39 protein-coding genes, 8 pseudogenes and 1 other annotated feature are annotated in these 47052 nt (G+C 41.8%); of the genes and pseudogenes, 22 read left to right on the top strand and 25 right to left on the bottom strand.

Features of this window, described 5'->3' with window-relative positions; all coding sequences use genetic code 11:
• Positions 1 to 189: 189 nt before the first annotated feature.
• Complete coding sequence (locus tag HWX34_RS12905; RefSeq protein WP_178972624.1) at positions 190 to 498, bottom strand: H-NS family nucleoid-associated regulatory protein; 309 nt, start codon at positions 496 to 498, stop codon at positions 190 to 192.
• Between the two features lie 458 nt (positions 499 to 956).
• Here HWX34_RS12905 and HWX34_RS12900 point away from each other — a divergent pair.
• Positions 957 to 1894: pseudogene (locus HWX34_RS12900) on the top strand (IS5 family transposase).
• 305 nt (positions 1895 to 2199) lie between these two features.
• Here the strand turns inward: HWX34_RS12900 and HWX34_RS12895 are convergent.
• Positions 2200 to 3237, bottom strand: coding sequence for an IS110 family transposase (locus tag HWX34_RS12895; protein WP_178972623.1), 1038 nt, complete (start codon positions 3235 to 3237; stop codon positions 2200 to 2202).
• A 368-nt stretch (positions 3238 to 3605) separates the two neighbouring features.
• Here HWX34_RS12895 and HWX34_RS12890 point away from each other — a divergent pair, with 368 nt between their 5' ends.
• The 4 genes and pseudogenes from HWX34_RS12890 to HWX34_RS12875 all read left to right on the top strand — a co-directional run bounded on the left by HWX34_RS12890 (position 3606) and on the right by HWX34_RS12875 (position 8465).
• On the top strand, positions 3606 to 5063 hold the full coding sequence (locus HWX34_RS12890) for a PLP-dependent aminotransferase family protein (protein WP_178972622.1): 1458 nt from the start codon (positions 3606 to 3608) through the stop codon (positions 5061 to 5063).
• A gap of 157 nt (positions 5064 to 5220) precedes the next feature.
• Positions 5221 to 6798: a nitrite reductase gene (locus HWX34_RS12885; RefSeq protein WP_178972621.1), complete on the top strand. Its 1578-nt coding sequence runs from the start codon at positions 5221 to 5223 to the stop codon at positions 6796 to 6798.
• A gap of 12 nt (positions 6799 to 6810) precedes the next feature.
• Entirely contained in the window at positions 6811 to 7116 is a 306-nt protein-coding gene (locus HWX34_RS12880; RefSeq protein ID WP_178972620.1) for a cytochrome c, read from the top strand.
• Positions 7117 to 7180: 64 nt separating this feature from the next.
• Positions 7181 to 8465: pseudogene (locus HWX34_RS12875) on the top strand (IS3 family transposase).
• Positions 7459 to 7575 (top strand) — a sequence feature (AL1L pseudoknot). (Overlaps the previous pseudogene by 117 nt.)
• Positions 8466 to 8897: 432 nt before the next feature.
• Here the strand turns inward: HWX34_RS12875 and HWX34_RS12870 are convergent.
• A complete protein-coding gene (locus HWX34_RS12870; protein WP_178972619.1) occupies positions 8898 to 9512 on the bottom strand; it encodes a LysE family translocator in 615 nt (204 codons plus the stop codon).
• 62 nt (positions 9513 to 9574) lie between these two features.
• Positions 9575 to 10471, bottom strand: a complete 897-nt coding sequence (locus HWX34_RS12865) for a dihydrodipicolinate synthase family protein (protein ID WP_178972618.1) — start codon at positions 10469 to 10471, stop codon at positions 9575 to 9577.
• 168 nt (positions 10472 to 10639) lie between these two features.
• Between HWX34_RS12865 and HWX34_RS12860 the strand changes: the two genes are divergently transcribed.
• The 3 genes and pseudogenes from HWX34_RS12860 to HWX34_RS21340 form a co-directional block, all read left to right on the top strand.
• A complete protein-coding gene (locus tag HWX34_RS12860) occupies positions 10640 to 12106 on the top strand; it encodes a PLP-dependent aminotransferase family protein (RefSeq protein ID WP_178972617.1) in 1467 nt (488 codons plus the stop codon).
• A gap of 178 nt (positions 12107 to 12284) precedes the next feature.
• A pseudogene (locus tag HWX34_RS12855) lies at positions 12285 to 13210 on the top strand (IS5 family transposase); the annotation flags it as partial.
• Between the two features lie 67 nt (positions 13211 to 13277).
• Positions 13278 to 13862 (top strand): annotated as a pseudogene (locus HWX34_RS21340) (transposase); the annotation flags it as partial.
• A gap of 77 nt (positions 13863 to 13939) precedes the next feature.
• On the opposite strand, the gene HWX34_RS12845 reads toward HWX34_RS21340, so the two are convergent.
• Positions 13940 to 14539: a helix-turn-helix transcriptional regulator gene (locus HWX34_RS12845; RefSeq protein ID WP_178972615.1), complete on the bottom strand. Its 600-nt coding sequence runs from the start codon at positions 14537 to 14539 to the stop codon at positions 13940 to 13942.
• A gap of 43 nt (positions 14540 to 14582) precedes the next feature.
• Here HWX34_RS12845 and HWX34_RS12840 point away from each other — a divergent pair, with 43 nt between their 5' ends.
• The 4 genes from HWX34_RS12840 (at position 14583) to cysG (ending at position 18111) form a co-directional block, all read left to right on the top strand.
• Complete coding sequence (locus tag HWX34_RS12840) at positions 14583 to 15275, top strand: B3/4 domain-containing protein (protein ID WP_178972614.1); 693 nt, start codon at positions 14583 to 14585, stop codon at positions 15273 to 15275.
• Positions 15276 to 15333: 58 nt separating this feature from the next.
• Positions 15334 to 15981: an FMN-binding negative transcriptional regulator gene (locus HWX34_RS12835; protein ID WP_178972613.1), complete on the top strand. Its 648-nt coding sequence runs from the start codon at positions 15334 to 15336 to the stop codon at positions 15979 to 15981.
• Positions 15982 to 16129: 148 nt separating this feature from the next.
• Positions 16130 to 16717, top strand: a complete 588-nt coding sequence (locus tag HWX34_RS12830; RefSeq protein WP_178972612.1) for a DUF4202 domain-containing protein — start codon at positions 16130 to 16132, stop codon at positions 16715 to 16717.
• Positions 16718 to 16728: 11 nt separating this feature from the next.
• On the top strand, positions 16729 to 18111 hold the full coding sequence (gene cysG, locus HWX34_RS12825; protein ID WP_178972611.1) for a siroheme synthase CysG: 1383 nt from the start codon (positions 16729 to 16731) through the stop codon (positions 18109 to 18111).
• A gap of 371 nt (positions 18112 to 18482) precedes the next feature.
• Here cysG and HWX34_RS12820 read toward each other — a convergent pair.
• Positions 18483 to 19525 (bottom strand): annotated as a pseudogene (locus HWX34_RS12820) (IS3 family transposase).
• A gap of 734 nt (positions 19526 to 20259) precedes the next feature.
• Here HWX34_RS12820 and HWX34_RS12815 point away from each other — a divergent pair.
• Positions 20260 to 20856 (top strand): LysE family translocator, encoded by a 597-nt coding sequence (locus HWX34_RS12815; protein ID WP_178972610.1) that lies wholly within the window; start codon positions 20260 to 20262, stop codon positions 20854 to 20856.
• A gap of 38 nt (positions 20857 to 20894) precedes the next feature.
• Here HWX34_RS12815 and HWX34_RS12810 read toward each other — a convergent pair whose 3' ends face one another.
• From HWX34_RS12810 to HWX34_RS12770, 9 genes are all read right to left on the bottom strand, one after another.
• Positions 20895 to 22532: a cytochrome D1 domain-containing protein gene (locus HWX34_RS12810; RefSeq protein ID WP_178972609.1), complete on the bottom strand. Its 1638-nt coding sequence runs from the start codon at positions 22530 to 22532 to the stop codon at positions 20895 to 20897.
• On the bottom strand, positions 22529 to 23725 hold the full coding sequence (gene nirJ, locus HWX34_RS12805) for a heme d1 biosynthesis radical SAM protein NirJ (protein WP_178972608.1): 1197 nt from the start codon (positions 23723 to 23725) through the stop codon (positions 22529 to 22531). The genes HWX34_RS12810 and nirJ overlap by 4 nt, the downstream gene beginning before the upstream one ends.
• 22 nt (positions 23726 to 23747) lie before the next feature.
• A complete protein-coding gene (locus tag HWX34_RS12800; RefSeq protein ID WP_178972607.1) occupies positions 23748 to 24740 on the bottom strand; it encodes an Lrp/AsnC family transcriptional regulator in 993 nt (330 codons plus the stop codon).
• Positions 24727 to 25743 (bottom strand): Lrp/AsnC family transcriptional regulator, encoded by a 1017-nt coding sequence (locus tag HWX34_RS12795; RefSeq protein WP_178972606.1) that lies wholly within the window; start codon positions 25741 to 25743, stop codon positions 24727 to 24729. The genes HWX34_RS12800 and HWX34_RS12795 overlap by 14 nt, the downstream gene beginning before the upstream one ends.
• Positions 25744 to 25757: 14 nt before the next feature.
• Positions 25758 to 26939, bottom strand: a complete 1182-nt coding sequence (locus tag HWX34_RS12790) for a cytochrome D1 domain-containing protein (RefSeq protein WP_178972605.1) — start codon at positions 26937 to 26939, stop codon at positions 25758 to 25760.
• Positions 26921 to 27268 (bottom strand): cytochrome c, encoded by a 348-nt coding sequence (locus HWX34_RS12785; protein ID WP_255496708.1) that lies wholly within the window; start codon positions 27266 to 27268, stop codon positions 26921 to 26923. The genes HWX34_RS12790 and HWX34_RS12785 overlap by 19 nt, the downstream gene beginning before the upstream one ends.
• Positions 27269 to 27693: 425 nt before the next feature.
• Positions 27694 to 28080, bottom strand: coding sequence for a hypothetical protein (locus tag HWX34_RS12780; RefSeq protein ID WP_178972604.1), 387 nt, complete (start codon positions 28078 to 28080; stop codon positions 27694 to 27696).
• A 19-nt stretch (positions 28081 to 28099) separates the two neighbouring features.
• Positions 28100 to 28414, bottom strand: a complete 315-nt coding sequence (locus HWX34_RS12775) for a multidrug efflux SMR transporter (protein ID WP_178972603.1) — start codon at positions 28412 to 28414, stop codon at positions 28100 to 28102.
• Between the two features lie 12 nt (positions 28415 to 28426).
• Entirely contained in the window at positions 28427 to 29065 is a 639-nt protein-coding gene (locus tag HWX34_RS12770; protein WP_178972602.1) for a hypothetical protein, read from the bottom strand.
• A gap of 315 nt (positions 29066 to 29380) precedes the next feature.
• On the opposite strand from HWX34_RS12770, the gene HWX34_RS21605 reads away from it, so the two are divergent.
• From HWX34_RS21605 to HWX34_RS12750, 4 genes and pseudogenes are all read left to right on the top strand, one after another.
• Positions 29381 to 29632 (top strand): transposase, encoded by a 252-nt coding sequence (locus HWX34_RS21605; RefSeq protein ID WP_178972601.1) that lies wholly within the window; start codon positions 29381 to 29383, stop codon positions 29630 to 29632.
• 176 nt (positions 29633 to 29808) lie between these two features.
• Positions 29809 to 30333 carry an IS3 family transposase gene (locus HWX34_RS21600; RefSeq protein ID WP_370459743.1) on the top strand — a complete coding sequence of 175 codons (525 nt, stop codon included), beginning with the start codon at positions 29809 to 29811 and terminating at the stop codon, positions 30331 to 30333.
• A 210-nt stretch (positions 30334 to 30543) separates the two neighbouring features.
• Positions 30544 to 30924: pseudogene (locus HWX34_RS12755) on the top strand (transposase); the annotation flags it as partial.
• 12 nt (positions 30925 to 30936) lie between these two features.
• Positions 30937 to 31116: pseudogene (locus HWX34_RS12750) on the top strand (IS3 family transposase); the annotation flags it as partial.
• Positions 31117 to 31296: 180 nt separating this feature from the next.
• On the opposite strand, the gene HWX34_RS12745 reads toward HWX34_RS12750, so the two are convergent.
• Positions 31297 to 32199, bottom strand: a complete 903-nt coding sequence (locus HWX34_RS12745) for a LysR family transcriptional regulator ArgP (protein WP_178972598.1) — start codon at positions 32197 to 32199, stop codon at positions 31297 to 31299.
• A gap of 480 nt (positions 32200 to 32679) precedes the next feature.
• Here HWX34_RS12745 and cobA point away from each other — a divergent pair, with 480 nt between their 5' ends.
• The 5 genes and pseudogenes from cobA to HWX34_RS12720 all read left to right on the top strand — a co-directional run bounded on the left by cobA (position 32680) and on the right by HWX34_RS12720 (position 37648).
• The gene (gene cobA / locus HWX34_RS12740) at positions 32680 to 33423 is read left to right on the top strand and encodes a uroporphyrinogen-III C-methyltransferase (RefSeq protein WP_178972597.1); all 744 of its coding nucleotides are present in this window, start codon (positions 32680 to 32682) and stop codon (positions 33421 to 33423) included.
• 226 nt (positions 33424 to 33649) lie between these two features.
• Positions 33650 to 35308: a nitrite reductase gene (locus HWX34_RS12735; RefSeq protein WP_178972596.1), complete on the top strand. Its 1659-nt coding sequence runs from the start codon at positions 33650 to 33652 to the stop codon at positions 35306 to 35308.
• 157 nt (positions 35309 to 35465) lie between these two features.
• Complete coding sequence (locus HWX34_RS12730; protein WP_178972595.1) at positions 35466 to 35798, top strand: cytochrome c; 333 nt, start codon at positions 35466 to 35468, stop codon at positions 35796 to 35798.
• Positions 35799 to 35836: 38 nt separating this feature from the next.
• A complete protein-coding gene (locus HWX34_RS12725; protein ID WP_178972594.1) occupies positions 35837 to 36163 on the top strand; it encodes a c-type cytochrome in 327 nt (108 codons plus the stop codon).
• A 335-nt stretch (positions 36164 to 36498) separates the two neighbouring features.
• Positions 36499 to 37648: pseudogene (locus HWX34_RS12720) on the top strand (IS3 family transposase).
• Between the two features lie 19 nt (positions 37649 to 37667).
• Here the strand turns inward: HWX34_RS12720 and HWX34_RS12715 are convergent.
• The 9 genes from HWX34_RS12715 to HWX34_RS12675 form a co-directional block, all read right to left on the bottom strand.
• Entirely contained in the window at positions 37668 to 38108 is a 441-nt protein-coding gene (locus HWX34_RS12715) for an Lrp/AsnC family transcriptional regulator (protein ID WP_218645169.1), read from the bottom strand.
• A 16-nt stretch (positions 38109 to 38124) separates the two neighbouring features.
• On the bottom strand, positions 38125 to 39018 hold the full coding sequence (dapA, locus tag HWX34_RS12710; RefSeq protein ID WP_178972593.1) for a 4-hydroxy-tetrahydrodipicolinate synthase: 894 nt from the start codon (positions 39016 to 39018) through the stop codon (positions 38125 to 38127).
• A 42-nt stretch (positions 39019 to 39060) separates the two neighbouring features.
• Positions 39061 to 40473: an aldehyde dehydrogenase family protein gene (locus tag HWX34_RS12705; RefSeq protein ID WP_178972592.1), complete on the bottom strand. Its 1413-nt coding sequence runs from the start codon at positions 40471 to 40473 to the stop codon at positions 39061 to 39063.
• Entirely contained in the window at positions 40470 to 41570 is a 1101-nt protein-coding gene (locus HWX34_RS12700) for a homoserine dehydrogenase (protein ID WP_178972591.1), read from the bottom strand. Before HWX34_RS12700 ends, HWX34_RS12705 begins: the two co-directional genes overlap by 4 nt.
• Positions 41571 to 41712: 142 nt before the next feature.
• The gene (locus HWX34_RS12695) at positions 41713 to 42186 is read right to left on the bottom strand and encodes a hypothetical protein (RefSeq protein ID WP_178972590.1); all 474 of its coding nucleotides are present in this window, start codon (positions 42184 to 42186) and stop codon (positions 41713 to 41715) included.
• An 11-nt stretch (positions 42187 to 42197) separates the two neighbouring features.
• Positions 42198 to 43166: a GlxA family transcriptional regulator gene (locus HWX34_RS12690; protein WP_178972589.1), complete on the bottom strand. Its 969-nt coding sequence runs from the start codon at positions 43164 to 43166 to the stop codon at positions 42198 to 42200.
• A 103-nt stretch (positions 43167 to 43269) separates the two neighbouring features.
• Positions 43270 to 44502, bottom strand: coding sequence for a PLP-dependent aspartate aminotransferase family protein (locus HWX34_RS12685; protein WP_178972588.1), 1233 nt, complete (start codon positions 44500 to 44502; stop codon positions 43270 to 43272).
• A 629-nt stretch (positions 44503 to 45131) separates the two neighbouring features.
• The gene (locus HWX34_RS12680; RefSeq protein ID WP_178972587.1) at positions 45132 to 45701 is read right to left on the bottom strand and encodes a helix-turn-helix domain-containing protein; all 570 of its coding nucleotides are present in this window, start codon (positions 45699 to 45701) and stop codon (positions 45132 to 45134) included.
• A 154-nt stretch (positions 45702 to 45855) separates the two neighbouring features.
• Positions 45856 to 46587, bottom strand: a complete 732-nt coding sequence (locus HWX34_RS12675) for a Crp/Fnr family transcriptional regulator (RefSeq protein ID WP_178972586.1) — start codon at positions 46585 to 46587, stop codon at positions 45856 to 45858.
• Between the last annotated feature and the right edge of the window lie 465 nt (positions 46588 to 47052).

The following is a 47052-nucleotide window of genomic DNA, read 5'->3' as shown; positions in this document are numbered from 1 at the left end:
ACCGTCCGCTCCACGCATCTTGCATCCTTACGGCTTGAGTATTTGTCAGTATCGTCGCTGATCGGTGCTCGAGGTGCCAATATTTCAACAGCCTGTTAACAGTCTATAAGTACTCAGACGAAGTATTTCTTTGGCTGAATGCAAAAAGAGCGCTTACGTAGAAGCGCTCTTTTTTAATGTAGCCAAAAATCAGATTGCCAGATCTTCCAGGCTAAATCCTTCATCCAGCTGTGCTTGAACCCATGCCGGCTTACGACCACGGCCGGTCCAGGTTTGCGAAGCATCGTTCGGATTACGATACTTGGCTTCAACGGTTTTACGAGCCGCCGGAGCAGATTTGATCAAGACTTCATCCAGGCTCAGGCCATATGCCTTAGCGAGCTCAAGGATCTGTTTCTTTGCATCTGCCTTAACGGCAGCCTGTTGCCGTTCGATGGCCTCAGTAACTTTTACGTGCAGTTCTTGCAGTTGGGTAAAGCTCAGTTCAGACAAATTCATCTTATTCTCCGTAGCGAGGGATCTTATGCATTTCAGTCTACTGGAAAATAATTACTTTAACAAAAAAATTTAGATGATCGAATTTACATCTGGACGCATTGACCTGAAAACAACCTCATTCACCAACACATCAAGCATGACAGCACCAAGGCTACTGTACCCCATTAAACCATACGCATAGAAGATCATCGCAATGAAAGGTTGCTACGCAAGACATATTGAAGTGGCCAATATTTTGTAAAATTTTGTCACACTCTCGACTGTAAGGCTGGATTATATCGAATAACTATCGCTAAATGTCACAGATTGGTCGGAAAATTAATGCAAATTTTATAGAGGCATGAACCATAATTGGCTGTATGAAATATTACAGATGTAAGGCCCGCATTTTAAATTGGCATATCCGAAGAGCTGTGTTACACAAATCAGGGCTTACGCCCGTCCAGTAGAATGACCGCATGAGCAAGCCCCTCCCCCCCAAGTACCAAACTATCAACTCGCAGTCCTACAACCAGTCCCTCAAACACACGGGCAACTCCTTCTCTGGCTCGACAAAGGCATGAACTGGTTGGCTCCGGCTACCGGCTACCAGCAAACGGGGACGGCAGCCCACTTTCTCCGATGCTGCCATCCAGTTCTGTCTCACCATCAAATGCCTGTTTGGCCTGGCGCTACGGCAAGCCACCGGTATCGTCGAAAGCATGCTGCGCCTGGCTGGGCTTGACTGGGCCGTCCCCGACTTCAGTACACTTTCCCACCGCCAGAAGGACCTGCAAGTGTGCATTCCGGTGCAGAAAAAACAAGGTTGCTTGCATCTGCTAATGGATAGCACCGGCATCAAGATGATGGGTGAAAGCGAATGGAAGGTGAAAAAGCATGGCACTGACTACCGCCGCCAATGGCGCAAGCTGCATCTGGGAATTGATGCGCAAACGCTGGAAATCCGAGTAATGGAAGTGACCGACAATCGCACCGGCGATGCCACGATGCTGCCAGAGCTGCTATCGCAAATTCCGGCGGCAGAGGGACTGGTGACGATGACCACGGATGGAGCGTACGACACACACCTATGTCACGCAACGATTGCAGAGCACGGGGCGGCAGCCATCATTCCCCCAGGTCGAAATGGCCAATTCTGGAAAGGGAATTCACAGGGCAATCAGGCTCGTAATGAATCGCTACGCTCGGTGAAGTATCTGGGGCGCACACTCTGGAAAAGTGGAGTGGCTACCATCGCCGCAGCTTGGTCGAAACGAAGATACACTATTTCAAATTGCTGCCAGACTGCGTCAAGTCGCGGAACTTTGACCGGCAGGTGGCGGAGCTTAAAATCTGTACAACGATTCTAAATCGCTTTCCAGCCTTGGGCACACCGCAAACGGTCCGCATGGGATAAGTCCGTCTGGAGATGGGGGTAGTTCGAGCTGCTGCTGATTTGTGCATATATGGACGCTCCCATTTTGCCAAGCGCTCATGAGGGGTAATGAGTCAGAGTCGATTGCAGCCATATATCCGGACTTTAATGAGACAACGTATCTCTGTCCCTGATGGAATTCCGCTAGCCAAGACCTGAACAACAAAGTGCACTCGAGGTGCCAAGCACAAGCAGGTTTACTCAGCTACGGTCTGACCTGTCTCGCCATCACTGCATGATCGCTGCGGCAATCGGTGGGTAAATCTTCGTATGTCTATCTGTTCAAATCATGCTACTGCCGGGAATGAAAGATGCCCTGACTCGAAATCGCGGCCACTGGTCAGCAATGTCCATACTATCCGTGCATTCTTGTTGGCCAATGCGACTGTCGCCACATTACGATTACGCCTGCTCAGCAGGCGACTCAGCCAGTTCGTACCATCCTGGATACGATGTTCTGCGTGCGCGATGACCGCTCGCGCACCATGAATTAACAGCGTTCGCAGATACACATCTCCTCGTTTACTAATACCAAGCAGTACGGGCTTACCGCCACTGGAGTGTTGCCTGGGAACCAGTCCAAGCCAGGCAGCAAGTTGACGCCCATTCTCGAATGCATGTGCATTCCCGACGCTAGCAACCAATGCTGTCGCTGTAATCGGTCCTATGCCAGGAATTGCGGCCAACCGGCGTGATGATTCGGATTGGCGATGCCATTGTTCGATACGTTGCTCCAACTCCTTGGCTTGGCTGTCGAGCAAGCGCAAATGCGCTGCCAATCTGCATACCAGCTCACGCATCATGCCTGGCAAACCATGCTCGGCATCCTCCATGAGTATTGGCAACTGCTGGAACAGCTTGGAAATGCCTTGGGGAATGATGATGCCAAACTCAGCCAGCAAGCCACGTAACTGGTTAGCCTGAGCGGTTCTGGCTTTCACGAATCCCTGTCTTGCACGGTGTAGTGCCAAAAGAGCTTGCTGCTCCGGTTGTTTGATAGGGACAAACCGCATGCTTGGCCGCTGTACTGCTTCGCAAATCGCCTCGGCATCCACATGGTCGGTCTTACTACCTTTGACGTAAGGCTTAACGAATTGGGGGGCCATCAGGCGAACATCATGTCCAAACCTGGCCAGCTTGATAGCCCAGAAATGCGCGCTCGAACAAGCCTCCATACCGACCAGGCAAGGTGGGAGGTTGGCAAAGAAAGCAGCCAGTTTTGCACGCGCAAGCTGTTTCTTCATTACAACCTGACCGCGCTCATCGACGGCATGAACCTGGAAGACTTGTTTGGCTAGATCCAGGCCAATGGTCTTGATTGTCATGGTGGGCTCCTTTGTAAGTGACACATCGACTATCTCACCGGGCAAGCCGGTCAGGGGGGAGCGTCCATACCATTAACAAAGCCAAAAATAAGTCATGCAATTGATTTGTATAGCTACCAGCGTGCATAACATCAACGCCGCATAATAAATTATTAATTTTAGAACAAAGAAATGACGATTAATTGATGTAAAAAAAATGCATCGACAACACTTACCCCACGAAAACTGGATCTAACAACAAGGTAAAATTGGCACTACCGTCATATTTTTCTTAGCGGGATAATACTCTTGTTCTCTTATGAACATTTCCTCTGTTTATATGTTAAAGGGTGCCTCGAGCACCCTTTTTTTTAATTGAAAGCTACAATATGAACTTCGAAACATATTTATTGCCAAGTAGAATATTAAGAAATTCAAAACAAAAGCTGCATGACCAATTATTTAAAATAATACAAGAGCTAATCGTAAATAATAAAATTAATCCAGGCGACAAGCTGCCATCGATAAGAAAACTATCCGCCCAATTGGGAATATCGATAAACACAGTAATACATACCTACCAACAACTGATACTAGAAGGCTATATAGAAACCACAACGGGAAAAGCGGCAACAGTTGCAACAGAGCTACCAATCATCACTAATTCAAGGAGAGTAACGAAGAATAATGAATTTAGAAAATTAAAAATACACATGAATGACAGTCTTGGCAGAAGCAAGAATATTAAAGTAAATAGTAAAATTGACTTTCGAATCGGCGAAATAAAAATGGAGGTAGATTTTATTGCGACCCTTAACAAAATTACAAATAACCACATCCCAGTCACTGGTGAAGATTTAAAGAACTATGCTGATCCTTGCGGCAATTTAAGTCTGCGAAGAGAAATTGCTAAATTAGTTCACTATAAAAATAACATCATTTGTGATGAGAGACAAATTTTAATAACAAGTGGCTCACAAGAATCACTTACACTTATAACCCACTTAACCAAGTCAGATCATACCAATTTCATTTCTGAAAAACCTGGCTACATTGGTTTAGAAAATTTATTTAAACTATTGAACATTAATTCAATACACTGCGATAGCAGTGACGTTGAAAGCTATATTTCTACAATAAATACCGCAGGATCAGCAACAATCTTTACAACCCCTGCAAAACAGTTCCCGTTAGGTCACTCCATAAGTGAAGTTGATAAAGTCAGAATAGCCGAATCAGTATCGGCCAGTGGTTCTTTAATAATTGAAAATTATTATGATACAGATCCTCTTTATCAATACACGACACCAGCATCATTTATCTCCCTAATACCAAACAATACAATTCATATAAACTCATTTACCAGCACACTAGGCCCAGCATATAGAATTGGATATATAATCGCAAACAAAGATATAATAACAAAAATAGCATCCATTAAAAGTTTAATTACCGCAAGTAATTCAATTATAAATCAGAATATTCTAGCAAACTTATTAACCACCAACGCATATGACAAACACTACAAAATACTAAGAAGAGAGTTACTCACAAAAAGAAATAAATTAATTAATATCTTAGAAAATTGCGGCGGAACATTGACTGGATATAACTCAGGAACATACTTAAATTGGGACTTGTCATCATCAACTATAGATACTGATCTCCTACTGAGCAAGTTGCTTGACGAAAATATTATTATCTACACTGTCGAAATGATCTCAAATTGCAAAATCAATAGTAACTTTAAAAAAATACTAGTAATTGGATATGGTGGAGTATCACTAAACGAAATCGACAATCTCGGCTCAGCACTCATGAAACATTTAAAATCATGCATGAAATAACTTAATTTTTATAATTAAAATACGAAAATATTGAATTTGATCTGCATCAAATCAATCAAAGTGTACCCATATTGCAACTAGAATCCGTATCCATTTCAATGCAAATACTGTCTGTATGATACGACTGCAGGTAACCCGTAACTTAGGAGTAGCTCACATGAAAAGTAAAATACAAATACTAGCACTAAGTATTGCAGTACTCTATTCAGCAGTTTCAAGCGCAGAAAGCATTGATGCAAAAAAATTGTATATGGATAACTGTGCAGGCTGTCACCAGGGTGGCCGGGTTGGTACAAGATTCGTTCCCCAACTCTCGAAGGAGCAACTGGGAGCGCTATCAAATTCTGCAGTTAGCACAATGATTAAGACAGGTATTCCAGGGACACTAATGCCTCCATGGGTTGGAAAGCTTAGTGAAGATGAAATCAGCTCAATTGCAGAACTCATCCGCACAACTAATCCAGAAAATTTAGATTTCACGCTAGAAGATGCAAAGAAATCACTTGAAATTCTAGTTGATGAAAAAACGCTTCCAAATGCTCCTATCTATAAGTCTGACGTCATGGATTTGATGGCGGTAATGGGGAGAGGACGTCATGCTCAAGCGCCAGAATCAAAAATATTTTTCTTTGACGGAAAGACAAATAAAAAAGTTGCAGAGATTGAAACTGTTAAAGCACCTCATATTTTACGATACCACCCTACTAATCCAAGATGGGCTTATGTAAAAACTGACACTTCTGAAATTTATAAAATCGATCTTTATACAATGAAGGCGGTCAGGAAAGTAAAGACAGCAATCTCAGGGCCATTTATGGCAGTGTCATGGGATGGGAAATGGATTGCAGCTGGCTCAATCGTTCCGGGTGCTGTAATGATTCTTAATGCAGATACTCTAGAGCCTGTCAAACAATATTACTTGAAAGGCACAGATGCGAGTGGGAAGGAAATATCATCTTATTCTGCATCTGTGACTGCTTCTGCTGTTGGCAATCAGTTTTCAGTCGCAGCCCGGACCCTAGGCGAAGTCTGGCTTATTGATCCAAATAAACCAGACATGCCTGTGACTAAAATTAATACAAAATTGCCTGGTGAAAAATCAACTTGGCTATATGATGCATTTACCTCAGCAGACCAACGTTACCTATTCCTCACCGATCGCAAACCCAATGACAAAATTGTTGTAATTGATTTTAAGGAAAAGAAAAAAGTTGCCGATATTCCTGCAGGATGTAATCCACATGTAGGCTCTGGCGGTATGCTTAAAAGTAATAATGGAAAAGAACTTTATATTTCTGCCAATGGTGGTGTTTGTAGCAAGGGAACTGTTGTTACAGTATGGGATGGTAAAGACTTTTCTCTTGTTAAGCAAATTAAGACAAGTAACTCCACAGCATCAGTAGCGATCCACCCGAATGCTCCATACATTGTCGTTGACATTACAGATGATGGCTTCATTGAGCTAATTGACAAAACCACTCTAGAAGTAGTTAGAAAAATTCATGTTGGTGGAAATACAAACTATCCTGAATATACTCGTGACGGTAAGTATCTCTATATTGCAGCTGGATACATGGGCGATCACTTGAAAATATTTGACTCTAAAACATTTAACGTAGTTGCTGATTACAGAATTGGCGCTCCAGCTGGGACCTTTGCACATGCTCGTGTTTTGTGGGGTGGGCTTAAAGGTGCGACTGAAAAACCACTCGGCTACGATTTTACAAAAAACTAATGGAGTAATATTATGAAATACATAATTAGCATCGTATTGCTGAGCATTTCATGCTATGCATCTGCAGATAACTCTCTATCGAAAGGACAGTCAATTGCAACGACACTTTGTGTTGCCTGCCACGGGACAGGTGGAGTAAGTACCATGGAAAACTATCCAAATTTGGCTAGTCAAAAATCAACCTATATTGTGAAGCAACTTAAAGATTTTAGAGAAGGACGCCGCCAAGATCCCATTATGAATAACATGGCAGCATCGCTTGATGACGTAACAATTAAATCAATCGCTGAATATTATTCAGGACAGACTAGTAAATAGAAAAGGGGCAAAACTGAACCGGCCCGGGTTTGGTGGAGGCTCCAACTCTTGAGAGAATGGAGCCATGAAGAAACCCATCAAGTACTCCCCGGAAGTTCATGAGCGCGCCGTGCGCATGGTGCTGGAGAGTCAAGGCGAATACCCCTCCGAGTGGTCTGCTATTGAATCCATTACCGCCAAGATCGGCTGTGCTTCCCCGACCTTGCATGGCTGGCTCCGGCAGCATGAACGCAATACCGGGCTGCGCACCGGCCCCACGACTGCAGAGAAGCAGCGCCTCAAGGAACTGGAGCGCGAATTTAAAGAACTGCGCCGCGCCAACGAGATTCAGAAACTAGCGAGCACGTTTTTCGCCCAGGCGGAGCTCTACCGCCGACTCAAGTCCTGAGGGCCCTTCTCGCCGCACACAGGGAGTCCTTCGGGGTCGAGCCGATCTGCACGGTCTTGCAGGTCGCCCCGTCAGGCTATCGTCGTTATGCGGCACAACGGCATAATCCGGACTTGTTGTCAGCGCTCGGCGTGACCGCATCTTAATCCCGCTGATTGAGCGGGTGTGGCAGGCTAAACTGCAGGTCTATGGTGCTGACAAAGTCTGGCGACAACTAAACCGGGAAGGTGTGGTGGTGGCATCCTGCACCGTCGAGAGGCTCATGCGTCGCCAAAGTCTGCGCGGTGTCATCCGCGGCAAGGTGATGCGTACGACTATCAGCAACCAGGCGGCACCCTGTCCGCAGGATCGGGGCAATCGTCAATTCAAGGCTGATCGTCCGAACCAGCTCTGGGTCTCTGACTTTGCCTATGTTTCGACATGGCAAGGCTGGCAGTATGTGGCCTTTGTCATTGATGTATTTGCCTGTCGGATCGTTGGTTGGCGTGTGAGTAGTTCAATACATACGGACTTCGTACTGGATGCACTGGAGCAGGCCTTGCGGGCCCGTCAGCCCGAGCGAGAGGGCGCGCTTATCCATTACTCGGATCGTAGTTCTCAGTACGGCTCCATACGTTACAGTGAGCGTCTCGCGGAGGCGGGTATTGAGCCCTCGGTGGGGAATAAAGGGGTCAGCTACGATAACGCTTTGGCCGAGACGATCAATGGTTTGTACAAGGCGGAGTTGATCCATCGACGCGCCCTATGGAAGAGCAAGGAATCACTGGAAATTGCCACGCTGGAATGGGTTTCGTGGTTCAACCATAATCAGTTGCTGGCCCCAATCGGTTATATTCCACCAGCGGAAGCTGAGGCAAACTACTACCAGCAACGTGCCAATCAGGCAGTCTTGTCGGCAGGACTTAACCAAATAGCCTCCACGGAAACCGGGGCGGTTCATACGGCCTCCAAGAAGGCATAGGTGTTCAATAGACTCCATTCAGAATGGTGGCAATAATTTCATTAGCTGTTTTTAATATCAAAGATTGTCCATTTAATGGAGCCCCCCCCTTTTCAATAGTCCGCAATGGCACGCACCACAATCCTCATTTACTAAAGAAATCAATTCTGATTTTCTTTCAGATGAAATGGCATTAATTTCAATAGAAAGCACTCTATAGGAGAATTAAAATATAAAAGCAAATATTATAAAATTTTTAAATAAATATTCACAGATAACTTAATAGAGAAAATTACTTACACCCGCATAAGCTTACTCAGAAAATTACCAGGTATTCAATAACAGTTTCGACAACAAAAAAAGATACAGTTTCTCATTAATCATGAGCACACTTCATAATACTTGACAAAAATCAAAACCCACCTTCACTGTTAAGTAAGGTGTAAATTTCTCTTAAAAAATCGTTCTGACCAATAAAATAGAAAAAATAAATATGATTACCGAAGATCCATAACAAACATATCCGAAATTCTTACTAAATATTTTTCTTATCATTTTTAATGAGAAAACAATCGCCAAAAAAAAGTGCCACACAAATGAACACAAACTGATCATAGCAATGCATTTAATTTTAAGAGCATATGTTGTTGATAAATCTAAAATAGATGTAAAAACGGTTATGAAAAACATTAAAGCCTTCGGATTGGTTAAGTTAGTCAACAATCCATGACTAAATGAATTTACCGGCTCCACTAAAGAATTATTAGCTTCCAAAGAAGCACAATTTCTGCCTTGCATAAAAAAACGATATGAAATATACAAAAGGTATGATATTCCAAGCAATTTTACGCTTATATAAATAGTACTGTATTTTAATAAGAATGAAGTAACTCCAGTAATTGCAAGTATCGCCAATATTGAACTACCAGCAGAAACTCCTGTTGCGGTAAGAATTCCATTTTTCCAACCATAAATTGTAGATGTTTGAGCCACCACCATAAAATTTGGCCCCGGGGTAATCATGACTGTCATATAAACAACAAACAATGTTAGCAATGTTACATTCATAATTTATTTTCCATACGAATTTTAACTAAAATAATGCCAATTAGCAATTGGCATTTGTTAAATTATTTAACAACATTCAACTCATTGAGTATATCCATCAAATATACTCGATCAGACTTACTAATTGGCAATATAGGTAATGGCAATGAGTTTTCACCAGCAACACCAATCAACTCAGCAGCAGCAGAAATTACTCGCAAGCTTCCACCATACTTATCAAACATCGCCCACAACTTACTTAAACTTGAAGATATACTAAGCCCCTCAGCTACATTTCCACTGCGTATAGCCTTAGCTATACCAAGTGCAATTTCAGGAAATAATCCACCTATAACTGAAAACCAAAGATCACAGCCAGCAGTCAGTCCTATTGCCGCACATGAATCACCACTTATCCCTATTTTAACGTCAGCGGTAACAAACTTCCGGATAGTAGCCATCCTCAATTTAGCTGCTTCAATATCTAAAGAAATTCCTGGTATTTTTATAGCTCCAACTTGTGGCAAAGATGATATCTTACTATATAGCAAATCACTAAATTCGAAATGTGTTGTTCCAGGATTATCATATATACACAATGGAACTGATAGTGAGCTAGTTACTGACTTGTACATCTCATATACTTCATTTTCTGTTAAAGATTGATACGAAACTGGGGCGAGTAGCACAGCACTAGCTCCATGTTTTTGTGCATCTTCAGCAAAATTCAAAACATCACGTGTAGTTAAACCACCTATACCCGCAATTACAGGAATGTCACCAGCAGCATCCATGCTAAGTTCAAGAATCTTTCTTCTTTCATCTTTTGAAAGATACATATAACTCCCCGTCGACCCAAGAACACCAATTGAGTCAACTTTTGTAGTTACTAAACGATTAAGAATCTTCAAAAATGATTTTTCATCAACTTTACCATCTCGCAATGGAGACAAGGGGAAAGCACTCAACCCATAAAACATAGAAACTCCTTAATTTTAATATAATTAATAATTTACTGAAATATATTTGCGTTATACTTATCACGCAATTAGATATAACTATTTCTATTTATAATATTTTAATCTACTATAACTAGTACATGTAGCTCCACTTTTTATTAAACAGTGAGTCCACTTTAGGCTGCTAAATTGAAACATAATCCAACCTATCCAATTTGGAGTAATTTTTCACTCGAGCGCGAAGGAAAAATCCCACTGCAAGAGCAACTTGTTTCTCATTTTAGGGACATGATTACATCAGGAAAAATGCAACCGGGAACTCGCCTAAAACCAACAAGAGAGCTAGCCTTAGATCTCGGAATTTCGAGAAATACTGTCTCTATTTCATATGAAAAATTACATGCTGAAGGTCTTTTGGAAACACGTAGGGGATCAGGTACTTTTGTAGCGCACATTAATAACAGCTTAAAACTATTAGAGACCGAAAGCGATACACAAAGAATGCCCTCAAGCCGAGGTCAGCGCGCATTGAATTCGACAATAGGATTTATAGCAGATTCTGAATTACCTTTAACTCCGGGATTACCAGCTCTTGACCAATTTCCATTTGATATTTGGGCACGTTTATCAAGTCGTTTTTGGAGATCTGAACCCAAAGAGCTTCTCCCTTATGGTGATCCTGGTGGGTATTTCCCCCTTAGAAAAGCAATATCAACTTACCTTGCAGCAGCACGTGGAGTTTTCTGCGACCCAACTCAAGTATTAATTGTTGCAGGCTCACAGGCCGGTATTGATACGACCGCGCGAGTTCTCTTAGATCCTGGTGATAGTGTCTGGGTTGAAGATCCTGGCTATATTTCAGGTCGCAATGCACTTTCTTCAAGTGGCGCCAAAATTATTCCCATTCCAGTGGATAGTGGGGGCTTGGATACTATCACAGGAGAGTTAATTTCTGGTAATGCTAAGCTTGCAATGGTTACTCCTTCTCACCATTATCCTTTAGGCTCTACTCAAACCCTATCACGTCGAAATGCAATTCTACGGTGGGCTGACAACGCAGACGCATGGATATTAGAAGATGATTACGATGGTGAATTTAGATATTTAGGTGATCCTGTGAGTTCATTGCATACCTTAGACACTATTGGTCGTGTTATTTATCTAGGTACCTTCAGTAAAATTCTTGCGCCGGCGTTACGTATAGGATATTTAGTTGTACCCAAAGATCTAATAAATGCATTTGTAGCTGCACGTGTTGTTTGTGACAGACATGTTGCCATTGAAACGCAGGCGATACTATGCAGCTTTATAGATGGTGGCTATCTAGCAAGTCACGTCAGAAAATTAAAAGAAATTTATAACTCACGAAGAATTGCACTTGCAAATGAGCTAAGGAAAATAAATTATTTAGTAGATGTTGTTGACCATGGTGCTGGCTTACACTTCATTGCAAATCTTAAAAAAAATGTATCCGATGTAAAAGTCTCTCAATTCGCGCTTTCCTATGGAATTAACACCCCCGCACTTTCAACTTACGCAATCTCCAGAAAAGATTTAAATGGATTAGTTATAGGATTTGCCAACACTCCAGAAAGTGATGCCCCATGGATAATTGATAAATTGAAATTAGCAATTCACGATGCAATTAATAGCTAACTGACCGTATTCTCCCTAAATATTTTACTTTCGATACATCATCAAGAATTGATTTTTAATATCTAGTAACTAAGGTTTTCCTTAAGCCACAAAAACCACCCCGCTAAGCGGGGTGGTCAGAGAACCAGTGACTTTGTTGCACAAATCAGGGCTTGCACCCATCCGGTAGAATGACAGCATGAGCAAGCCCCTCCCCCCCAAGTACCAAACTATCAACTCGCAGTCCTACAACCAGTCCCTCAAACACGCGGGCAACTCCTTCTCTGGCTCGACAAAGGCATGAACTGGTTGGCTCCGGCTACCGGCTACCAGCAAACGGGGACGGCAGCCCACTTTCTCCGATGCTGCCATCCAGTTCTGTCTCACCATCAAATGCCTGTTTGGCCTGGCGCTACGGCAAGCCACCGGTATCGTCGAAAGCATGCTGCGCCTGGCTGGGCTTGACTGGGCCGTCCCCGACTTCAGTACACTTTCCCACCGCCAGAAGGACCTGCAAGTGTGCATTCCGGTGCAGAAAAAACAAGGTTGCTTGCATCTGCTAATGGATAGCACCGGCATCAAGATGATGGGTGAAAGCGAATGGAAGGTGAAAAAGCATGGCACTGACTACCGCCGCCAATGGCGCAAGCTGCATCTGGGAATTGATGCGCAAACGCTGGAAATCCGAGTAATGGAAGTGACCGACAATCGCACCGGCGATGCCACGATGCTGCCAGAGCTGCTATCGCAAATTCCGGCGGCAGAGGGACTGGTGACGATGACCACGGATGGAGCGTACGACACACACCTATGTCACGCAACGATTGCAGAGCACGGGGCGGCAGCCATCATTCCCCCAGGTCGAAATGGCCAATTCTGGAAAGGGAATTCACAGGGCAATCAGGCTCGTAATGAATCGCTACGCTCGGTGAAGTATCTGGGGCGCACACTCAGGAAAAGTGGAGTGGCTACCATCGCCGCAGCTTGGTCGAAACGAAGATACACTATTTCAAATTGCTGCCAGACTGCGTCAAGTCGCGGAACTTTGACCGGCAGGTGGCGGAGCTTAAAATCTGTACAACGATTCTAAATCGCTTTCCAGCCTTGGGCACACCGCAAACGGTCCGCATGAGACAAGTCCGCCTGGGGATTGGGGCGGCTCGCCCTTTAACTGATTTGTGCAACAAAGCCCATTGCTCTGCCAGTAGGCAGTCGGGGAATCAAACAAGTGCCGGTATTTTTGCAGGATTCGCACACTGACTTGCCCGTGTCAGCCAAACGTACGCTGGGACGGCAGTTTGAGCATTACCACTATCTGAGCCAACTCATCGAAAAACTTGATAATGAAATTGCTGCGGATGCAAAAAATAACGATGTGGCAGGCCGCCTCATGACCATTCCTAGAGTAGGACCGATCACTGCCAGTCAACTGGCCGCTGATGCCAGTAATGCCAAGGGCTATGGAAATGCCCGCCAGTTTGCTGCCTCACTGGGGTTGGTGCCTCGTCAACACTCGACTGGCGGGCGGCCCACCTTGTTGGGCATCAGTAAATAAGGCGACAAAGTACTGTGACGACAGTTAGTGTAATGCGCTCAGATCATCATGCTGCATGCCGAACGCTGGAGCAGCGCAATGGCACAGTGGACGGTAGGCCTTATGAGACGATGTCACTCAAACATCGTGGTGTGTGCGCTGGCCAAGAAGCTGGCCCGGGTCATGTGGGCGATTCTCACCAAAGGCAGTGAGTATCACCCACAGCCCCAGGCCTCTATGTAGCGATAACCTGCCGGGTGAGCTACTAGCACTCGTTTCACTTTAGAGCAAAGAAGGAGGTACGAGTGGCTATAGGCCAGCTAATGCAATTCAGAAACTGCCATCATGAAAATTACCGGCTTATCAGTAAGGCAGCTATAAGAATGACTATCTTCTGTTTTAGCAATCGCAGATGAGCCGCAAGGTATAGTCAAATCATTTTCACCGACCTGCAGGTGAAGTTCCCCTTCAAGAACATGTATCAACTCGTATGTCCCGCTTGGGTGCCCACTCGATTCATATGATTCACCAGGCAACATATGCCATCGCCATAGTTCAATCATACTTGGACCTGTAGTACCTGCAAGAAGCTTTGCAGACCCTCCATGCGGACCATTCCAAAGGGTTGGAATGCCCTCTGGCCCAACTATATTTATAGTAGGCCTACTCGAGACATTGACAAAATCCGCAACAGAGACGCCCAACGAGGCAGATATCTTGCACAAAATGGCAATGCTAGGATTTGCATAGCCTTTTTCGATCTCGACAAGCATACCCTTACTAACGCCAGATCGCTTAGATAGTTCGTCTAAAGTTAGCTTCTTATGCTTGCGAAACTCTTTCAAACGGCCTGCAACCGCTTGGCTTACATGCGCCACATCCGCACCAACAGTGGTCGAAATATTGACTTTTTTGGTCATTTTTGAATACTATGAATGATGTCAATCACCAAAGGATTCTGATATGCATATCGTACATCCGTCAATCGATCCTCGAATTTTGTCCATCGCACCAGGGTTTCGAGCACTAAGCATCACAGTCGAAGCAGGACCGATAGAGAACCCTGACCATGCCAAAGACATTCTCAAAGAATCTTGTGAATTTGTTGTTGCAGGAGGCTGTTCATGGGGGGAGGCTCACATGCAAGCATGGGCAGAAGTCTTTCGCCAATTTGGTGCAAAGCCTCAAAGAACACCATGTTCCGCAGAAGCACTCCGTAAAAGAGTAATAAAAGACGGAACCCTCACTAGCATTGATCCAATTGTTGATGTCTACAATGCGATAAGCATCAAATATGCCGTACCAGTAGGAGGTGAAAATATAGCGGCTTATGCTGGCACCCCCTTCTTGACTATTGCTGATGGGACCGAATTGTTTGACACAATTAAAGAAGGCAAACCAACAAATGAGTCTCCCGACCCAGGTGAAGTGGTCTGGAAAGATGACATAGCGGTTACATGTCGACGTTGGAATTGGAGGCAAGGCCTCCGAACTCGACTTGGGGCAGATGCAAAGCTAATGTGGTTTATTCTGGAAACTCTTCCAGCAATGCCTTTAACAGCAGTAGAAAAGGCTGGACAGGAACTAGTGACGGCACTCAGAGTAATAATGCCGGAAGCGAAAATTCACATCCAATTAATTCAACCGATTGCTTAGCTTTCCATGAAAGTGACCACCAAAATAAGATGGTCACTTTTTCTTTGGGATGATCATAATGTATATACCAAATCATTTTAAGCAGGAAAATGTAGAAGAAATGCACTCATGTATTATAAATAATCCATTGGGCATTTTGATAACAAACACCAAGAATGGTCTAATCGCCAATCACATTCCATTTCTTATTGATGCCAAAGAAAATAAGCTTGGAACTTTAAGGGCACACATCTCCATAAAAAATGAGCTACATCAAGCAATAGAAAATGACGATGATGTCTTAGTTATTTTCTCATCAGGAAATGCATACATTTCCCCCAATTGGTATCCAACAAAGTGGGTAAATCACAAACAAGTCCCAACCTGGAATTACATAGTTGTTCATGCACGAGGAAAAATTAAATTCTTACGGAATGAAAAAGAGATTAGAGGAATTGTTGGAAGACTAACCAAGCAATTAGAAGCTGACAAACCTAATCCATGGAAAATGTCCGACGCACCTAGGGATTACCTAGATGATTTATTAAAAAGAATTGTTGGCATAGAAATTGAAATAACAGAGCTCATCGGAAAAAACAAACTCGGCCAAGATGAAGTCATTAATGACATCGAGGGAGCTGCCAATGCATTACTCTCCCAGAATAACTCTACCATCGGGAATGCAATGCTATCTCTAATTGATGAAAATAAAGATAATCAGCTATAAAATCCTAACAAAATTAATTTATCACTTCTGAAAATTTCTCTCAACAAAACACAAGTGAAAGGCAAATTAAAAAGTACAAATACTGGCAACCATATAAATAAAAAATGAAAACATTCTTGTTAAAACAAATAACACAATGGAAAGACTTATGCAGCTTAAAATTCAAAAATCTATCCAAGACTTTGAACAGTATAATTCCAGAGATCCAAACATTATCGTTATAAATAAAATAGCCTACCCCACTGAGCTATTCATGGCAAAGGAATTGAACAGAATCACACTAGAACTTAATTCATCGCCGTCCACACCGCTACTGCTTGCATCTCACTGTCAGCACATTGGTCGATGGGAAATAAAAAGGGAATTATTCTCCAACGATAAGATAGGCTACATCACATGGCGAAACAAGCTTAAAATTCATCACGCCGAAGTTTCAAAAAAAATACTTGGTAATAATAATATACCGGAAGAAATAATCAACAAGACTATAGAAATTATCTTAAAACAAAAAATAAAATTAAATGAAGATACCCAAACCATCGAAAATGCACTATGCATTAGCTTCCTGCTTTACCAATCTGAGCAATTAATCAATACGCAAGGAGAAGACAAATCGATACAAATTTTCAAAAAAACACTTAAAAAAATGGACGAAAACGGGATTAATCTTGCATTAAAATATACACTACCAGATACAGCCATTGCCATTATTAGAAAAATTACATCCAACTCATAAGAAACATTCCAATGCAATATTTCCCAGCTTTTCTATCTTTAAAAAATTCTACATGTTTGGTCGTAGGAGGTGGAACTAGTGCACTAAACAAAGTTCGCCTTCTTAAAGCTGCTGGTGCTCAGATAACAATCGTTGCTCCTACATTGACAGAAGAACTTGCGTCAATGGTGCTTCATGAGCAGTTGCAATGGCACAAGGGTTGCTTTACTGATCAAATGGTCAGTGGCATGCGACTAGTCATTGCAGCCACGAATAAGCGCAAAGTAAATAAACATGTTTCAGATATAGCCCAGAAACATAATATCCTTGTAAACGTTGTCGATGATCCGGAAATTTCTACTTATATCACCCCAGCCATTGTAGACCGTTCTCCATTAGTAATCGCGATTTCCTCTGCTGGCAACGTACCAGTACTTACTAGACTGATTCGCGCCAAGTTAGAAAGCATTATTCCTGCTAGCTTTGGATTACTTGCAGAATTTTCTGCTCGTTTCCGTGATCAGGTGAAAGTACAGTTTAATGATGTGGCAGCAAGACGTACTTTCTGGGAATCAGTACTGGAGGGCCCGATAGCAGAAGCAGTTATGAATGGTCATGATGCAGTGGCAGTTAAAGAAATGGAAAAACAATTAGCAAATAAAGACTTTAAACCGATTGGTACAGTATATTTGGTGGGAGCTGGCCCTGGAAACCCTGACCTACTTACATTCCGTGCCTTGCGGCTGATGCAACAGGCTGATGTAGTTCTATATGATAAATTGGTAACACCTGAACTACTAGAGCTGGTTCGCCGGGATGCTGAGCGCATTTATGTTGGAAAAGTATGTAACAATTGTACCCTACCACAGGAAGATATAAGCGATTTATTAGTAACATTAGCCAAGGCTGGAAAACGAGTACTTCGTCTTAAAGGTGGTGATCCTTTTATTTTTGGTCGCGGCGGGGAAGAGATTGAAACTTTAGCCAAAAACAATATTTCGTTTGAGGTAGTCCCTGGGATAACATCAGCCAATGGTGCCGCTAGTTATGCAGGCATACCCTTGACTCATCAGGACCATGCCCAGTCAGTAACATTTGTCACGGGCCACAATACTAATTGTAGTACTGATTTTGATTGGCCAAGCCTAGCCCGCCCCAATCAGACTGTGGTTGTCTATATGGGATTAACTACGGTTTCTCAACTTTGTACTGGCTTGATAAAGCACGGTAAACCTTCTAATACACCAGCAGCAGTCATCCAATGGGCAACTACCCCCAAACAACGTATGTTAACAGGAACATTAGACACATTACCCAACTTGATATCATGCAACAAAATTACATCTCCAGCGCTAATTATTATTGGGTCTGTAGTATCATTGCGATCGAAGTTGAATACCAACACTTGGCAATAACTGAAATAGAAATAGTATAGGCTAATTCTCGTAAACATTCGGCAACGCGGGGCAGATGGTATGAGTCATACATAGCTTTTCTAGAGCTTTAGAAAGATCCTGCGGACACCGTAGCGACGGTGAGGTTCTGCGAGCGCGAAGATCTGCAATTTAAGGCCTGCATTACATTCCGTGGCGGACTGATAACAGAATGGGCCGAGACTGATGCCTGCCAGACGCAATGATCGACATTCACTAAGTCCTTTGCCCACCAGATGGCGCACTAACTCTCAACGTAATAGTGCGATTTCCACTATTTCACAGGACCTCTATGGCGATCTTGTTTTCAAGCATCGTCTCGACGACCAGAAACTTGAATCGCCCCGGCTTCTCTAGACACTCTTGAGCCGTTGGAAATATTGCTTCTCAAACTCTACCGGCGATAGCCCGTTTGCGGAACCATGCCGGCGTTTCCGGTTGTAGAACATCTCGATGTAATCGAAGATGTCACGACGGGCCTCTTCCCTGTCGTGATAGGTTTTGCGCTTGATACCCTCACGCTTCAGCGACTGGAAGAAACTCTCCGCCACGGCATTGTCGTGGCAGTTCCCGCGCCGACTCATGCTGGGCACCAAGCGATGAGCTTTCAAGAAGTCCTGCCAATCGTAGCTACTGAACTGACTTCCTTGGTCGGAATGCACCAGTACCTCCTGCTTGGGCTGACGTCGCCATACCGCCATCAACAGGGCATTCAGCACCAGCTCTCTATCGATACGTGACTGCATCGACCAGCCAATCACCTGCCGTGAGAACAGGTCCAGTACCACCGCCAGGTACAACCACCCCTCATGCGTGCGGATATAAGTGATGTCGGTCACCCAAGCTTTATTCGGTTCATTCACGGTGAACCTGCGTTGCAGGTGGTTAGGTGCCACCACTGCCGGGCGGCCACTGTAATGCCCAGGACGGCGATGGTAGCCAGTCTGCAAACGTGATCCCTCCTGCTTCATCAGCCGAGCCACGCGATGTTTGCCGCAGCACTTACCCTGAGCCTGCATGTCGTCATGCACCTTGCGATAGCCATAGACACCGCCACTTTCGAGCCAGGCCTGCTTGATATGCCCCAGCAAGCGCTGGTCTTCTCGAGCTCGCGGTGAGTACGGTGACGCTTTCCAGGCGTAGTAGCCACTGGGATGCACCGACATAACACGACGGTGACCCGTTTGAGCTCTGCCTTGAGACGTCGGATTTCGGCTTGCTGGTCTGCAGGTTCGGCTGGTTGGATGCGCTTAGGGTCGTAGCGTTTCAGCCATTGATACAGGCTGTGGGCAGAGACGCCGAGGCGGCTGGAGACTTCGGCCACAGGGTAACCACGCTCGGTTACCTGTTTGACCGCTTCAATCTTGAACTCTTCGGGGAAACACGGCTTGCTCATGACACCTCCTTGAGGGGCCTAGTGCGAGGGTCTTGAGGTGTCTAGGAAAGGAGGGACAATTCACACCCTAGAAAGGCTATTTCAACGAATTTTACGGTCAATATGTTGACCAATGCGATGTCGGTCGATATAATGACCACATTGGGTCAATATAAACATTTCCGCTCCATGACTTGGCCAGAATCAAGACAAATGGAGTAAGGTGCACTCAAGGACCAAAAATAATGACATTGATATTTTTAAAATTTCCCACTGAGAATAGTGGCGAGAATCCAAATAGAAAATCACTAGGTTTATCAGATCCATGGAACAGACATAATAATGTCTAAATAGTGGATGAAGAAATAAGAACAACAGAAGCGATAATCTAAAAATTGCTTTGTGGAAGCTGCAAATTCTACTGTTGGCTTTTACAAAGTAATTAGCCAATACTATTTAATGATCAATCTAAAATTACTTAAATTACTACTATTAAACCCCTGACAAGCATTGACACAAACCTCCGCCTCAACAATATTAAAACAAACACCAACCAAGATAGCGTCACTGAATTAATATCGCGTGAGCAATGAAAAATAAAAGTCTCACTCAGAACGATGAAATATCATTTAGAAAAAGAAGTACAAAACTTAAGTGATACCACCCCAAAAAGATAAACATAAAATCATCACAAACAATTTATTAAACAGCCATAAAATCTTCATAACTAAGACTTAATTTGAAAGCGTAAAAACATGACACCTCCAGCATCCTTTTTCATAGCAGCATTAACATTGGCAATAATCCCAGGCCCAGGTATTGCTTTTGTAGCCGCAAAGACAGTTTCGTGTGGAAAAGCAGCAGGTATTGCATCTTCATTAGGAACATCATTGGGTGGAATGTTACATGTTTTAGCAGCTGCACTTGGGCTGTCTTTACTGATAGTCAAATCTCCCCTAGCTTATGGGATAGTGAAATACGTAGGTGCTAGCTATCTGATCTATATCGGGTTAAAGGCTTGGAATACAAACCCAACAAGGAATAGTGCTGAGTCAGTTCAACATAATGGGTTTAAAAAAGCTTGGTTAGATGGGGTCATGGTTGAATTTATGAATATTAAGACAGCAATGTTCTTTTTAGCCTTTATTCCACAATTCATCCAGCCATACAAACCTGTAGCTTATCAGTTTGTTATCATGGGTACTATTTGTGTGCTTCTTAATACTAGTGTAGATATCCTAGCGGTTTTCTTGGCTCACAAATTGAAATCCAAAGAGAATAACACAAGAAAGATGAATCAAATCTCAGGACTTATTATGTTTACTCTTGGCTTTATGGTAGTGATTCATTGATAATTAGAAAGAGTAAAATCAGGTAGTTGCTACCATCGTCATTGACTTGCACCTTCCAAGCGTTTTAACTTGTTAAATACATTGTATTTTCCGGTAGGCTTGGCCATAGGCAACGTGGCAACCTCATGCAGAGATTTAGCATCCACTATAATCAGCTCCCCAGGATTTTCCATCAAAGACACCAGCACATAACGTCCATCACCTGTGAATTCAACATGTGCTGTCGTTTTTCCTGGTCTTAGCACCATCTGCTGTACCACGCTCAGACTACGCTTATCGATTATTGATAACGTATCTTTGTGTGTACTCAACATGGAGTCAGCCCAAACATATGGCGTGTTTTCATGGCTGCGCATGAAGAATCCTGGGCCTGGCAGCTCTACCTCCTTAATCAGCTGCCAGCTGTGCATATCAATAAAACTTAGTTGTCCATTTCTAAGATTAGGTGTAGCCATGATGAGATGACCATCACGTTCAAAACTAATACTTGCCCCCAGATGAGGCATACCATTCAAAGGTAAATCTGTTACCTTGCTATGTGAATCAAGACTGATGACCTGCACTTTGCCGCTTTGGGACACTCCTAACACATGTTTGTAGGACGAATCAAAGTAAAAGTCGTCAAGAATCGTTGACAGAGATGTCACTCGTGGAGTTCCCCCCACCTGCTGCTCAAGTGGCCTACCCATTTGTTGGCCATGTATAATTCCCGACTTTGTCCATTTGTTCTTGAGGTCGTAATTAATCTCCCATAACTCGGGGATATCTTTCAAGGCAACAACAAAACTGTGGCGGGATGAGGCATCATACACAGCAGACACACGAGATGGGTGGCCAGCAGCATCATGCACAGCAATGGTCTTAATAGGAGCTAAGCCATGAGCATCCAACAACACTAGAGTCTGCGGCTGAGTATTGCCGGCAAGAATCAAATTTCCATCATCAGATATTGCAATATTACTTGTATTCAGGCCAACACGAATGTCTGCGACTACCTGCAGGCTGTACAGATCATATTGGGTAACCCAGCCATCGCGGCTGGAAAAATAAACAAAGCGCCCATCGGGTGAGAATTTGAGGCCACCATGCACACCATAATGGCTGGCAAAACGGATAATTGTCTGGAAACTATCACCATCCACCACGCTGATATGGTCGTCACCCGACTCTACCACCACAAACAGGTTAAGCGGGTTAGCACTATATTGAGGCTTTGCTGGCAGACTGGATAGTACTGCAGGTTGGCGGTGTGAGGCACGCATGTCTAGATCATTCCAGCGTGATGGTGTGCTCTGAACATACGAGCGGAGCTGGATGAACTGTTCCTCACTCACTTGAGAGGCACTTGACGACCAAACGGAGTTACTGATTGTGGCAGACGTCTGCCGTCCAAAGCTTTCCGAGAGCAAGGAAGAACTCGCACCGCTAAGCTGGCTATTAGTGTGGCAGCGTAAGCAATGCTGATCATACAGTTGCAAAATCTCAGAGGTCCCAGCAGCGGGGGCTGCATTTAAAGGTGAGCTGAGCATTGAGAACAAAACTGCACAGTTAAACTGATAAATGGCAAACTGGCATACGCTATACCATTTAAAGAAAACAAAGCGCAGTACTATACGAACCGTATTATTGCCAGCACTCAATATCATGCCCCGCATTGTTGCCCAGCCTACCATCATGGAGATCCCTTCCGCCACGGAGTGAGTGGCACCAGGGTATGCTCACCACTAACAACTCCTACTTCCTCATCACTCAGATAACAAGCCGGATCCGCCGCCCAGAAGTTTCCAGTCAGCTCCCAAGCACGTACACGCGTATTGCCATTGCAGATGGCCAGATGCTGACAGGCTGCACAGCGTCCTTCAACTGGACGTGGCGACTGGCGCAGGCCGGCCATCAGCGGGTGGGATTCATCCTGCCAAATGGCAGAAAACGGCCGATCACGTACATTACCAAGCTGAACTTTCCACCACATGGTATCAGGGTGCACATTGCCTAGATTGTCAATATTAGCCACATTCACCCCACTCGCATTGCCTCCCCAGGCTAGCAAGCGCTGGTGTAGCTGCGCAGCCTGCTCCGGATAATTGCGTGTTGCCCAGTGCAGTAAATAAACAGCATCAGCATCATTATTACCGGTAACAAAGTCACGCGGTTTACCAGCGCGGATGTGCTGCAGACAGGCCTCAATCAACAGGTCCATCGCCCAGCGGGTGCGCGGCTGGCGGGCATCGTCTGCCCGGTGCTTATTTCCGCGGCCAGCGTAGTTGAGATGGGAAAAATAAAATTTGTCGATGTCCTCAACTGCCAGCAATTGCAGCAGTGCTGGCAGGTCATCGGCGTTATCTTCGGTCATGGTGTAGCGCAGGCCCACCTTTAGCCCAGCATCGCGCGCCAGCCGCATACCACGCAAGGCCAGATCGTAGCCACCGGCCAAACGTCGGAAGCGGTCATGGGTGGCACCAATACCATCTAGACTGACACCGACATAGTCAAAGCCGACAGAGGCCAGAGCTGAAATATTATGCTCATCAATCAACGTGCCATTGCTGGACAAACCTACATAAAAACCCATGGTTTTGGCACGAGCAGCGAGCTCGAAAATATCTGGCCGCAGCAAGGGCTCGCCACCGGATAGAATGAGCACCCTCACGCCAAAAGAGTAAAGATCATCCATCACTGCACAGGCTTCTTTCGTACTCAGTTCGCCCAGAAAGTCCTTGTTGGCAGAGGTGGAGTAACAGTGCTGGCATGTAAGATTGCAGCGCCGAATAAGATTCCATATCACAACTGGGCCAGTTGGCTTGTTATTGTGATTAGGGGCTACAATTGGATGTAACAGGTATTTTAGGTAGTTAGTTAAGCGTAACATAATATTTCAGAAAGTGTATTGTCTAATTAATTCGCAATCCGGTTTTCTTTAAAATTTTACTGGAAAATAAAATATCACTATTTTGACACCGATCACCAAGGATGGCCTTTATCACTGAGAGAGAATCAAGGACTGCACTATTATCTTTACCATGAAGCATTACAAAGAGATTATATGGCCAATCGGGTAAACTCCTAGGTCTACGATAACAATGGCTAACCTCATCTAATGCACCAAGACGAATTCCAAATTCATCCACTACATCATCATCAACATCAAACACAGCCATTCCATTACCAAGAAATCCAAGCGAATAATGATTTGGGACAGCACCAATACGACGGATTAGACCAACATCGACCCAATATTGAAGACGCTTCATTACATCGATAGGGTCAAGACCGATTTCTCGTCCTACTTCCTTGTATGGTTCTTGACAAATGGGCAACCCAGATTGTGTTATCTTAATCAACTGACGATCTATCTCACTTATTGCGATTGACTTATTCAAAATACAATCTGTAGCAGAAGTAGCACCAACTGGTACATCCTCACCAACTCGAAACCTCATGCCAATAAAGTACTCTCTTTCTTTTGGCAGTAAGATCACTTTACAACCAGACATTTTCTCAATATCTTCTGCAGAATTGACAATTTCAGAATAATTTTCTGCTGCAAAAACAAACCACATATTTAACGAATGCTCTCTCCTATAATTATGCGCAATAACTGTAAGTGAATTGACATAAGCAGAAACTATATCAAAGCGCTCCTCAGGAACCGACATAGCTGCCAAAACAAAAACACCTCCCATTTTTTCAATTTGAAATAACGGACCAAATCTTGTCAGAAGATTCTTATCAAGCAAATTTTTCAAACAATTTAAAACTGCTCCCTCAGTGACACCAATAGCATCAGCCACTTCATGAAATGGGTATTGCACTATCGGAAATCCATCTTGAAGCGTATTAATTAATGCTACTTCTAAACTACTCAGTTGATTACTGCAATCCATATTGTGCTCCCACCTGTTTAAATCTTTGAGTTGAACGCAAAATTTCATGTGGAATATGACTTATGCAATTCCTGGCTACAATGTCCGCAACAATTGTTCTCAGTTCAATCTCACTTTTTGCATGGATCATTGTAAACAACTGATATGGCCAATCTGGTAATATTGGTGGGCGCTCATAACATAATGTAACGGAAGGTTCATCAGAAAGTTTTAATGCGATCCTCTCACGCTCATTAACATCATCTATCTTCCAAACACACATAGCATTTGAACGAAAACCAAGCTCATGGTGCCTAACAACCGCACCAAATCTTTTAACAACGCCCACATGCATCCAGTATTTAATCTGATTAATTACGTCAAATTCAGATAAACCACACCTCAAGCCAATTTCATAAAATGGACGGGATACTAGTGGAATTCCTGAGGCTATAGCAGCAATTAACATTTCTCTGCAGATAGAGCTAACTGATGGCTCGTAAAAAATTTCACAGTCAGGAATTGAAGGAATCGTACAGAGTTTCCCCTCGCCCATAAATTTGAATGCCAAATCAATATGATACTCCTTGACCATTGGAAGATTTAAAGGCTTTATACCAGTTTTGCATTCTATGTCATCTAAAACATTTAAAACCATCTGCTTAGTATTTGCCGCAACAACAAACCATAAATTATAGAAGTGATCTCGCAAATAATTATGATTTACTTCTCTGTAGGAATTAACTACTGCGACAACATGGCTCAATTTTTCCGAAGGCACTGACATGGCTGCTAAGGTACTGCTCCCCACGGACTTGGGCGGGAATATCGCTCCAATGCGAGACAAAACTCCACATCCTAATGAATCAGATAGCAACTCAATAATATCTCCTTCAAAAAATGAACCAGGAAAATTTCTAGAAATTGTATAGAAAGGTCGAGGCTCAATAGGAAATGAGTGCTGCAGATCATTCAGCAAGTGCAATGCAAGCTTATTATCTAGAATTGAAGTATTTATTGTCAAAGCACATCTCCGAATTACATACCAATCCGTGAAGAGCGCCAACTGAAAAATATTCCAGATGGACTTTCTGCACTTAGCTCATTTATAACTTTAAGACTGCTTGTATCAATTACAACGACTTTGTTATCATCGCGACTTGACAGCCAAACTGCATCACCCTTCGAAGTAAACTCCATATGGAGAATTGCCTTTCCGGGACTCAACGTAGCTATAATTGAACGTGTCGGCACATCAATTACTTGTACTTTATCATTGTCAGGATAGGCAAAATTAACCCAAACTCGTCTACCTGAAGGGTCTGCCATAACAAAAACAGGCTGGCCAGCAACTTTAATTGATGTTATCTGATTCCAATTATGTGCATCTGCCATAATTACTTCATGATGACCAATTGACGGGAAAAATGCTAATTCTCCCGAAAGGGACCAACCCCGCAAATGTGGCATTTTGTATACTGGAAGGTTTTTTTCACCTCGACCATAACCAGACAAAATACGTCTAGCGCCAGATTCGGGATTCCAGTTATCTACGATTGCTAGACCATCCTCCCCATATAGTCCTGCAATATAATAACGTCCATCAGGGCTTGCTAACGCATCATATGGACTTTTGCCAATATTTTTAAATCTTGTGACACTAGGATCACTAGGCTTCTTTACATCAACTATGTCAATTTCGTTTGAATCAAATAGTGAATACGCAAATTTATTATCAGGCAAATCTGCCAAACCAACAACACGTGAGGGCTTCCCGGTTGCACCAATTGGAGCAACAATCTGTGAAATCAAATTCAATGATTTGGAATCAAAAATTTTAACTCCACCTGGCTCATAATTTTGTACAGCAATTAATTTTCCATCTGCGGATATAGCACCACCAATGCTATTAGTGGCTTGAATAACTCTCTTCACAACTTTACCCAAGAGCAAATCAATTTTTGTAATTCCACCATCTCTGCCAAAGACAAAAACAAATCTTTGATCTTTTGAAAAGACTAAAGATGCATGAGAAAGGTCACCAAGCCCAGTGACTCGTCCCAATGAAACACAATCAGTCCCATCTACAATCTGTACACTTCCCGAAGATCGTTCAATAATTACGCCCAAATCTCCAGTTCCCCGTATATTCGGGGATGCACAGCCAGTAATAACCGATAGAATACAAAGAACTATCACACTCAATGGTGCCTTAGCCATTTCACTATCCATTTTGCATCATCCTCAGTTAAAAATTGGCTCCATGGCGGCATCGGAGTTCCAGGACTGCCATTCAGAATTATTTTCACAAGATAATCATCAGATTTCATAACCAAGCTCTCTTTTTCTAGAGCAGGTCCCAACCCACCTTTTAAGAGTCCACCGTGACATGCAGCACAATCCTCTTTCACCAAGTGAGTTAATTTACTAACCCTATCTGATGAATTTGCCTCATAACCCGAAGCAAATGCATTATTTAATATAAAAAACATGAAATAAAAAAATCTAACGTCAACATTAAGCCGAAGTATCTTAAAAAAATAAGACATACAAACCTACCAGTTCAGATTAAATACAGCACCGTATTGATCCACGCAAATAGTATTGGCGTAATTTTATACGCACATAAAAATTATTCTTTGATATAGATCACTTAGATAAACCACCACAAAGAACCACATATTAATTATGCATCAATACTGCATCTTAAAATCAATAGACCGATAGCCATGTTTAATTTAAAAAAATCAATTAAGACGCTTCAAAGACACATCACTATCAAATTTTCACATATTTGAAAAACTACTTTTAAAAAGTATGGCAACTACAAAAACTTACAATCACGGCAAGATAAAAATCATATATAAAATTAAGCCGCCAGGTAAATAAAATCTATTAAATCAGTACGCCAAGCCAAAAAAGGCATCGAATTGAATAGAGCCATTAGCCCATACAGGCTAATGGCTCTATTCGATTAGCAACCATTTTTTATCCCACAAAATAAATCATAAACATTCCTTTGCATTGCCGAATAGGGAAACTTTAAACTGATTTTATTTGATTTATAACCAGTTAAAAAAATATCTAGGTAATAAACACTGTCAGTAGAAAACTTATTAAAGTTTGTCACATCTGAAAAGTTTATTACATTATGATCTTTTTTATTACCAATGAAGACTTTCTTGTTTTTAGTATCTACACACACCGCCCCCCCTGTACATGGATAATTAATATCTATATCAACTCCTAAATTAGAAACAAAATTCACAAACTCTACTTTCTTTTTCGAATCGAAATACAAGCAAACATACGCACAAGCTATGATAATAGAAAATAAAGCAGTTGATAAAATAATAAGCATGACACCTCTCCTTTTGACTTCACGTTGAAATTTTTAACATAACAAGGCCTGTAAGAATAAGGCCTGCTGCAGTAATTCTTTGGACCGATGCAACCTCACCTAAGAACACAATACCCACAACAAATGCACCAACAGCACCAATACCAGTCCAAATTGTATAAGCAGTTCCAAGTGGCAATGTTTTCATTGAAACAGATAACATCATAAAACCAAGCATTGCAATAAAAACTGTCAAAAATGAATACTTAAAATCAGTAAAGCCATTTGATAATTTCATGGTATAGGCCCATGCAACTTCAAAAAAACCTGCAACAATCAATAAAACCCATGCCATATAATTACCTTTCTAATATTGATTCAAATAAAACTGTTCAGAAGGCTGAACACCCGCGACCATCCTAAGCTTATTAAGTGAGTTTACTAACTTAGTTTTATCATCATCAACATTTCCATCTACTATTACTAATGGGTATGTAAAAATTCCATCTTCGCAAGGGATGGTAAATGCGGATTCATTCCCACAGCCAGTCCTAGCAATAAATTCATATCCATTTATATTATGCAAAAACATGGAAATGCATGACGGCCCACCATTATGTAACCTTTTTATCACAAGATCAGAAATTAATTTATACTGACGAAGGAATGAAACCTCATAACAGCCTGGCCACCAAACTAGTTTTCCATATCTCCAGTATCCATTAGGGATCTGACCTATAATCCACAATGTGGATTCATTATCAATACAGATCAAAGCTTTTTCTTTACCAAAAACATCACGATCTCCAATGCCAATGAGCATTGTGTCTTTAACAATGACATTACTAATATAAGAATTAATTATTTTTATTTTCTTTAAATTTTCAATTACTTCAACAATGTCATCACTGTGTGCATTGAACTTTGAACCACTGACTGATTGGATTTTACAAATCCATTTTGGTCCACCATGCCAATCCCCGTATACAACATCTTTTAATTCCATATATCTACTCTGCGATTCCAGTATTTAGAAAAATCTAACTGAATATGATAAATTCTATTTGCAGCATAACAGCCACAATAAGATGAATGAATTTTTTAGTTAACATACGAGTATTTAATCAACTCCAATTATTTAAAAGGATTGAAGTTCAATCTGACTTACCGCACATTTGTTTAATTTTTACTTAATCATCACGAGAGTCTTATGTTCATAGACTATATATGCAACATCAAAAAGTCAACAATTTGATACTTTACGGTCAATCTACTGACCATCTGTTGTGTGATTTACCACACACGAATCCAACTTACCTAATTGATATTTATACATTTATCTGAAATCAACGTCTTCCCTAGACACATCAAGAGCCTCACACTTGGCCCCACAAGGAGGTGCCATGAGCAAGCTGCGTTTCCCAAAGATCTCAAGACTGAAGTAGTCAACCAGGTAACCGAGCGCGGTTACCTTGCAGCCGAAGTCGCCAACCGTCTCTGCGTATCTGCACACAGCCTGTATCAATGGCTAAACGCTGTGACCCAACACGGGCCAAACCGGTCGAACCTATAGACCAGCAAGCCGAAATCAAACACCTCAAGTCAGAGCTGAAACGGGTGACCGAGGAGTGCGACATCCTAAAAGTTGGCCGCTGCATACTTTGCCAAGGAGTCCGGGTAAGGTATGCATTCATCCGGGCTCACAATTCCCAGTTCGACGACTGTGTTGGGTAATGACAGTGCACCCCAGTGGCTACTACACCAGGAGCATCCCCGCATTCACCTCGAGCGAGGGAAGACCATCGCTTGCTGGGGCACATTAAGCAGGCGTGGCTCAAAAGTAGCGGTGCCTATGGCTATCGCAAGGTGCATGAGGACATGCAGGCTCAGGGAGAGTGCTGTGGCAAACATCATGTGTTACGACTGACGAAGCAGAAGCGCTTGCGTTCGGAGATGGGCTACCACCGACGTCCTGGGCATTACAGTGGCCACCCGGCAGTGGTCGCACCTAACCACGTGCAACGCCAGCTCCCCTGGGATGATATGAATAGAGCCTGCCCAACCGATACAACTTATATCTACAGGCATGAGGGGGGGGCTGGCCGTGGTGCAGGGCCTGTTCCCGATAACCTCAAGCGAGAGGCGGTTGAACAGGTACTTGCCTGCACACCATTACGGCATGTCGCCCAAGCGTTCGAGATTACCGAGTCGCTACTCGACATGTGGAAGCGCATATTTCAAGAGGCAGACAGAGCAGCGAAGCGGCCTTACTGAAACGACTTCGCGACGAACTGGCCCGCGACACCATGGAACGCGATGTTCTAAAAAAGGCGCTCTTCATCTTCTCGCAACCCACGAAGTGAGGTTCCGTGCCATTCAGCCGCTGTCGAGCCGCTCCCCGGTCGGCCCGTTGTTCCAACTGTTTCTTGTATCCCGTAGTACCTGCTATGCATGGCTACATCGCACATCGTCAGCACGAGAGATGCCAAGCGGCTTCGTGAACGATTCGGTGTGGGTCCTCAAACGGCAGCAGTACTTGTTGCCGTTGCAGGGGATAATCCGGAACGTCTGAAGAGCGAAGCCGCCTTGGCAGCACTTTGTGGCACAAATCCTTTGCAGGCATCGTCTGGCAAAACGGTCCGGCATCGCCTGAACAGGGGCGGAGATCGTTCTGCGAACAATGCTCTGTGGACCATTGCCATGGTACGCATGCGCAGCGACCCAAGAACGAAAGCATACGTCGAACGCCGGAGCAAAGAAGGCATGTCGAACAAAGAGATTCATCGCTGCCTGAAGCGTTACATCGTCAGGGAACTGTACCCGCTCATCCTGGCCGATCTAGCTGATTCGACACGCACTAGTTGACATAGGAGCGTCAATGCAACGATGGAGAGTTTCTTCCGTTCTCTGAAGTCGGAACGTGTTTATCTGACCCACTACCGGAGCTACAAGGAAGCGCGTACGGATGTGTTTGATTACATCCGCTTTTACAATCACCAACGACGTCATTCGACCCTGGGGTATGTCACCCCGGTTGAATACGAGCGTGGTCGTTAAATGCTGAGTGCTTCACCCGCTGTCCACAAAAACGAGACAGACCAAACTTGCTTGGCTAGATCCAGGCAATGGACTTGATTGTCCTGGAGGACCCCTTTGTAAGTGACACACCTCCTACCTCACCAGGCAAGCCTGACAGGGTGGAGCGTCCATACCCATTATCAAATCCTCTCTGATGGCTTAGCAGGAAGTATACAAAGCTTTTGACGCCACCTTGGTCAGTGCTGTGCTGATATTTTTCAACGTATCAGATCTGACGGCCACATGCTGCCAGTAAAGATCCACGTCAAGCCAACTATCAGGGGCAATTAGGTTAACCATCCCTTTATCAAGGGCAGATCGTAAAAGCAGCTCAGGGGCAAGGCACCAACCCAAACCAAGAGCAGCAGCATCAACAAATCCAGTAGGAGTTGGCAAGTAATGTATTGGAGGACATGGTTTGGTGCGTGCTATTTTTTGTATAAAACGCCACTGCAATTCATCCTTACGGTCAAAGACAATCATTGGAGCCTGTGAGAGAGAATTTTCATTAACTCCATCAGGAAAATAGCGTGCTGCAAATTGCGGCGCTGCAATTGCGTGGTAGCGCATCGCCCCTAAAGACACAATCTCACATCCTTGCACAACAGATGCATCACCAGTGACAGTTCCCAATACAGAGCCATCACGCAGTAACTTAAGCGTATGGTCTTGGTCGTCAACTCGCACGTCAAACAGATATCCATTTTCTCTATTCAGCTGGGCCAAGACTTCAAGGACCCATGTAGCAAGCGAATCACTATTTACAGCAATTGTAATTGCTCTATTGGTTATTCCCTGGCTATTAAGCAAATGAAAATCCTCCAATGCTTCAACTTCGAGCATTTGGATAGGTAGCAACCTTCGCAGCAGTAAAGCTCCTGCAGGTGTTGGACGGCAGGGTAGCTGTCTAACGATGAGGACTTGTCCCAAGCGATCTTCAAGGGCTTTTATGCGCTGGGATACGGCAGAGGTTGTAATACATAACTGCCTTCCTGCCGCGTCGAAACTTCCCTCTTCCACGACAGCAGCAAACGCTGCCAGTTGAGGATGTAACAAGCTCACGCCATCTCTCCTTAAGTTTTGCTTAACAGCATTAAGAATAATTCATTTTACTTAACTCGTACAGAATTTTAGTATTCCCAAAATTTCTACGTTCACAGCATTTAATGCTCATATCAGCGCCACATTCGCGATATTAGTAGTATTTTATTGAATTTTACGCAATTTAGGCAATTTAACCATTGTTTAAATATGGATATGAGCAACTTCCTGCTAATTCTGATCATTTTTCGTGGTACAGAACAAGAAGCCGGGGCAGACACAGCAAACTCAAACTGATGTCATTGACAGCATGCTTTTAAATGCAATTGCGCTAATGACTTAAATTTGCTTATTTAGCTTGTGTTTTAAAAATTTTGTACTTCTAAGAAACGACCGCATCGAACTCTTCTTTCTTAGAGTACAAAACACAATAACAACACATAACCAGAACCTGGTGACGTCAAGATATCAAGTTTCACCTTTATTACTTGGGAGTTCATAGTGAACGGCAAAGTCATTCTAATCGGTGCAGGCCCAGGGGACCCTGAGCTAATAACTCTTCGCGCACTAAATATATTAAAAATCGCAGATGCGGTCGTATTTGATCATTTAGTCAACCCTGAAATATTAGGCTATGCAAACCCCAAAGCTGAATTTCACAATGTCGGCAAAATACCTGGTTGCAACTCGAATCAACAAGATGAAATCAATAACTTATTGCTAAAGCTGACAAAATCAAAAAAATGCATTGCACGCCTCAAAGGAGGCGACCCGTTCATTTTTGGCAGGGGTGGTGAAGAATTACTTTTTTTAAGCCAAAAAAAAATTGTAGTAGAAGTTATACCAGGAATTACTGCAGCAACTGGCTGTGCAGCAGCATATGGCATTCCTCTAACTCATAGGGGTGTAGCAACAAGCGTTCGGTTTATTACAGGCCATTTAAAAAATGGATCATTTCTAAATTTAGATTGGAATTCCCTTGCAGACCCAACCTGTACTTTAGTTTTTTACATGGCAGTGGCAAATGCTCACATTGTTGTTGACAATTTGTTAAACCATGGCCGCTCTGCTAAAACCCCTGCTGCTTTGATACATGCAGGAACAACCAAAAATCAAAACTGTGCGATTTTAACATTACAGGATATTCCTTTAGCAATTAAAGACTTCCCTTCTCCATGCCTATTAATTATTGGGGAAGTAGCAAATATCAACAACTCAACACACCAAAATAAAAAAATCAATTGAATTAATAACTTAAAAACAAAACCACAAAAATAGTAATTTGTATTTAGTTTGTAAATTTTAACCATCAACCACATCAAAATCAGTACTCTCCAAATTAAAAAAACACATATTTGACTAAGTTTTAAAAAACCACTGGATTAGTTAATCGCCAAATAAACAATACCTCATTTGTAACGGTATATTTTCCACTAACGGTATTATTAACCTTAATTTATGGAGATGTGAGATGGTTGAAAATTTCAAACTCACAAAACTTGCTCTCGCAGGTTTAACTGCTTGGGGCCTAGCATCCTCAGTGTTTGCTGAACCAGAACTTAATGCTCGGCAGTTGTATGCAGACAACTGTGCAGGGTGTCACCAGGCAGGACGGGTGGGGAATCGATTTATTCCACCACTTGTTAAAGAGCGTCTAGGCGATCTTACGAATGATACTGTGTCTATGATGATCAAGACTGGTATTGCCAATACAATTATGCCACCTTGGGCTGGACGGCTTTCAGATAAAGAAATCAGTGCCATTGCCCTTTTGATTCGTACAGAAAGTGCCGATAACCTAGATTGGACTCTAGAGGACTCGAAGGCCTCACTAAAAGTGATGGTCGATGAAAAAACACTTCCTAACAAGCCTGTATATAGCGCAAACCCTCTGGATTTGATGGCTGTTATGCAGCGCGGTCGCCATGCTCAAGCACCTGAATCTCGGGTTGTATTCTTTGATGGTGCAACTAATAAAAAGGTTGGGGAAGTACCAACTGCAAGAGCACCACATATGTTCCGTTATAACCCAGTCAATCCACGTTGGGCTTATGCACGTACAGATGTCGGGGAACTTTATAAAATTGACCTATACACAATGCAAGCTGTACGGAGGGTAAAAACTTCGCAATCCGGACCATTCTTTGATATTACTTGGGATGGGAAGTGGATTGCCACAGGTGGTATTATTCCAGGTAATATCACGATTCTGAATGCAGATACGCTTGAGCCTGTTAAAGAATTCAGGATAACTGGTGATAATCCAACAGGTGGTCAACTTCGCGGGGGACCGGTAGGTGGAAGCTATTCCAGTATCGTTAGAGCCCTGACCCCTAATGGGGGCATGTTTGCTGTAGCAGCCCGATTTACAGGTGAGGTATGGCTTATTGAACCAAACAAACCTGGCATGCCTGTTACTAAGTTGAATACACATCTACCAACTGACGTTACACAAAATGCTTATCTCTATGATGGATTTACATCAGAAGATATGCGCTATATCTTTATCTCTGATCGTAGACCTAACAATAAGATTATTGCGATTGATGGCGAAACGAAAAAAATAGTTTCACAGTTTCCTGCCGGCTGTAGCCCTCTAGTAGGTTCTGGATCTGTTCTATATAGAAAAGATGGAAGTAAGCTCTACTTTGGTAGCAATGGTGGTTACCTTGATGACGTCGATGGCGATTGCTCAACAAAGAACTACAAGGATTATGTCGTTACCGCATTTGACGAAAATTTCAAACTATTCAAACAAATTAAGGTACCAGCCAACTCCTCCTCTATCGCAATTCATCCGAATGCACCATATATTGCAGTTGGTGGCAATGCCGGTAAAGACATGATGTTTATCGATAAAGAAAAGCTGGAGTATGTTAAGAGTGTAGACGTAGGTTATGACACAGACTATCCCGAATATACAAGGGATGGTAAATATCTTTACATTAACTCAAGCTCAGGTGGTGATCGCTTGAAGATTTATGATTCAAAGACATTGAAGCAAGTAGCTGAATACCGCATCCCCGCACCAGCAGGTATTTTCGCTCATGCTCGTGTACTCTGGGGCCTGAAAGGTGCAAAAGAAAGGCCAATTGGTTCTTTTGCAAATTACCCTCTCAAGGATAATTGATAACATTCAGGCATAGTATACGCATGCGGTGAAGCTAACCTCACCGCATGTTCTGTTACATGGCCAACTAGATATATCCTGCTTAACTGCACTGCAAATAGATAGTGAGCAGTGAATATTTAGTTAAAAGAATATATGGAATCTTAGGAGTCACGAAATGAGTAAGACACCAGCTTTATTATTCTTCGCGGCACTGTCAATACTGACACTTAGCGAATTTGTATCTGCACAAGATGCATCTGATTTGAAAGCAAAAGAATTAGTAACCACATTATGTTCTGCGTGTCATGGCACTAATGGTATAAGCCCAGTAGATACATTTCCGAATCTCCGAGGTCTAGGCGCAAGCTATATTGAAAAGCAATTAAAAGACTTCAGAGAAAAAACTCGTATTGATGCATCAATGAATGCAAATGCATCAACACTTGACGATGACACCATTAAAGCGCTGGCTAACTATTATTCAAATCTAGCGCACACAGATCAATAGTACGGCTAGATTTTCAGATAACTTATATGGAGATATTCATGAAATTTCCAGCTTATTTGCTTATAGTATTTGGCCTGTTTCTGAATGCAGCCGCATTTGCCGATGAAGATCCAGCTTTAGCCAAAGCTAAGACTATTATTAATGGTACTTGTGTATCCTGTCACGGAATAGATGGTGTTAGTATCGCAGAACAATGGCCAAGTCTTGCAGGACAAAAAGCTGCATATCTTGAAAAGCAGATGCTTACATTCCGTGATCGTAATGGAAATCGAGATTACCAAGTAATGATGAATATGGTAGGAGGCCTTGATGATGCGACCATAAAAGCTTTGGCTAAATACTATTCGTCATTGCCACAACCATGACTTTTACTTACAAGACATATTGAATACCATAGAAATAAACCTATGATGTAGTCTTATCAGAGATTTATATCATACATGGTACGAAAATATAGCCCAACAATTTTAAATTTAATTCTTATCATAAAATTTATGACATTTAAAAATAAAATGACTTTCGTGATCTAGATAATGAAGGTTGTAATGTGGTACTCCACACTTGATGCCACCGACTTTGTCGGTGGCATTTCACATAGTATGAATCGCCCCTCCTTTCCTAGACACCTCAAGACCCTCGCTGGACTGACCCGGCTCTTGTAGGCATTCCTGCCTTATGATTTGAGCATAGGAGGATGTCCATGAGCACACCGCGTTTCCCCGAAGAGTTCAAGATTGAAGCGGTCAAACAGGTAACCGAGCGTAGTTACCCTGTGGCCGAAGTCGCCAGCCGCCTCGGCGTCTCTGCCCACAGCCTGTATCAATGGCTGAAACGCTACGACCCCAAGCGCATACAATCGGCCGAACCTGCAGACCAGCAAGCCGAAATCCGACGTCTCAAGGCAGAGCTTAAACGGGTCACCGAGGAGCGCGACATCCTAAAAAAGGCCGCCGCATACTTTGCCAAGGAGTCCGGGTAAGGTATGCCTTCATCCGGGCCCACGCGCAACAATTCCCAGTTCGACGACTGTGTTGGGTCATGGCAGTGCACCCCAGTGGCTACTACGCCTGGAGAGCATCCCCACATTCACCTCGAGCGCGTGAAGACCAACGCTTGCTGGGGCACATCAAGCATGCCTGGCTCGAAAGTGGCGGTGTCTATGGCTATCGCAAGGTGCATGACGATTTGCAGGCTCAGGGAGAGCGCTGCGGAAACATCGTGTGGCTCGGCTGATGAAGCAGGAGGGCTTACGTTCGCAGACTGGCTACCATCGACGTCCTGGGCATTACAGTAGCCGCCCGGCAGTGGTGGCACCTAACCACCTGCAACGCCAGTTCACCGTGAATGAACCGAATAAAGCTTGGGTGACCGACATCACTTATATCCGCACACATGAGGAGTGGTTGTACCTGGCGGTGATGCTGGACCTGTTATCGCGGCAGGTGATTAGCTGGTGGATGCAGTCACGTATCGATAGAGAGCTGGTGCTGAATGCTCTGTTGATGGCGGTATGGCGACGTCAGCCCAAGCATGAGGTACTGGTGCATTCCGACGAAGGAAGTCAGTTCAGTAGCTACAATTGGCAGGACTTCTTGAAAGCTCATCGCTTGGTGCCCAGCATGAGTCGGCGCGGGAACTGCCACGACAATGCCGTGGCGGAGAGTTTTTTCCAGTTGCTGAAGCGTGAGCGTATCAAGCGCAAAATCTATCACGATAGGGAAGAGGCCCGGCGGGACATCTTCGATTACATCGAGATGTTCTACAACCCGAAACGCCGGCATGGTTCCGCAAACGGGCTATCGCCGGTAGAGTTTGAGAAGCAATATTTCCAACGGCTCAAGAGTGTCTAGAGAAGCCGGGGCGATTCAATCACCTACTCACTACAGTAGAAAGAACAAAACAAGTTGTTATATTTTGAACTCCAGCTATTGAACTAATAAAACTCCAAATTTCATTAATCCTGGCATGTGAATCTGCTCTAACCTGAACCATAAGATCAACATCTCCACTTAATACAACACAATTTGTAACTTCAGCAATCTTTGAGATAGCTGAAGTTACATCCGCACCTCTCATTCTATCTTTTCTATACACTAAAAAAATTGAGTCCACCATACGTTTATTATCCAATGCGGATAATTTCGCAGTATAACCTGTAATAATCTTATTTTGTTCAAGACGATCAATTCTTTGTTTAACTGCCTGCCTTGAGATACCGATCTTGCGAGATAAATTTGAAAGCGATATACGTGCATCATTTACCAATTCATTAAGAATTGATTTATCTATTGGATCAATTTCAATTAGCATAAATTTTACCTAAAATTCACACAGTTAAATTTTGCTTAGCACGCAAAATAGCATTTCCCAAAATCGTTCTATATTCAAAGCTTAGCTCATGAAGCGGCAATCGAATACCTTCATGAGCTAAACCTAAAAATGCAAGCGCCCACTTCACTGGTATTGGATTTGACTCCAAAAATAGGTAATTATGGACATCCAATAATGCCATATGAATTTTCTTTGCTTCAGAAAGATTGCCATTCATTGCCAAATTGCAAAGCCTACTCATCTCTCGTGGAAAAATATTAGCAGTTACCGAAATATTTCCGTGACCGCCCATTAGCATTAACAAAATTGCCGTTGCATCATCACCACTATATATCATAAAATCATGAGGTGCTTTACTAATTAACTGCATCCCCTTATTCAATTTTCCTGTAGCATCTTTAATTCCGACAATATTTTTACTTTGAGCCAGGTCTATGATTACATCATTAGAAATATCAACCACTGTACGGCTTGGAACATTATAAATTACAATTGGCAAATCTACACTTGATGAGATTAAGTCAAAATGCTTATACAAACCAGTCTGAGTTGGCTTATTATAATAAGGAACCACTTGAAGACACCCCGAAGCCCCTAAACTACTCGCCTCCTTCGCCAAATCAATTGCTTCACTTGTTGAATTACTTCCAGTCCCAGCAATAATTGGAATTCTACCTGCTGCATATTTTATTGTTGATGCCAATACAGACAAGTGCTCTTTAGTTGATAATGTTGTCGGCTCTCCAGTTGTACCTACTGATACAATTGCATTAGTTCCAGATTCAACATGAAAATTGACCAAATTTTCTAATGACTCATAGTCGATTGCGCCATCCTTTTGCATGGGAGTTATCAAAGCAACCAAGCTTCCCTTTACATTAAATCTCATTAAACTCTCCATTGGGTCAGCATGAAGCTGACCCATAATTATTTACACTGGTCTTCTAAAACAAACCACTTTAGGTTGAGACATTTCATGTACTGAAAACTTTACACCTTCTCGCCCTAGCGAGCCGTATTTGAATCCCCCAAATGGCATACCATCAAATCGATAGTCGGAAGAGTCATTAATCATCACTCCTCCAGCTTCCAATTTCTCAGACACCATCATCGCTATCTCTAGATTATTAGTAAAAATGGCAGCATGTAAACTCGATTCAACATTATTTGCCTCTGCAATTGCTTCTTCAATGTTTTCAAATGGCACTAAAGACACAACCGGAGCAAATATCTCTTCTTTCCAGACCAATGAATTACAAGGAACATTTGTTAGAATTGTTGGATGATACACAGCACCTTCACGTACATTGCCAGTAAGAACAATAGCTCCTTCTTGAACAGCAGAATCAACCCAACATTTAACACGAATAGCCTGGTCTTCAGTGATCATCGGGCCCATGTCAGTTGTATCCAGCATTGGGTTTCCAATAACCATCCTCTCAGTAATTTCAACCATACATTTAGAAAACTGCTCAAAGATTGCTTTAGCAACAAATATTCTTTGCGTCCCAATACAATTCTGTCCGGCGGCCCAAAAGGCACCAGAGACACAAGATTCAGCTGCATCAAGCAAGTCACAATCTGGCATAACAATTACTGGCGCATTTCCCCCCAAGTCCATTGCAATTTTTTTTAGACCTGCGGTTCTTGTTATAGTCTCACCAGTCTTCGCACCACCTGTAAAAGTAATCATCCTAATTTCTTTTCTTGCTACCAGTTCAGATGCAAGATCTGCATCACCATGAGCAATCTGCAAAATATCTCGTGGCAAACCAGCATCCCAGAATGCCTCTACTAGACCCTGTGATGATAATGGTGCGAGCAATGAGGGTTTCAGAATCAATGAATTACCAGCGGCAATTGCTGGTCCAATTTTATGTGCTACCAAGTTAAGAGGATCATTGAATGGAGTGATAGCTAAAATAATTCCAAGCGGTTCATATGTAAAGTAACCAAACCTGTTCTCTGACCCTACATATGAATCAAATGGAATTATCTCTCCAGTTAGTCGCTTTGCTTCCTCTGCTGAAAGACGAAGAGTGTTTACACAACGTGCAACTTCTTTACGCGCCTGAGTAAGTGTTTTACCAGCCTCACGCGAAATTGTTATTGCAAATTTTTCAGCCTGATTTTTAATTTTATCTGCAACTCGAAGCAGAATATCTGATCTCTCAGCCCTAGTAAGCATTGCTGATATGGAAGATCCATAGGTGGCATTTTTTATAACTGTATCGACATCATCTTTTTCCGTAATCACTACCGATCCTATATGAGAATTGTCATACGGGGAGTTTACAGAACAAATTGTGGGTTTTTGAACATTGAATATGCTATTGTGGTTCATGCTCTCACCTCATGCGACAAGTCTTTTTTTTCGACCGCATAGTCTTTCTGCTCAGAACTAAGTTCAATTAAGTCAGAAAAAATAGCAAATGCTGTTTCAATTCTGCCAGCTCCTGGTCCTGAAATTGTCACAGTTCCAACTACATCTGTTTCAAATGAGATTGCATTTGTTACTCCAGATGCTGCTGTTAAAGGATGGCCTATTCTAATTTTTTTGGGCTGCACTGAAGCAGTGATCTTGCCACTATCTTCTTTTTTAGCTGAACCAACAAGCCTCCATGTATACCCTTCGCTTTGAGCCGAAATAATATCCTGAGTAGTGATATTGGTGATACCACGACACGGGACGTCGTCTCTTGTAATACCCTCTCCCCATAATGCATTAGCAAGAATTATAACTTTTAATTGCACATCATAACCCTCAACGTCCGCTGCTGGATTTGCTTCAGCATATCCAAGCTCTTGTGCCTTCTTTACGGCGCTGTCGAAAGAGATACTTTTACTCATTTCTTCAAGAACAAAATTGCTGGTTCCATTTAGGATTCCTGCAAAACTGTTTACATCTGCACCCTTCAATGTTTTTGTGATCTGTCGCAAAACTGGGGTGCCACTCATTACTGCCCCTTCATATTTGAAACATACATTTTTAGATTTTGCGATCTCCATTAGTTCACCTAATGCGAGAGCAACTGGTCCTTTATTTGTTGTTACAACATGCTTTCCTTTACTAAGTGCATGCTTGCAATGAGAAAGAGCAGGCTCTCCAGTGTTTGGATCTGTAAATGTAGCTTCAACAACAATATCAACAAAATCCTCTTCAATTACACTCAATATGGAGTTAATATCAGAATTCTCTTGAATATGGAATTTAGTATTTCTTGTAAATTTATCTTTTTTTAAACCTGACGAAATAAAATCTTTCAAATCATTGAGATCAAACCCATCCTCGCACTTAATAATTCCAAATCGCAGATCAGCAATTACAGTAATTTTAAATTCAATATCATTATTTTTTGTAAAAACTCGTTTTTGCCACAACAAGTCGACCAACCCCTGGTTAACACCACCAAAACCAATTAATGCAAGTCTATAATTCATCTCAAAATCTCCATGTTAAGTTTTACAGCCATTCAATTCTAGCCATATTAATTACAAGTTCAAACTTGCACATTGGAGATAAATTTATGGTTTTTCTAACAAATCGCAATTACGCGTAACATTTTGTTATCAACATACTTGACTAATTCAATCTCAGCATTTCACTGTAGCTGATATTTATATCGCAACATAATGCCTCAGAAATATGGCACGCCACTTTCCCCAATGTCACAATGCTATCCATCACAAGATGGACTATTGCTTCTTCAACCTTCAGTTTATTCTTATGTATTCCATCTAAATGGAAATCTATTGTCGAAGAATTACCTGGCCAATTTGCTATACTCGAAATTAGCAAATCATTAATTTTTAGAGTTTCGGCATGTATATCTCGAGATGAAACTTCTCTAATCATGCCAATCGCATACACTTCGCCATCCACGAAAATGGAATTATATGCATTGCATGTTTTAATAAATACTGTATTGGTATAAACTTGAAGTTCATCTGAATTGCTACCACTTTTATTATGATATATTTCTAGTTTATTATGCACAACGTCTTCAACCCAACGCTTATATTGCAATAATGAAATAAGAGCTAGTTTTGTATACATAATTTTTCTCGCTATGCCAATTTGCACTTTCTATCTTCACGAGGCCTAACTCCGAAGTGCTTATAATAAGTAGTTGTAAAATGTGGTCCATTACTGAAGCCTGACATCTTCCCTATGTCTAAAATAGAAACCGAGCTGCCCGTTAATAAGGTTTTTGCATAGAACAGTCTTAACTCCAAGTAATATTTGGATGGCATTTTGTTAAGATATTTTTTGAATAATCTTTCTAACTGTCTAGTTGATACACCTACATATCTAGATATTTCTGCAGTAGATAATGGTTCGCTAAGGTTAGCCTCCATCAATGCAACCGCCTCTGTTAGTACTGGTTGATTATTTCCAATTTTCATGACTAAAGGAATTCGCTGCCGATGAGAGCTATTTCTAATTCTTTCCATCACAAAAACTTCAGCAAGAGAAGTTATGAAGTCGTGATCATGATGGTCACTTAGTAGATAATGCATAAAATCAAATGTAGATGCCCCACCGGCACATGTTGCACAGTTTCCATCATATTCATATAAATTTGAAGTCACAATTACATTAGGACATTCACGACTGAATTTTTCAAAAATTTCCCATATTATTGTGGCTCTCTTACCATCAAGAAATCCTAGTTTACCAAGCCAGAAACTAGCACAATTCATTGCAACAAGAACCATTAATTCTTGATTTTGTTTTTTTATTCCGCTTTCTAGCAAATGAAGGGCGATTTCATCGCTAATATTAGTAGAAAAGATAAATAAATAATCTAGTGAAGGTGCATGTCTCAATGCTAAGTCAGCATTAAGTTTTAAGCCTGTATTAAGGCGCACAGGGGCACCATCCAATGACAGCGTCAAATACTCATAATGATTTTTATTGGATAAATTATTTGCCTTGTGAAGAATTTCAGTTACGATTGACAAATCAGCTACTGAAGCAGAATTAAGTAAGAGAAATCCTATTCTCTTCACTTTGCAAGTTTTTGAATCAATCATAAAAATTCACTCTGATTTTTTAAATTCAATCCGCCTAAAACAATTTTACTGTCCATGGTTAAAATAATAAGGCTACTCATCATATGATGAGTAGCCTCAAATACTATAATGACATTAAGTCATCTAAAGACTTATCGAGAGCCTTTCTCAAATCATTAATTAAGTCATCTGAACTCTCCAGCCCAACACTCAACCTAAAAAATCCATCCCCAGCAAACTCTTTATATTTTTCAAGATGCTCACTATCTAATTGAAATGTTGTCTTTTGAAGATCTGCGGTATCACAGTAGAGGATAAGTGTTTGGGACTGCCCCAGTGAAGTAGCAAATTTTATAATATTAAATTCAGTATCAAAATTTTTACCAAATACTTCTGCATTTTTAACTGAAAATGCAATCATGCCAGACCCATTACGCATCTGTTTCTTGCATAGTTCATATTGAGGATGACTTGGTAGCCCTGGGTATCTAACCTTTTCCACAAATGGATGACTTTCCAAGAATTTAGCAATCTCTTCTGCATTCTTAGCATAGGCATCCATTCGAATATTGAGTGTTTCAAGTCCACGAAGAATAAGCCATGAGTAGAATGGACTAAGCGTAGCTCCAAGGTGTATACCAACCTTTAATCTCAGAGATTGCATATCATCCTTACGTCCTACAACGGCGCCGCCCAGTGCATCACCATGCCCACCAATATACTTAGTTAGTGAATGAATTACATAATCGGCTCCAAGTTCAATTGGCTTAGTTAAAACTGGTGTCGCGAAGGTCGAGTCAATTACTAGTTGGGTTTTATATTTTTTTGATAGTGATGATAGTGCCGCAATATCAGCTAATTTCATTGATGGATTACATGGTGTCTCTGCATAAATTATCTTTGTATTTGGTTGTAGTTTTGATTCAACATCTTTGATGTCAGCCATATCTGCAACTGAAACTTCGACTCCCGTAGATTTCAGTAGTCCGCGAACAAATTCTGCAGCACCTGCATAAGAAATATCGCTAAATAAAAGATGATCACCAGGTGAAAGTAAGTGTAAAAGTAATCCACTAATTGCACCTATCCCACTTGCAAAAACAACAGCATCTTCCCCACCTTCTAGAATAGCTAGTCTTGCTTCAAGAAGTTGTCCGTTTGGGTGTGCTTCACGCTGATATGCGAGAACGTTATTATCAATATCTGTCCCCTCTGCAGAAAAACCAATCTCCCCCCATTTGCATGCATAATTTACTGACATACTAATATCTGGTGCAATAGCACCTGTTACCGGATTTGGCGAATGGCCACCATGAATTGCCTGTGTAGATTGACTCTGCTTTATATTTGTAGACATACTTTCCTCATTAATTTTATACAATTCATTATTGACATAAGAGTATGTGCAATAATTTTCAATAGAAAAAATGGTAATCCATATCTGGTTTTCACTTTTTCATGTCTAATTAATTGATTCAATTTTCAGGTTGTCTGCAGAGTTCCTTGTCGTGAAGTTAGATAACTTCAGGCTATAATTTGGCCGCATCAAAGTCAATATAATATAAAATTTCAGTCAATAAAATGACTTAATGTTGATGATATGCAACACCTTTCATAATGTGTTATATTATCTTAAAATAACATTATTTAAATATAATTGTATATTAATTTACCAAATATAATATTGGTAATTAGTGATGTTAATTGAGCATCGAATTTACCTGCACCTACGGCTTTAATTTTTTTAACTGTTATTATATGTATATTTAGCTTCGTAGCTTATATATAACTTAATGCCACTTTCCCATTCCTAGCAGAGCTTATGTAATCGTGATTTTGTATGCAAATTTATAGTAATTTAAATAATACTTAAAGGAATTTAACTCTCATGCTTATTATCACTTTGCATCCAATGCAATAGATATTGTTATTTATGCACTAGTAAAACAATATTCTCCCCTGCAAGAAAATCTGAAATTAAATTTCTTACAACTCAGTCAGTGCTACATATATCTTTGCTGCTTTCATATTGCTATTATTGTTTATGATGAATTCATTACTAATCACAATAGAATAGCCTTCCATCACCTCAATCAAATTGTTCTTATTTTTAATTTCAATCGTCCCACTCATTACGTGTAAGATCACCGTTGTGCTATTCAGTTTCTTTTTAGGTTGGTATGATTCACCTGGTAAGATATTAACCGACCACAATTCCAATGCACTTTTATCCTCTACTTTCCCTAGCAGTAACTCATTTACATTTCTCCCAGAATTATTCATGCACTCAAAGTTACTATTATTAATTAACTTTATAGTATTTTTCTCGCATACACTCACAAAATCAGATACCGGAATTCCAATAACCTTCGACAGTTTGCATAACAACCCAACGCTTGGATTTGCTGTACCACGTTCAATGTCAACTAACATTCCTTTACTAACGGATGCTTGTTTAGATAACGTATCTAATGATAGTTTTTCACGTTTTCTGTACTCTTTAAGCGTATTAGCTATTGCACTGCTAACATCAGTAAAGTCTGTTGAGTTCTTCATTTGATCATTGCAGTATAGATGATTCATTAATGTGACAAAATTTCATTTTTATCACTTGCAATACATCTCATTATCATCAACTTCCTAATCTAGTTAATATCTTTCCCTGCATCACATTCATACTTACCTATATTTATAAAGAAGCCAAGTTGCATTACATTCCTTTTTTGATTAGCTCCTTCATGTCGAGTATTTTAATTTCCTTATTCTCGACTTTAATTAATTTAAGGTTAATCAACTTTTTTAATACACGTGAGAATGTTTCAGGTGCCAGACATAAAAATGAAGCCACTAAACTTTTATTAGCCGGCAACTTTATTGAACTCATAAGTGAATCACCTGACTCATTAGACAAATCGACTAAGTAATTTGCCACACGCTGCAATGCGCTTTCTATAGATATTCTTTCTATACTTTTCATCAGTTTAATCTGACGATACGCCAGACAATCAATTAGCCCAATTGAAAATTCCTGGCTTTTGTTGAAAATTTCGTTTATCCCTTCAGATGCCACCTTCAAAATAAGTGTATCTTGCACAAACTGCGCCATATTCTGGTGTGGCATTTTTAGTAGAAGTGCGGCTTCTCCAAAAAATGAGTTTTCCCCAACTAATTCTATAACTTTTTCAATCCCCGACTCTTTACTTATTGATATCTTTACAGTTCCATAAACCACAAAGTAAAGGTGGTTACACATATCTCCACTTTGATAAATTACACCACCTCTTTTGCCTCTTATTAAATTTGAGTAACATGAAAGTTTCAACACTTGTTCATGACTCAAACACCAAAACAGTGGCTGTTTTGATAGTAATTTACATATTTCATTGCTAGATTTATGACTTATAATTCTACTGTTTGGATTTAGTATTTTCGGAGAAATCATTAACGCCGATCCTATATAACGGCGGTGGGAAATTAATATCAATGTGTATATTTATTAAAATTTTGACTTAATGCATAAGAAGGCATTTCTTCTTTTATTCCCAATGTGTCTGCATTATGGTTCTCCACAATAAGTAACTGTGATGTAAAAAATAATGGCATTAAATAATTAAATCAACATGCCAGTTTTCATAAATCCCTTACGAAACCTTAAGTTTGAATTAATAATTTATTTATTCAAACTTAATATATGGGCATATTTTCATAAAAGACACTCAGTATCTCACTTCATAAGGGTATGATCAGACTCACAAAAAGTCAATATTTTGTAATTTATTAGTCAGAATCTTGACCAATGATGCATAAATCTTCTCTTTGCAATCATAAATATTGATATGTCATTTTTTACGCATGCTCATTACCCTGCATGCCGCAATCCTTCTTATGTGCAATCAATCCGGCATAC

Origin of the sequence: Aquitalea sp. LB_tupeE (genome assembly GCF_013391415.1) — a bacterium.
GTDB lineage: Bacteria > Pseudomonadota > Gammaproteobacteria > Burkholderiales > Chromobacteriaceae > Aquitalea.
The sequence above is the reverse complement of the archived record's forward strand: the minus strand, read 5'-3'. Positions and strand labels throughout refer to the sequence as shown.

Bases quoted from the DNA above. Each gene is read 5' to 3' on its own strand.
- HWX34_RS12905 (WP_178972624.1), bottom strand. From the start codon at position 498: ATGAATTTGTCTGAACTGAGCTTTACCCAACTGCAAGAACTGCACGTA.
- HWX34_RS12895 (WP_178972623.1), bottom strand. From the start codon at position 3,237: ATGACAATCAAGACCATTGGCCTGGATCTAGCCAAACAAGTCTTCCAG.
- HWX34_RS12890 (WP_178972622.1), top strand. From the start codon at position 3,606: ATGAACTTCGAAACATATTTATTGCCAAGTAGAATATTAAGAAATTCA.
- HWX34_RS12885 (WP_178972621.1), top strand. From the start codon at position 5,221: ATGAAAAGTAAAATACAAATACTAGCACTAAGTATTGCAGTACTCTAT.
- HWX34_RS12880 (WP_178972620.1), top strand. From the start codon at position 6,811: ATGAAATACATAATTAGCATCGTATTGCTGAGCATTTCATGCTATGCA.
- HWX34_RS12870 (WP_178972619.1), bottom strand. From the start codon at position 9,512: ATGAATGTAACATTGCTAACATTGTTTGTTGTTTATATGACAGTCATG.
- HWX34_RS12865 (WP_178972618.1), bottom strand. From the start codon at position 10,471: ATGTTTTATGGGTTGAGTGCTTTCCCCTTGTCTCCATTGCGAGATGGT.
- HWX34_RS12845 (WP_178972615.1), bottom strand. From the start codon at position 14,539: ATGACCAAAAAAGTCAATATTTCGACCACTGTTGGTGCGGATGTGGCG.
- HWX34_RS12840 (WP_178972614.1), top strand. From the start codon at position 14,583: ATGCATATCGTACATCCGTCAATCGATCCTCGAATTTTGTCCATCGCA.
- HWX34_RS12835 (WP_178972613.1), top strand. From the start codon at position 15,334: ATGTATATACCAAATCATTTTAAGCAGGAAAATGTAGAAGAAATGCAC.
- HWX34_RS12830 (WP_178972612.1), top strand. From the start codon at position 16,130: ATGCAGCTTAAAATTCAAAAATCTATCCAAGACTTTGAACAGTATAAT.
- cysG (WP_178972611.1), top strand. From the start codon at position 16,729: ATGCAATATTTCCCAGCTTTTCTATCTTTAAAAAATTCTACATGTTTG.
- HWX34_RS12815 (WP_178972610.1), top strand. From the start codon at position 20,260: ATGACACCTCCAGCATCCTTTTTCATAGCAGCATTAACATTGGCAATA.
- HWX34_RS12810 (WP_178972609.1), bottom strand. From the start codon at position 22,532: ATGATGGTAGGCTGGGCAACAATGCGGGGCATGATATTGAGTGCTGGC.
- nirJ (WP_178972608.1), bottom strand. From the start codon at position 23,725: ATGTTACGCTTAACTAACTACCTAAAATACCTGTTACATCCAATTGTA.
- HWX34_RS12800 (WP_178972607.1), bottom strand. From the start codon at position 24,740: ATGGATTGCAGTAATCAACTGAGTAGTTTAGAAGTAGCATTAATTAAT.
- HWX34_RS12790 (WP_178972605.1), bottom strand. From the start codon at position 26,939: ATGGCTAAGGCACCATTGAGTGTGATAGTTCTTTGTATTCTATCGGTT.
- HWX34_RS12785 (WP_255496708.1), bottom strand. From the start codon at position 27,268: ATGTCTTATTTTTTTAAGATACTTCGGCTTAATGTTGACGTTAGATTT.
- HWX34_RS12780 (WP_178972604.1), bottom strand. From the start codon at position 28,080: ATGCTTATTATTTTATCAACTGCTTTATTTTCTATTATCATAGCTTGT.
- HWX34_RS12775 (WP_178972603.1), bottom strand. From the start codon at position 28,414: ATGGCATGGGTTTTATTGATTGTTGCAGGTTTTTTTGAAGTTGCATGG.
- HWX34_RS12770 (WP_178972602.1), bottom strand. From the start codon at position 29,065: ATGGAATTAAAAGATGTTGTATACGGGGATTGGCATGGTGGACCAAAA.
- HWX34_RS12735 (WP_178972596.1), top strand. From the start codon at position 33,650: ATGGTTGAAAATTTCAAACTCACAAAACTTGCTCTCGCAGGTTTAACT.
- HWX34_RS12730 (WP_178972595.1), top strand. From the start codon at position 35,466: ATGAGTAAGACACCAGCTTTATTATTCTTCGCGGCACTGTCAATACTG.
- HWX34_RS12725 (WP_178972594.1), top strand. From the start codon at position 35,837: ATGAAATTTCCAGCTTATTTGCTTATAGTATTTGGCCTGTTTCTGAAT.
- HWX34_RS12715 (WP_218645169.1), bottom strand. From the start codon at position 38,108: ATGCTAATTGAAATTGATCCAATAGATAAATCAATTCTTAATGAATTG.
- dapA (WP_178972593.1), bottom strand. From the start codon at position 39,018: ATGAGATTTAATGTAAAGGGAAGCTTGGTTGCTTTGATAACTCCCATG.
- HWX34_RS12705 (WP_178972592.1), bottom strand. From the start codon at position 40,473: ATGAACCACAATAGCATATTCAATGTTCAAAAACCCACAATTTGTTCT.
- HWX34_RS12700 (WP_178972591.1), bottom strand. From the start codon at position 41,570: ATGAATTATAGACTTGCATTAATTGGTTTTGGTGGTGTTAACCAGGGG.
- HWX34_RS12695 (WP_178972590.1), bottom strand. From the start codon at position 42,186: ATGTATACAAAACTAGCTCTTATTTCATTATTGCAATATAAGCGTTGG.
- HWX34_RS12690 (WP_178972589.1), bottom strand. From the start codon at position 43,166: ATGATTGATTCAAAAACTTGCAAAGTGAAGAGAATAGGATTTCTCTTA.
- HWX34_RS12685 (WP_178972588.1), bottom strand. From the start codon at position 44,502: ATGTCTACAAATATAAAGCAGAGTCAATCTACACAGGCAATTCATGGT.
- HWX34_RS12680 (WP_178972587.1), bottom strand. From the start codon at position 45,701: ATGAAGAACTCAACAGACTTTACTGATGTTAGCAGTGCAATAGCTAAT.
- HWX34_RS12675 (WP_178972586.1), bottom strand. From the start codon at position 46,587: ATGATTTCTCCGAAAATACTAAATCCAAACAGTAGAATTATAAGTCAT.